Annotated in this window: 46 protein-coding genes and 1 pseudogene; 20 read left to right on the forward strand and 27 right to left on the reverse strand. The window is 68.6% G+C overall.

Annotated features, from left to right (window positions below):
• Positions 1-80 precede the first annotated feature (80 nt).
• From ABZ319_RS23620 to ABZ319_RS23630, 3 genes are all read left to right on the forward strand, one after another.
• Positions 81-272: a hypothetical protein gene (locus ABZ319_RS23620; protein WP_354988635.1), complete on the forward strand. Its 192-nt coding sequence runs from the start codon at positions 81-83 to the stop codon at positions 270-272.
• Positions 273-720: 448 nt separating this feature from the next.
• The gene (locus tag ABZ319_RS23625) at positions 721-939 is read left to right on the forward strand and encodes a hypothetical protein (protein WP_354988636.1); all 219 of its coding nucleotides are present in this window, start codon (positions 721-723) and stop codon (positions 937-939) included.
• 170 nt (positions 940-1109) lie between these two features.
• A complete protein-coding gene (locus ABZ319_RS23630; protein ID WP_354988637.1) occupies positions 1110-1799 on the forward strand; it encodes a hypothetical protein in 690 nt (229 codons plus the stop codon).
• 31 nt (positions 1800-1830) lie between these two features.
• Here ABZ319_RS23630 and ABZ319_RS23635 read toward each other — a convergent pair whose 3' ends face one another.
• From ABZ319_RS23635 to ABZ319_RS23660, 6 genes are all read right to left on the reverse strand, one after another.
• Positions 1831-2226, reverse strand: coding sequence for a hypothetical protein (locus ABZ319_RS23635; protein ID WP_354988638.1), 396 nt, complete (start codon positions 2224-2226; stop codon positions 1831-1833).
• Positions 2227-2516: 290 nt separating this feature from the next.
• On the reverse strand, positions 2517-2708 hold the full coding sequence (locus tag ABZ319_RS23640) for a hypothetical protein (protein ID WP_354988639.1): 192 nt from the start codon (positions 2706-2708) through the stop codon (positions 2517-2519).
• Complete coding sequence (locus ABZ319_RS23645) at positions 2705-3082, reverse strand: HIT domain-containing protein (RefSeq protein WP_354988640.1); 378 nt, start codon at positions 3080-3082, stop codon at positions 2705-2707. The genes ABZ319_RS23640 and ABZ319_RS23645 overlap by 4 nt, the downstream gene beginning before the upstream one ends.
• A 44-nt stretch (positions 3083-3126) precedes the next feature.
• Positions 3127-3408 (reverse strand): hypothetical protein, encoded by a 282-nt coding sequence (locus ABZ319_RS23650; protein ID WP_354988641.1) that lies wholly within the window; start codon positions 3406-3408, stop codon positions 3127-3129.
• A gap of 26 nt (positions 3409-3434) precedes the next feature.
• Positions 3435-3923 (reverse strand): DUF6083 domain-containing protein, encoded by a 489-nt coding sequence (locus tag ABZ319_RS23655; protein WP_354988642.1) that lies wholly within the window; start codon positions 3921-3923, stop codon positions 3435-3437.
• A 102-nt stretch (positions 3924-4025) separates the two neighbouring features.
• Positions 4026-4655 carry an AbiV family abortive infection protein gene (locus ABZ319_RS23660; RefSeq protein WP_354988643.1) on the reverse strand — a complete coding sequence of 210 codons (630 nt, stop codon included), beginning with the start codon at positions 4653-4655 and terminating at the stop codon, positions 4026-4028.
• 170 nt (positions 4656-4825) lie between these two features.
• On the opposite strand from ABZ319_RS23660, the gene ligD reads away from it, so the two are divergent.
• Entirely contained in the window at positions 4826-5776 is a 951-nt protein-coding gene (gene ligD / locus ABZ319_RS23665) for a non-homologous end-joining DNA ligase (RefSeq protein ID WP_354988644.1), read from the forward strand.
• 45 nt (positions 5777-5821) lie between these two features.
• Here the strand turns inward: ligD and ABZ319_RS23670 are convergent, their stop codons facing one another.
• Both ABZ319_RS23670 and ABZ319_RS23675 read right to left on the reverse strand, forming a co-directional pair.
• Positions 5822-6112: an XRE family transcriptional regulator gene (locus ABZ319_RS23670; protein WP_354988645.1), complete on the reverse strand. Its 291-nt coding sequence runs from the start codon at positions 6110-6112 to the stop codon at positions 5822-5824.
• A gap of 141 nt (positions 6113-6253) precedes the next feature.
• Positions 6254-6925: a hypothetical protein gene (locus ABZ319_RS23675; RefSeq protein WP_354988646.1), complete on the reverse strand. Its 672-nt coding sequence runs from the start codon at positions 6923-6925 to the stop codon at positions 6254-6256.
• Between the two features lie 470 nt (positions 6926-7395).
• Here ABZ319_RS23675 and ABZ319_RS23680 point away from each other — a divergent pair, with 470 nt between their 5' ends.
• Positions 7396-7797: a hypothetical protein gene (locus ABZ319_RS23680; protein ID WP_354988647.1), complete on the forward strand. Its 402-nt coding sequence runs from the start codon at positions 7396-7398 to the stop codon at positions 7795-7797.
• 68 nt (positions 7798-7865) lie between these two features.
• Here the strand turns inward: ABZ319_RS23680 and ABZ319_RS23685 are convergent, their stop codons facing one another.
• On the reverse strand, positions 7866-8642 hold the full coding sequence (locus ABZ319_RS23685) for a hypothetical protein (RefSeq protein WP_354988648.1): 777 nt from the start codon (positions 8640-8642) through the stop codon (positions 7866-7868).
• Positions 8643-8713: 71 nt separating this feature from the next.
• Positions 8714-9397 carry a hypothetical protein gene (locus tag ABZ319_RS23690; RefSeq protein ID WP_354988649.1) on the reverse strand — a complete coding sequence of 228 codons (684 nt, stop codon included), beginning with the start codon at positions 9395-9397 and terminating at the stop codon, positions 8714-8716.
• Positions 9398-9761: 364 nt separating this feature from the next.
• Between ABZ319_RS23690 and ABZ319_RS23695 the strand changes: the two genes are divergently transcribed.
• From ABZ319_RS23695 to ABZ319_RS23705, 3 genes are all read left to right on the forward strand, one after another.
• Positions 9762-10886 (forward strand): site-specific integrase, encoded by a 1125-nt coding sequence (locus ABZ319_RS23695; protein WP_354988650.1) that lies wholly within the window; start codon positions 9762-9764, stop codon positions 10884-10886.
• A gap of 226 nt (positions 10887-11112) precedes the next feature.
• The gene (locus tag ABZ319_RS23700; RefSeq protein ID WP_354988651.1) at positions 11113-11763 is read left to right on the forward strand and encodes a cyclodeaminase/cyclohydrolase family protein; all 651 of its coding nucleotides are present in this window, start codon (positions 11113-11115) and stop codon (positions 11761-11763) included.
• 563 nt (positions 11764-12326) lie between these two features.
• Positions 12327-13058 carry a L,D-transpeptidase gene (locus ABZ319_RS23705; protein WP_354988680.1) on the forward strand — a complete coding sequence of 244 codons (732 nt, stop codon included), beginning with the start codon at positions 12327-12329 and terminating at the stop codon, positions 13056-13058.
• Between the two features lie 357 nt (positions 13059-13415).
• On the opposite strand, the gene ABZ319_RS23710 is transcribed toward ABZ319_RS23705, so the two are convergent.
• Positions 13416-14267 (reverse strand): bifunctional 5,10-methylenetetrahydrofolate dehydrogenase/5,10-methenyltetrahydrofolate cyclohydrolase, encoded by an 852-nt coding sequence (locus tag ABZ319_RS23710; protein ID WP_354988652.1) that lies wholly within the window; start codon positions 14265-14267, stop codon positions 13416-13418.
• A 259-nt stretch (positions 14268-14526) separates the two neighbouring features.
• Here ABZ319_RS23710 and ABZ319_RS23715 point away from each other — a divergent pair, with 259 nt between their 5' ends.
• From ABZ319_RS23715 to ABZ319_RS23725, 3 genes are all read left to right on the forward strand, one after another.
• On the forward strand, positions 14527-15387 hold the full coding sequence (locus tag ABZ319_RS23715) for a YdcF family protein (protein ID WP_354988653.1): 861 nt from the start codon (positions 14527-14529) through the stop codon (positions 15385-15387).
• A gap of 60 nt (positions 15388-15447) precedes the next feature.
• On the forward strand, positions 15448-16401 hold the full coding sequence (locus ABZ319_RS23720; protein ID WP_354988654.1) for a methyltransferase: 954 nt from the start codon (positions 15448-15450) through the stop codon (positions 16399-16401).
• A 483-nt stretch (positions 16402-16884) separates the two neighbouring features.
• A complete protein-coding gene (locus ABZ319_RS23725) occupies positions 16885-17595 on the forward strand; it encodes an HAD family hydrolase (protein WP_354988655.1) in 711 nt (236 codons plus the stop codon).
• Positions 17596-17651: 56 nt separating this feature from the next.
• Here ABZ319_RS23725 and ABZ319_RS23730 read toward each other — a convergent pair whose 3' ends face one another.
• Positions 17652-18476, reverse strand: coding sequence for an SDR family NAD(P)-dependent oxidoreductase (locus ABZ319_RS23730; RefSeq protein ID WP_354988656.1), 825 nt, complete (start codon positions 18474-18476; stop codon positions 17652-17654).
• Between the two features lie 36 nt (positions 18477-18512).
• A complete protein-coding gene (locus ABZ319_RS23735; protein WP_354988657.1) occupies positions 18513-20084 on the reverse strand; it encodes a succinic semialdehyde dehydrogenase in 1572 nt (523 codons plus the stop codon).
• Positions 20085-20237: 153 nt separating this feature from the next.
• Between ABZ319_RS23735 and ABZ319_RS23740 the strand changes: the two genes are divergently transcribed.
• The gene (locus tag ABZ319_RS23740) at positions 20238-20900 is read left to right on the forward strand and encodes a TetR/AcrR family transcriptional regulator (RefSeq protein ID WP_354988658.1); all 663 of its coding nucleotides are present in this window, start codon (positions 20238-20240) and stop codon (positions 20898-20900) included.
• 53 nt (positions 20901-20953) lie between these two features.
• On the opposite strand, the gene ABZ319_RS23745 is transcribed toward ABZ319_RS23740, so the two are convergent.
• The 4 genes from ABZ319_RS23745 to ABZ319_RS23760 all read right to left on the reverse strand — a co-directional run bounded on the left by ABZ319_RS23745 (position 20954) and on the right by ABZ319_RS23760 (position 24559).
• On the reverse strand, positions 20954-21283 hold the full coding sequence (locus ABZ319_RS23745) for a hypothetical protein (protein ID WP_354988659.1): 330 nt from the start codon (positions 21281-21283) through the stop codon (positions 20954-20956).
• Positions 21283-21558, reverse strand: coding sequence for a hypothetical protein (locus ABZ319_RS23750; RefSeq protein WP_354988660.1), 276 nt, complete (start codon positions 21556-21558; stop codon positions 21283-21285). The genes ABZ319_RS23745 and ABZ319_RS23750 overlap by 1 nt, the downstream gene beginning before the upstream one ends.
• Positions 21559-21668: 110 nt before the next feature.
• Positions 21669-23459: a lipase family protein gene (locus tag ABZ319_RS23755; protein ID WP_354988661.1), complete on the reverse strand. Its 1791-nt coding sequence runs from the start codon at positions 23457-23459 to the stop codon at positions 21669-21671.
• Positions 23460-23659: 200 nt separating this feature from the next.
• On the reverse strand, positions 23660-24559 hold the full coding sequence (locus ABZ319_RS23760; protein WP_354988662.1) for a LysR family transcriptional regulator: 900 nt from the start codon (positions 24557-24559) through the stop codon (positions 23660-23662).
• A 113-nt stretch (positions 24560-24672) separates the two neighbouring features.
• Between ABZ319_RS23760 and ABZ319_RS23765 the strand changes: the two genes are divergently transcribed.
• The 4 genes from ABZ319_RS23765 (at position 24673) to ABZ319_RS23780 (ending at position 29300) form a co-directional block, all read left to right on the forward strand.
• Positions 24673-25413 carry an SDR family oxidoreductase gene (locus ABZ319_RS23765; protein ID WP_354988663.1) on the forward strand — a complete coding sequence of 247 codons (741 nt, stop codon included), beginning with the start codon at positions 24673-24675 and terminating at the stop codon, positions 25411-25413.
• Between the two features lie 27 nt (positions 25414-25440).
• A complete protein-coding gene (locus ABZ319_RS23770) occupies positions 25441-25647 on the forward strand; it encodes a 4-oxalocrotonate tautomerase family protein (RefSeq protein WP_354988664.1) in 207 nt (68 codons plus the stop codon).
• Positions 25648-25962: 315 nt separating this feature from the next.
• Positions 25963-28314 carry a TRAP transporter fused permease subunit gene (locus ABZ319_RS23775; protein WP_354988665.1) on the forward strand — a complete coding sequence of 784 codons (2352 nt, stop codon included), beginning with the start codon at positions 25963-25965 and terminating at the stop codon, positions 28312-28314.
• A complete protein-coding gene (locus tag ABZ319_RS23780; RefSeq protein ID WP_354988666.1) occupies positions 28311-29300 on the forward strand; it encodes a TAXI family TRAP transporter solute-binding subunit in 990 nt (329 codons plus the stop codon). The genes ABZ319_RS23775 and ABZ319_RS23780 overlap by 4 nt, the downstream gene beginning before the upstream one ends.
• A 123-nt stretch (positions 29301-29423) precedes the next feature.
• On the opposite strand, the gene ABZ319_RS23785 is transcribed toward ABZ319_RS23780, so the two are convergent.
• The 10 genes and pseudogenes from ABZ319_RS23785 to recC form a co-directional block, all read right to left on the reverse strand.
• Positions 29424-30140, reverse strand: a complete 717-nt coding sequence (locus tag ABZ319_RS23785; protein WP_354988667.1) for a hypothetical protein — start codon at positions 30138-30140, stop codon at positions 29424-29426.
• Between the two features lie 499 nt (positions 30141-30639).
• Positions 30640-31629, reverse strand: coding sequence for a formimidoylglutamase (gene hutG / locus ABZ319_RS23790; protein ID WP_354988668.1), 990 nt, complete (start codon positions 31627-31629; stop codon positions 30640-30642).
• Positions 31626-32810: an imidazolonepropionase gene (hutI, locus tag ABZ319_RS23795; protein ID WP_354988669.1), complete on the reverse strand. Its 1185-nt coding sequence runs from the start codon at positions 32808-32810 to the stop codon at positions 31626-31628. Before hutI ends, hutG begins: the two co-directional genes overlap by 4 nt.
• A 13-nt stretch (positions 32811-32823) precedes the next feature.
• A pseudogene (locus tag ABZ319_RS23800) lies at positions 32824-33467 on the reverse strand (cytosine permease).
• Positions 33468-33555: 88 nt separating this feature from the next.
• Positions 33556-35232, reverse strand: coding sequence for a urocanate hydratase (hutU, locus tag ABZ319_RS23805; RefSeq protein WP_354988670.1), 1677 nt, complete (start codon positions 35230-35232; stop codon positions 33556-33558).
• Positions 35233-35398: 166 nt separating this feature from the next.
• Positions 35399-36877, reverse strand: coding sequence for an NAD(P)/FAD-dependent oxidoreductase (locus tag ABZ319_RS23810; protein ID WP_354988671.1), 1479 nt, complete (start codon positions 36875-36877; stop codon positions 35399-35401).
• A gap of 248 nt (positions 36878-37125) precedes the next feature.
• Complete coding sequence (locus tag ABZ319_RS23815) at positions 37126-37974, reverse strand: alpha/beta hydrolase (protein ID WP_354988672.1); 849 nt, start codon at positions 37972-37974, stop codon at positions 37126-37128.
• Between the two features lie 137 nt (positions 37975-38111).
• Complete coding sequence (recD, locus tag ABZ319_RS23820; protein ID WP_354988673.1) at positions 38112-39998, reverse strand: exodeoxyribonuclease V subunit alpha; 1887 nt, start codon at positions 39996-39998, stop codon at positions 38112-38114.
• A complete protein-coding gene (locus tag ABZ319_RS23825) occupies positions 39995-43984 on the reverse strand; it encodes a UvrD-helicase domain-containing protein (protein WP_354988674.1) in 3990 nt (1329 codons plus the stop codon). The genes recD and ABZ319_RS23825 overlap by 4 nt, the downstream gene beginning before the upstream one ends.
• A 31-nt stretch (positions 43985-44015) precedes the next feature.
• Positions 44016-47354, reverse strand: a complete 3339-nt coding sequence (gene recC, locus ABZ319_RS23830) for an exodeoxyribonuclease V subunit gamma (protein ID WP_354988675.1) — start codon at positions 47352-47354, stop codon at positions 44016-44018.
• A 180-nt stretch (positions 47355-47534) separates the two neighbouring features.
• Here recC and ABZ319_RS23835 point away from each other — a divergent pair, with 180 nt between their 5' ends.
• The 4 genes from ABZ319_RS23835 to ABZ319_RS23850 all read left to right on the forward strand — a co-directional run.
• Positions 47535-47741 carry a hypothetical protein gene (locus ABZ319_RS23835; RefSeq protein ID WP_354988676.1) on the forward strand — a complete coding sequence of 69 codons (207 nt, stop codon included), beginning with the start codon at positions 47535-47537 and terminating at the stop codon, positions 47739-47741.
• 120 nt (positions 47742-47861) lie between these two features.
• Positions 47862-48746: a tat pathway signal sequence gene (locus ABZ319_RS23840; protein ID WP_354988677.1), complete on the forward strand. Its 885-nt coding sequence runs from the start codon at positions 47862-47864 to the stop codon at positions 48744-48746.
• A 247-nt stretch (positions 48747-48993) separates the two neighbouring features.
• Positions 48994-50436, forward strand: a complete 1443-nt coding sequence (locus ABZ319_RS23845; protein WP_354988678.1) for an NAD(P)/FAD-dependent oxidoreductase — start codon at positions 48994-48996, stop codon at positions 50434-50436.
• A 97-nt stretch (positions 50437-50533) separates the two neighbouring features.
• Positions 50534-51366, forward strand: an 833-nt coding sequence (locus tag ABZ319_RS23850) for a hypothetical protein (RefSeq protein WP_354988679.1), incomplete at its 3' end; no start/stop codon positions are given.

The following is a 51366-nucleotide window of genomic DNA, read 5'->3' on the forward strand; positions in this document are numbered from 1 at the left end:
CCCGCCGTGAAGTGCCGGCGGGATGGGGCAGGTGGTGGCGCAGAAGTGGATGCCATGGGTCTGCAAGAACGGAATTCGTCATGACCACCACCGCCCCGCACCCGTTGTTCGAGATCGAGCGGACTGTCGAGTTCGGCTATGGCCGTTCGATGGTGATCCGCCGGCACTTCATCCCCGAGGACGCTCCCGCGGGTGTGGTCGGGCGGCTGGTGTGCAGCGCCTGCAAGCACCCGTGGGACGGGCTCGTCCACGAGGCGTGCTGGATCAGCTAGATCGTGGGTCGGTTCGCAGTCACAGTGTGGTGATGCGGGCAATGGCGCCCTCCGCGACCGACCCACCCCCATGGGGGGCGACGATGACGCATCCACGTGAGCGACCGGACCTTGCGGCCTGGCGCCGCAGGCAGGCTCTCCGCGATTCGAATGCGGCACAACCGATCCCGTCGGGCAAGCGATACCAGCGGACCACGAAACACGAGAAGGAACGAGGCAAGAGAGATGGACCAGAGTGAACTCGCGCGACTGCTGGCCCCTGAGGCTTGGGTTGCTCGGACTGAGGACCAGCGGACATTCGGGGCACTGTGGGAAGTTCACCGGCGTCAGATGGAGTCGCTGAACTATGCAGGCAATCTTCTGGCTGCTGGCTATGCCGTCGTCAAGATGCCCGCCGAGGGCAGTGCGGTGAGCGATCCGCCGGCGCCGCTGAGCGAGGTACGAGGCGATGGATGCGTTCGTGGCCGCGCGCGATGAGCTAGCGCATGCGGCGCTCGCGTACGTGCGCGCTCAGATCGACCCGCGCGAGCACGCTCATTCGGCGGCGGATGTGGAGTACAGCGAGGAGCTGATGTGCCTTGCTGCGGGGAGGGTTGCGCGCGCGGTGGAAGCTTTAGCGGAGAGCCGGCAGCCGATCGGCTGGGATGAGGCTGTCGCTCCCGTCTAGCTCGCTGCCCGTACCGGCGCTCATCACGTCGGCGCCGCCCGAGTGCTTGCCGTTTTTCGAGATCGACCGGGCACGATAGTGTTTGGTCCCGAAGAAGCCGGACCTGCGTCGTTCCTTCTGTGCTGGTTCGTGTTTCAGTCAACATACTGGCGATCGGCAGAAAGCGATCCATGCCCGACTCCACCTACACAGACCCCGCGATCATCGTTGCCATCTCAAGTTCCGTCGTCGCTCTGGTTGCAGCTGGAGTGGCCGGTTGGCAAGGCAGTCTTGCCAGGAGGTCGCTCAAGGCTGCAGAGGCTTCGGCCGAGGCGGCCAAGCTGTCAGCTCAGACCAGCGCAGCTCTCGCCGCGATCGAGCAGGCCCGGTTCTATAGAGAGCGTCGACCGGTTTGGGACCCGTACGTTGAGAGGCCGACCAGCAGCGCGGACCTGCGACTTCGCCTTGTACTCAAGTCAGGAGATGTCGACCGTGTCGTAGTCGAGTTCGCTGGCACTCCTCCGTTGCAGTTCGTGACCGACCAACATCACGTGGAGGGTCGGGTCATCGAGTCAAGGCAGAAGGCGGAATTCGGGGTTGTCCATGAAAGTGGTTCTGCGTATTGGAGCGTCAGCCTTCCCAGCAGCGTGGGCTGGGTCAAGATGCCATTGCACGTGACGTCGTATCTGGATGGCTCCACGTGGTCTGATGTGCTTCGCATCGAGCAGTCGTCGATCCTAGAAGCGATTTCCCGGAAGACAGGTCACCCCGCCGAACACCGGAGACTCCTAGCGCATGAAACCAATCGAGCCCCGGACCGTGTGCGTCGGTTCCGGGGCTCGATAATGTCTATGCGGATCACATCAGCATGTGACGGTTGAACGCTACCAACAGGCACAGACAATCACGCGGCTACTGCTGTAGGAGCCACACGAGATTGCCGCGAAGCCGGCCGTTCGGGGTCTTCTTGCATACGATCGGGCGTCCTTCTTCGCTGACCCATGTTTCCCCTTCTCCCAGGCAGGTGCTGCCGATTTTCACGGGGACGTTCGGGTTGGCGGGCAGTTCCTCGTTCACGGGCCACCAGACGAAGGCGTCGGTTCGTTTGACCTGGACGCAGAAGACCGTTTGGCCGTCGCCAGTTTGGGTGGGTGGTGATCCTGACGAGCAGTATTGGCCGATACTCGACGTTTGCCGAGTCGGTTCGAGCGGTGACTGCTCGACGTCGGCCGGGAGCGCCGCAGCTGCGGGCGAGCCGATCAGCAGGGCGAGTGCCGCGGTCGCGGCGATTCGAATTGTGCGCGTCATGACAACCCATCCTTCGCACTGGACGGTGTCTTCGGTGTCGGGCCGGCCATCGGCTGTTCGGCGGGTATGAGGGCCGGCCACCTCTGACCAACCTGAGCGTACTCACAGCTATCTCGAATTCGGTGGAATGCAATCAACCTGACATCAACAACGCCCGAGCATGTCTGGATCGCCGCCAGCCTGGACTTCGCGCCACAGCAGAAGCCTGATCCACGCGAGGTCGAGTTGCACGGTGATGTCGTCGGGGTCGTAGCCCATCTGCTGGAGGTGCCAGCGGAAACGCGAGCTGGCTACACCTCTTCGCGCGCGTCCATCCACCCATACAGGTTGTTGCGGGCGGTGTCGTTGATGCGCAACATTGCCGCATTGCCCTCGATGAACATGTCGTCGGGGTCGCCGAGGACGATGGGCAAGCTGTGGGTGTGGGAGTTCTCAAGGGCCGCAACCAGGTCACGTGCGAACGCGAGGATGTCCGCGGTCACGACTTGACTTGCCCGGTCCAAGGCAGGTGCAGCCCGTCGCCCTCGTGTCGAGGAACCACATGCACGTGCGTGTGCCAGATCGATTGTGTCGCTGCGGGTCCGATGCTGGTGATCAGGTTCGCGTTGATGCCGCTGCCGTACAGGTCGCGAACGTAGATCGCGGCGGCTTCCATCGCTTCTGCGGCACCTTGCGGGTCGATGGCCGCATTGGTGGCGTGACGAGTGGGCACAAACAGCATGTGGCCGGCGGATACCGGGTTCAGTGGTTCGAACCAGACCACGTTGCCGTAGCGGCCCACATAGTCTTGGTGGATGACTCGCTGACAGAACGGGCAGTCGGGGTAGGTGCCGGCCTGCAGACCGAGGAAGGACATGCGCTCATTCTCGAGCGCCTGTCAATGTGGGACGCGCGTACCAGTCAGAGTGTCGGGTCACTGTCCTTTGCGATCATGTCGCGGACCTGCCGCGCCACGTTATCCATAAAGCTGCTGGCATCGAAGTCGAGAACCTTCGAGATATCGTCAAGCTCACCCACTTCGATCCCCCGAAGCCCGCAGAGGATCTGGTCGAGGACATCCTCGTCCATGCCAGCACGTTCGGCGATCAGGAAAAGCGGTATGGACGCATCGGCAACGATGTTGCACAGGTCAGTTGCGCCAACTGCGCGCGCGAGGAATGCGATCTGTTCCTGTGTACTCATCTCGGCATGCTACTGCGCTGGCAACGCTACTGTCCTTGCTCAGCAGCCCACTCGCGTCGATTCGCCCGCCATACGGAAAGCAGGAAGGTGCCGTCTTCCGGCGCGCGTCTCGTCGGGCACACGTCGAAGTGGGTGATGCGGCATTCGTCGGTCGGGTTGGCGCCACCCAGATTGACCGCGGTGCCGTCGCCGGCGACGCGCCAACGCTTGCCGGGCGGGACTTTCGATGTCGGGTAGCCACCGGGTTCCAGCATCAGCCAGCGCCCATTCAACGTCCGGTGCCAGGCGTATTCGCGATCGCAGTACTTGCACGGACTCGCCGAGCCTTCCCGCGGATCGACCGACGGCGCAACGCGAAGCTGATCGACGACCAACTCGACGTCGGGAGTCTCTGGTTCACGCTCGGGGAACTGGTTGGCTTTGTCCCAGCAGTCATCGCATGTGACCGTGCGCAAAGGGACAGGTCTTTCCTGCGCATCACTGGCCCCGCACAGCATGCAGGCAACTATCTCCACAGCAATCGAGCATACCGACGGTCGTCGCAACTGGCACCAAAATGCTGCTGCTGCAACACAATCAGGGCGCTCGATATGTCAGACACTTTCCGCGCATATCTGTCAGGCGTCCGCGCCGCCCTGGCCGAAGTGATCGTCGAACAGTTCAGGATGCGCGATCGGCAGAAGGCGGCTCTGCAGGATGCCGGTGGAGTCATAGCGCTCCGGCGCGAGCATCTTCATGCGCGAATGATCTGAAATCAGGGCCATCTCAACAACTCCAGCCATGCGCCGAAGCTCGTCGGCGACTGGCTCGACCTCGAAGTCCAGCGGCGATCCGAATTCGCCGCTAGGGCCAAGTTCATTCTTCACATAGAACCCGTCCTGCTTCATTCGATCGAGCGTGGCAGAGTCTCGCGGCTCGCGTCGAGTGTCGTAGTCGCCCCAGAAGCCTTCCAGGCGCCGTCCGTAGCGTTCGGTTCCACCGATCTTCGGTTTGTGCCACTTGGACAACGCGAGGTGATCCTTGGCGAGGACTATCTCACCTTCTCCTGCGGTCCAAACAGCATGAGCAGTCTCATAGAGTTCGTTAGCTCGGGCGAGCTCCTCGCCTGCGAGAACGATGAGCGAGTGCGCGCGGCCGGCGGACCCGTGTTCGAGGAGGACGCGGGCATCGTCGACAAGGAAGACGGCGTTTGCCATGAGCGCTCGCCAAAACTGCCGAGACTGTGCAAGTGAGAGCTTCAAGTTCACTATGGCATCCTCTCAGCAAACTCACGTCGCTGTCGCACGCATTTGCGGGCCGGCGAGAATCTTGAAACGTCTGGTATTCGAGGCAACCATTGAGCCAGTAGACACGCGAGCGCACCGAGCGTGATCCGATCGAGAGCCCCATACGCTGCACCTGCACATACGCTGACCGAATGGCCGTGCCGGCTCCGATTCTCGCCACCGCGGGACAGCCACCCGATCACGCCGGGTGGGCTGTCGAGATGAAGTGGGACGGCGCCAGAGCCATCGTCATCATCCGCGACGGTCACCCGCGCTTGTACAGCCGGAACCAGCGAGACTTCACCGACAGCTACCCCGAACTCGTCCACGCCCTAGCCGAACAGTGCCGCGGTCGAGACATGATCGTAGATGGGGAGATCGTCGCCCAGGACGAGACTGGTGCGCCGTCGTTCGGGCGGTTGCAGCGGCGCTTGCATGTCGCGAACCCGAGCAACGAACTCATGCGCACGGTGCCGGTGCAACTGTTCCTGTTCGATGTCCTCGCGGTCGACGGCGAACCGACCATGACGCTCTCTTACCTAGATCGCCGCGAGCTCCTCGACGGGCTCAAGCTCGACACTCTTCCACTCGTGACTCCCCCGTTCTGGCGTGACGTGCCGGCCGCGGACCTGCTGGAGGTGAGCGCGCAGCATGGCCTGGAGGGGATCGTGTCGAAGCGACTCGATTCCCGGTACACGCCGGGTCGGTCGCGCTCGTGGCTGAAAACGGTTCTGCGGCAACAACTCGACCTGGTCGTGGTCGGCTGGCTGCCTGGGAGTGGAAGCGTGGCTGGAACATTCGGTGCGCTGGTTGTCGCCGGCCGAGGCCAGGACGGCGCGCTCCGATACGCGGGCGCGGTCGGCACTGGGTTCACGGCCGCGGCTCGACGATCATTGCGGTTCCACTTGGACGAACTCGCGATCGCCGAGCCGCCGGTTCGTGCGGCGGTTCCGAGGGATGTTGCTTCGCAGGCACGTTGGGTGGTGCCGCGGATCGTCGGCACGGTCGAGTTCAGGGAGTTCACTGGCGTAAGTCTTCGCCATCCGAGTTGGCGGGGCTTGCGGAATGATAAGAGCCCGGGCGAAGTTGACCATGTCGACTAATCCATGCCATGCCATGCCTGAATAGTCCGGATGAGAGCCTGCCAATCACTGCGGGACAGATTGTCCTCGCGCCGGCCGCTCAGCCTTGGACAGGTCGACCTCGCGGTATGTTGCAGAGAGTTCAACGTCAACGCCGAGTCGATCGAGCCATTCGGCGAGCCGATCGGTTCCAATTCGATGGAACCGCATGTGCCTGGCGTTCGAGATCTCGACCTTCGTAGCCCCCACGATTCGACCCGCACCTGCGCCCGAGATGCCAAGTGCGCGAATGCGATCGTCGAGCAAACGCGCAAGCTGATTCTTGAGCGCGTCGCCAGGTTCGGCCTCGTCAACCACGCGTCCGACGTTAACAGGTCGCGAAGTCCAGGCGCGATGCGAAGACCGGCGGGGCATGGGCACTACTGAGAGACCCCTCCGCTCCGAACAGTGACATCCACAGAGATGGAGCCGCCTCCAACTGTAGCTCCAGTGTTGCGCCTACTCGGACGAATTGCCCTTCCCGCTGGAGCTTTGGCCGAAGAAGAAGCCAAGGATCAAGAGCAACATGTTGATCACAACCTCCGGTACGTCCGTGTGCGTCCACATAGCGACTACAACAACGCCACTGAAGACAACGAGGAGAAGTGCACCGACAAGCACTGCGACCGGCTCACGCTGCAGCAAACTCCAGCGCATCTTCCAGCGCCGCTCTTGGATTTCAACGTTCCGGATCTCACGGTCTTGAACAGCGCCAGCCTCTTTCAACAGAGCGTCTAGCTCGGATTGTCGACGTTGCGCTTCAGTGAGAAGCTCCGAGAGTTCCTCCCGGACATCTAAATCCGAAACGCGATGTTCGAGCCGCTCCTTAACCTTGGCGACTTGCTCCTCAGCAGCACGTGAAGCTAAGGCAAGTTCAAGCTGTTGCTTGCGAACTAACATTGCCGACGTGGCCTGCTTGAACGACACTGGAACGCCGTCGACGCGAACGCGCAGCAGTTCACTATGGGTGCCATAGCTCAACATGCTCGAACGCTCGATGAAATCGTTGACCTCGCCGAGCTCCGCTTCGAGCTGTTCGGCGGGAACATCGGTTGCCAACGGAGCGAACTGAAGTTTGTCACCTAGCAGTGACCACCAGTGCGGCCACGCCAGCTCGTGCGATGACTCCACTGGACAACTCTCCCCTTGCTCGATGCGCAACCCGCTCAGAGTCTCTGCGAAGGTTACGACGAGACAGTCACTCGCGCTATACGAATGCACAAAGCAACCGAAACCGTCGAGGACTAGGCCAGTCGAAGCGGCTACGTCCCGCCAATGCGACAAAGGTCGCTGGCCATGTCGGAGCGGCCTCCAACTGGAGCAGGTTCTCGAACGCAGTGTCGCCTGCCTCGCCACCGGTTCCCACGCTCTTCGGCTGGTCATTGCGCGTCAACCCGATCTCAGGCGCGGTCATCCCCCCTCGGGGTCGCCGCCACATCCACTCAGCACACGCGGCCGGCCGGACCGCTCCTCCAGCGAACTACGCGTCCCGACCGGTCCTAAAGACACGGCCGGCCCACCAGCGATCAACGAATCCGACGCCAACCCCGCAAAGTGTGTCGCGACGGTGGATCACGTCAGCATCGACCTAGCATGTGGACATGCGGGAATGGATACTTCCAGAGGACCTGGACGACGAGACGCGCCGCCTCGTATTGCGAACCGGCAAAGAGCTGATGGCAACCGTCAGCGACAAGCACATGGGAATTCCTGTGTGGCAGTTCCCCGCCCGAGCATTCGAGATCTCACTTCAGTCCCTTGAGGCCAAGATAGAGCCAATGTCGGCCGAAATGTGCTTGGAACTGTTGGCACACAGCCCAATTCGAATTCGCCTCGGCGACGGCACCGAGACGACGACCTCTGTCACAGAGTGGGCCACCGGCACTGAGCAGAGCATCCTCGAAACCATCGCCGATTTCGAAGTCGCTCATGAGACCTCACACCTTCACTGGGACGAAACCGACGGTACACACGTTTTCAAAACCTTCCATCTCACGAAGTGAGCCTGCTCGGTAGTGGGCTCCCGTTTACGCCCACTACCGACCAATTTCGCTCAGTCAGCGACATCCAATCACGCCGCCGACTCGTTCGCAGATACATCCGCAGCGTGAATCGCAGCGCGAAGTCGCGCCCCGATCCAAGCACCAACCGCGGGCGAGACCGCGTTCCCGAAACCGTCCACCTGGTCACGCGCGCTCCCCCACACGATGAACTCGCCCTCGTGCCCAGGGAACGTGGTGTCGAACCCGCAGCCGCGGCCGACCTCGTGCGGGCCGAGCATTCGGAAGTGGCAGTCCTCCAACGGCAGATCCGCCAGCGCTGCAGCCCATTCCGCGGTCAGCAAACCGGGAATCTGCTCGGAGGTGACCGTCGGCATCGGCTCAGAACTGATCGCCGAAAGCGTGTTCTTGCGGTACGGCACGACACCGGTCATCAACCCAAGGGTCTCGGACGCGGCCTGGGTCGGCAACGGCTCCCCCACACCGCGCGGCGCACCCTGGAAGTTGTTGACCGCAGCGAACAGCATCGCCAGCTCGTGCGTCGAGGTGACCGTGTCCATCGGCAAGCTGAAGTTCTTGCCGTCGCCGTTGTGCCGGTGCGCAGCGAACACCGCGCCCGTCGAAAGCAGCCCGGTCTCCTGCTGGCTCGTCTGGGTCGACATCGGCTGCCACGGATGCCGCTCCGAACCATGAGCACCCTTCGCTGGCATCAGAATCGCCGGGAACTCAGCGAACCGTTGACGGCACCGTTCAGCGCGCGCCATCGTCGCCGGCGCCAACGGCTTCTTCCGGTCACCGATCCGCGTACCCACAGTGGTCAAATCCAGCGCCCGAACGGACGGCGCCATCGGCGGAACAACCTCACGCCGACACCGCGGGCATCGATAGTTGTACTGCTTCCCATATCGCACCGACCCGGTCAGCGGAATGCCGGTCTTCCACGACCACACCGCCTCCACCGGCTGTTCACACTCGGCACACCACGACAGCGGGCAGTGATCCAGAACCGGCGTCGGCAATGCCTTGTCCCAGAACGCGATATACAGCCGGTCACGAGACTGCGGGACATCGAATTCAACCGCAGTTCCTTGTACCGGTAGTCGATGTTCTCGAACTGCTTCAACCACCACCGATACGTCGACCCGTCACCGATCTTCGGCTTCCCCGGAATCGCCGGCCCCCACGACACCAGCTCGGTCGTGCACTCGACCAGGATCAGCCGCGGCCGATGCACTTCCGCGTAGTGCAGCACACAGTTCGCAGTCGCCCGATCCCGCTCCGAACGCGTCACGCGCGCATCAAAATCCGGGTCATCCAAGTCGAACAACGACAACCCCTGCTCGTACGCCTTCTGCGTATTGGCCTGCGAGTGATTCACGCAGTTGTGCACGACTACGCCGTCGACGGTGTAGGTGTGATCGTCGGCGACAGTCATGTTGTAGACCGTCACCGCCCGACCGGCCTCGATTTTTCCGCTGGCCTTACCCCACCGATATCCGCCCGCGTCACGATGCTTCGGCCGACGGTCTCGGCACTTGTGCGCGGTCACCACCCACTGCGGACGCTGCCGGACAATACGACCCTTACGCTGTTTGAAGGTCATCATCTACTTCCAGGGGATGTCGAGTTCAAGTCGCCGCTCGAACAGGGTTCTCGGAGAAGACACTTCGCAACTGGGCCTCGACCACGCCGCGAATCGGGCCGCCGTTCAGCCGGTTCGGTGGCCGAGTTCGCTACTTGCTGGCGGAGGTCATCGCGTGGGAAGACGGTCAGTTGACAAGCTCGCAGCGGGTGGCGTGAACGATGAACGGACCAGGTGAGCTGCCCGACAAAGAAGACCTCATCCCCGTTCGAAACCCGAAGGGCGGCTGGATGCTCGATCGCGTCCGCCATCGCGCACTCACGGGTGAGGAGGTTCGCACGTCGTCCAAAGGCCGCACCAAGAGAGAGAGTGCGTCGAGGAGTGGATGCGCCGCTTCGAGATCAACATCCGCCGGAAAACCAAACGAAAGCGCACCAGTCGCCGTGTTCAGTTCTCCCCCACCGATTCGATGAGCTTGGTTTTCGCTGAACTCGACAAGCAGTGGAAGGCACGCGTCGACGTCGGAACCATGTCGCGCGACTCGTACGACAACAACCATCGGATGATCTGCGAGTCCACCAATCGCGTGCGCCACAACCCGAACCCGGACGCGTTCAAGCTCGAAACCGAACTGGGAAACCTGTCCATCACAGAGTCGGCCAATGTCGCAGACATCACCGACTACCTCGACGAGGTCGCCGAGTCGGCGCCGACTCGGGCCGAAAAGCACTACCAACTTCTCTGGCAGGGGTACCGGCTCGCGATCCAAGGGCGGGGCATCACCGCTGCGGACAATCCGATGCCACACGTTCCACGGCCCGCCCTCAGGGTCACGACTCCACGGCCGATGGACAAGGCGGCCCAGTGTGCGATGTTCGAACAGATCCTCACGACGCCGGCGAATTCTTCCTACCTGCCGATCCTGTACATGCTGCTTCTGGGCACCGGGGTTCGTCCCGGCGAGGCGCTGGCCGCCAGGTGGTCCGATCTCAGTGTTCACACCCTGGATGACGGATCGACCAGGACCGTGTTGCACGTGGCGGCCACAGTGCGTTGGCATCCGGGGGTGGAGCCGTACCGTCACGAGGATCGCAAGTCCGGCAATCCGTATCGGGTCGCGTTGCCGTCCTGGTTGGCTGGGGAGTTGGAGGCGGAGAGGTTGCGGGTCAAACCCGCGTCGATGGATCTTCCGATAGTTCAGGGGTCGAAGGCGTGGGTGAGCGTGCCGACGGCGCGGCAACTGGCTTTCCGGGTACGGCGGGGTGGTCCGGTGCAGGGGTTCCGGTTGTCGGATCTGAGGGATACGGTCGCGACGCATCTGGCGGTGGTCACTGAGGACGATGAGCGGGTGAGTGCGCAGTTGGGGCATACCGAGGGCAAACTGTCGATGGCGCAGAGGCACTACATCGATCGTGGTCGCAAGCGGATGGCGGTGGTGGACAACGCCGATGAGTTGGAGGCGTTGAACCCGAGAATTCCGGGAGAGATCTGGGAATCGGGCGGGAATTAGCTTGCACCGAGGGGCCTTTTCTACCCCTGACCTGCATAAACAACTGCGGGTTAGTGTATCGACAGTCCGATACGCATAGTCGGGACATTACTCACCATGCGATTTCCGGTTCACATCGGCCGGGGCTGCCGGAGTCGGGGCGGTGGTCGGCAACCGGTACCGTGAGCGGGGACAACGTGCGCCCACGCGTGCGAAAAACCCGCAATCCCAAGGGAGGCCATTCCTCATGACTCAGGACGCCGCGCAGGACGGCACCAGCTTCGGTGATTCGACACTGCAGGCCTACCTGGAGGACTTGGCCGCGAAGGTGCCCGCGCCGGGCGGCGGCGCGGTCGCCGCGCTGCATGCCGCACAGGGGGCCGCCCTGGTCGCCATGGTCGCGCGCTACACCACCCGCGCCAAGGACGCCGACAACCGCCCGGTCGTCGATCGCATCATCGCCGCCGCCGACACCGCCCGCGAACGCGCGCTCGCATTGGCCGACGCGGACGCCGCCGCCTTCACCGCGGTCGGGGCCGCGTACAAGCTGGCGAAGGAGTCCGAGGCGGACAAGGCCAGCCGGGCCGAGGCCATCACCGCCGCGCTGCTGGAGGCCGCTCGCGTCCCGGCGGCCGTGGTCGCCGCCGCCGACGAGGTCGTCTCCCTGGCGGCCGAGCTGCTGCCCATCGGCAACCCCAACGTGGTCACCGACATCGGCGCGGCCGCCGACGCCGCCCGGGCCGCGGTGGCCAGCTCGCAGCTGAACATCGCCATCAACGTCGCGTCGCTGGACGGGGTGGCGGGCGCGGAGTTCGCGCCGGTGCTGAAGCAGATCGAAGAGGTCATCGCCCGCGCCGACGCGCTGCACAACGACGTGGTCGAGGCCATCACCGGCTGAGGATCGACCCGCGTCGCACGAGAGCCCCGTCCGGTGCCGGACGGGGCTCTCGTGTATCCGACCGGCACGGCATCACGTATCCGCCGGGAGTACCTGGACGTCGACATACCGGCGGACAGCGCGCAGTGCCTCACCACCATCTGGTCGTCGGATTGGTCCGGTCCGGCCGGGAATCTGCGGCGGTGAATCCGCGGCCCTCCGGATACCGGACCATCGGGTCGGTCAGCCGCCGCGCGACTGTGCTCCGGGGGCGCTTACGGGCAGCGGGCGACCGCCGTGTTCGGGCGGCAGTGGCATTGACACACCGCCAAATCCGCGCGGCGGGGGTATCTCGCCACGCCCGGGCGGGTGCCGCCGGAAAATCGGCACATTCGTCCCAATAGCCCTTGTCAGCGGGGGAATCACTACTAGAGCAGCGGCTTTCCGTCCATCTTCCACGCCGATGCGTAGGTCACGAAGCGGGCACGTTTCCGTACGCCGAGGGCGAATCGGTCATAGGCTGAGCGTCCAGGACCACACCCCTGTGTGAAGGGATGGAACCAATGCGGAACGCGATTCGTCTCATGTTCGTCGCAACCGTAGTGGCGGCGGCAGCCGCGTTCGGGTCCGGAGCCGCAGGGGCGGTGCTGATATCGGCACCCAATCTCCCGGCGGTGCAGGCGATTACGCCGGGGCCCGGTCAGACAGTGGGAATTGCCGCACCCGTGAACGTGCGGTTCGCCGAACCCGTGAAGGATCGCGCCCGCGCCGAGCGGGCAGTGAACATTCGCGCCGGCACCACTTTGGCGGGCAACTTCTCCTGGGTGGACGATCGACAACTGACATGGACGTCGGCCGGCTACCTGCCCACCTCGTCGCCGATCACGGTGTCGGTGGGGCGCCTGCACACCCAATTCGAAACGAACGGCGGCGTGAGCGCCGATGCCGACATGTCCGCGCACACCTTCACCGTCTTCATGGGCGGCGTCCCGGTGCGCACCATGCCGGCGTCCATGGGCAAACCCGGCTGGGAAACCCCGGTCGGCACGTTCCCGGTGCTAGAGCGGTTCCGCTCGGTGACCTTCGATTCCCGCACCATCGGCATTCCGCTCAACTCGTCCGAGGGCTACCTGATCGAGGGTGAGTTCGCCGAGAGGCTCACCTGGGGCGGTGTTTTCGTCCACTCCGCGCCATGGTCGGTGGATTCACAGGGTTACGCGAATGTCAGCCACGGCTGCATCAACCTGGCGCCCGGTGATGCCGAATGGTTCTACGACAACGTCGGAATCGGCGATCCGGTGAGCGTGCACTGGTAGGCGGTCACCCCGAATAGACGGCGGCGGTGCGGGATTCGCATGAATCCCGCACCGTTCCGCTGCGTACGGGTTGATTCTCCGCTGCGCTGGGCCGCCTCCGCTGGCCGGGCCGACTCGGTTGTGCGCGAGCCGACTCGGGCTGTACGCGCGGCGATTCCGACGTGCGCGACCCGACTCGGGATGTGCGCAGGCCGACTCGGCTGTACGCGCGTCGATTCCGATGTCCGGGGGCCGACTCGGGCTGTGCGCAGACCGATTCCACCGAGAGAGGCGGATTCGACCACGCGCGGCCGATCCGGGGTACGCGGCGAGCGGGGTCGACACCCGCCCGGTCAGCGGGGAATCAGCGTGCCGCGCTCAGTGATTCGCGTTCTCCGCGGCCTGCACCACGTGCCGCATCAGCAGCGCGGTGGTGACCGGGCCGACGCCGCCGGGGACCGGGCTCAGTGCGCCGGCGACGCCGGTGACCGACTCCGCGTTCACGTCGCCGGTGATGTTGCCGTTGTCGTCCTCGTTGGTGCCCACGTCGATGACCACCGCGCCCTCGCGCACATGGTCGGCGGTGATCAGGCCCGCGCGGCCGACCGCGGCGACCACGATGTCGGCGGCCGAGGTGATCGCCGGCAGGTCACGCGTCCGCGAATGCGCGACGGTCACCGTGGCGTTCTCGGCCAGCAGCAGCTGGGTCAGCGGCTTGCCGACCACGTTGGAACGGCCGACGACCGCGACATGCCGTCCCTCCAAAGCGATTCCGTGGAACTTGGCCAGTTCCACCACGGCTTCGGAGGTGGCGGGCGGGAAGCCGGGCAGGCCGGAGGCGAGCAGGCCGAGCGAGAGCGGGCTGACCCCGTCCACGTCCTTGGCCGCGGCGATGGACAGGCTCACATCGTCCAGGCCGACGCCCTTGGGCAGCGGGGTCTGCAGCATGATGGCGTCCACCGTGGCGTCGGCGGAGAGTTCGGCGAGCTTGGCGCGAATCTCCTCGGCGGTCGCCTCGACTCCGAGATCGACGTTCTCGCAGACGATTCCGTTGCGCTCGGCGGCGCGATTGAGCGACTTCACGTACCAGGCGCTGGCCGGGTCGTCGTTGGCGATCACCAGGGCCAGGCGCGGGGCGCTGCCGGCTTCGGTGCGCGCGGCCGCGCGCTGCTTGGTGTCGGCATTGATGGCGGCGGCGAGTTCCTTGCCGATGAGCGAAGTCGTGTCCACGGATTCACACCCTAACCCGCGGGCCGGGGCGAGCCGCACGCGCCTTTGGGTAGGCGGGACGTTCTCCGCTGATTTCCGCGCGCCCACGCGCGTTGCCGGTAACAGGTCCGTTCAAACCTGCAATTTCTCTACGGCAAATCCCCGACAACGGCCCGCGCCAGCCGTATCGTGCTCTCAGTCGGAACCGAGCCACTATTCAGCAAAGAAGGCAGACCCGCTCGGAAGCATGCGTGACCATCTCTCGGAAAGGTCGACAGCAGTGCAGATCGCCAGGCGTATTCCCACCCTGCTCGTAGCGGCGGCCGCCGCCCTGACCCTGTTCGCACCCGGCACCGCGTACGCGGACCCGGGCACGCTCTACAACTCGGCCCAGGACAACTTCCTCGACGGCGACGACGCCGCGGGACTGGCCGACCTGCGGCAGTTGCTCGCCGAATCTCCCGATGACGCGCACGCGCTGTCACTGCAGGCCATCTGGTCGGACTACGCCGGTGACCTGATCACCCGCGAGGTCGCGCTGAACCGCCTGAACGTGATCGATCCCGAGTTGGCCGGGCGCACCCGGCACGTCTTCCACGCGATCGGCTCGGCGGTGGGCACGCTGCCCAACCCGATTCCGGCCATCGCCGGACCGGGCACCGGCATCGCGGTGTGCGGGTACGGGCTGCTGCCCGACGGCAGCATGCGCCCCGAGCTGGTGAATCGCATGCAGGCGGCGTGGTTGCAGGCCATCGCCTCCCCGATGTCGCCGATCCTGGTGTCCGGCGGCAACCCGCAGAACGGGATCACCGAGGCGGCGGCCATGGCGGGCTGGCTGATCGGGCGCGGCATTCCGGCCAGCCGGATCCTGACCGACCACCGCGCCGGATCGACCGTGCAGAACGCGCTGTACGGCGCGGCCATGCTGCGCGAGGCGGGCGCGACCAGCGCCATCGTGGTGACCTCCCCCAACCACATTCGCCGCGCGGTGGCCGACTTCATCGTCGCGGGCATCCCGGTGGTCGGCGCGACCACCTCGCTCGAGCAGCTCGTCTCCCAGCTGCCCCCGCCCGCGCGCAGCAGCCAGCGCGGCATCTACCTCGATGTCACCCGGACGATGCGCCTGCCCTCCGAGCGCTGACCTCCCCTTTCCCGCGGACCCGCGTCGATTCGGCGCGGGTCCGCGGCGCACAATGACCCGGTGAGCGCGCACGACCTCGACACCCTGGTGCACCGCCTGCGCACGGCCGGCTGCGTCTTCGCCGAAGACGAGGCCGTCCTGCTCCTGGCGGCGGCATCGGACCCCGCCCACCTGGAAACCCTTGTCGCCCAACGCGTAGCGGGCTCTCCCCTGGAGCACCTCCTCGGCTGGGCCGAGTTCCGAGGCCTGCGCGTGGTGGTCGGCCCGCACGTCTTCGTTCCCCGACAGCGCACGGCCTTCCTGGTGGAACAGGCGGTTGCCCTGACCCTCGACCTGGTCGAGAGGCGGACTCGGGAGACTGCCGCCGAACCGTCGCAACTCACCGAGCGGGACTGGGCGGCGATGCAGCGGAAAATGAGCCGCGGCGCCGCTCCGATCCACTCGGACGACGACACCCTCCCGACGCTGTGCCGGTTCGAGGAAGCCACGTATGCCAATCCCGTGGTCGTCGATATGTGCTGCGGTAGTGGAGCATTGGGCCTGTCGTTAGCTGTGGACCTCGCAGCCCACGGCGTTCGGGCGGAACTGACCGCCACCGATATCGAGCCCCACGCCGTCGAGTACGCCCGTCGGAACCTGGCCACACACGACTTCCCGGTCTACCGGGGTGACCTGTTCGAGCCCCTCCCCGCCGACCTCGCCGGCCGCGTCGACATCCTGCTCGCCAACACCCCCTACGTCCCCTCCGCCGAGATCGCGACCATGCCCCCCGAGGCCCGCGACCACGAGCCCCGCGTGACCCTCGACGGCGGCCCCGACGGCCTCGATCTCCTCCGCCGCATAGCAGCCGCGGCCCCCCACTGGCTGGCCCCCGGCGGCCACCTGCTGGTCGAGGAGTCCGATGCCCAGGCCGACCCGGCCGCCGCGATCATGCGCGCCGCCGGCCTGTCGGCCCGCGTCGCCGAGGACGAGGAACGCGGGGCCACCGTGGTCATAGGCACCCGCCCCGACTGATCGGCGCACCAGCCTCGAGGCGACCGGTTTCGCCGGAGGTCGCGATGGTTCGGTGCCCCGCCGGCTCGGCGCCCCGCGATCAGGTGGAGCCGCATTCGATGCAGCCGGACGGGCCGGCGGCATCGAGCGGCAAAGACACTCGCCCGCAAGGGGATAGAGCCCGGAGTTGCTGCGTCGGCTCAGCTCGGCGGTCTCGTCCGGACCCCGCGCGCGTTTGCTCGAGGATGCGGGTGCCCAGGACATGCAACTGCTGCGAGTGCACGCCGGCGGCCGGACAAGCAGGATGCATTCGAGCGGGACGGCGCTTACCGATCCGGCAGGTACAGGGTCTCGCGGACTCGGCGGCTCCCTGCTCGACCACGGTGACTAAATTTGCCAGTCAATTGCTATTGAGGACCGGGCAGCTCAGCAAACTCGGCTCACGCCGGGTGGGCGGGTGTGGCGGGGCGGGTGGGGGTCGGGGCGGGGAGGTAGCTTGGGGTGGTGGGTATTCGCGGGATTTTGTTCGATGTCGATGACACGCTGATCGACTACTCGGCCACGGCGCGGGTGGGGATTCTGCGGCATCTGCGGGCCGAGGGGCTGGTCGAGCGGTTCGACTCCGAGGACGCGGCGGTGGCGCTGTGGCGTGAGCTCGAAGAGCAGGAGTATCCGCGATTCCTGGCGGGCGAGTTGACCTTTCACGGACAGCAGCTGCTGCGCACGACCCGATTTCTGGAGCGGATCGGGGTGCGGGCCGAGGATCCGGCCGCGTGGTTCGCGGGGTACGCGGCGCGGCGGGACACCAACTGGGTGGCGTTCGCCGAAGTCGCCGAGGCCCTCACCGGACTGCGGGCACGGACCGCGCTCGGGGTCGTCTCCAATTCCGCGCGCGACCATCAGATGGGCAAACTGCGGGCCGTGGGGCTGCACGAGCATTTCGGCGACGCGATCCTGTGTTCGGCCGAATTCGGTTCGGCCAAGCCGGAATCCGCGATCTTCCTGGCGGGCTGCGCCATGCTCGGGCTGCCGCCCGGCGAGGTGGCCTACGTGGGTGACCGCTACGACACCGACGGGATCGGCGCCCGGGACGCGGGCCTGCGGGCCTACTGGCTCGACCGCACGGGCACCGGCAACTCGGGTGACGGCATCACCGTCATCCGATCGCTGACCGAGCTGGTCGCGGCCGAGGATTTCGGCAGGCTCACCGCCTGAACGACGCGATGGCCCGCCCCGGCCGACACCGGGAGCGGGCCATCGCGCGAACCGCTCTACTTGCGGCCGGTGAACTCTTCCATCGAGGTGTAGACGCCCACGGTGTTGAGGTAGAAGTCGCGGACCTTCAGCGGCAGCAGCCCGGAGATCGCGCGGTTCAGGCGCGAGGTCCACGGCATGACCACCAGGGCCGAACCCTTCTTCATCTCCGCCCACGAGGTGTCCACCACGTGGTCCTGCTCGAGGATCGGCGTGAACAGGAAACCCTTGGCGCCGTCGAACATTCCGGTGTTGATGTACGTCGGGCAGACCGTGGTGACCTTGACGTGGTCCTTGCCCGCCTGCTCGAGCTCCAGCCGCACCGAATCCGACCAGCCCAGCGCCGCCCACTTGGACGCGGCGTACACGCTCATGCGCGGGTTCGCGACCAGGGCCGCGGAGGAGGCGATGTTCAGCACCCGAGCCTCGCCCGAGCCGGCCACCATCGCGGGCAGGAACTCGAGCGTGATGTACATGGGGGCAAGGGAATTGATCGCCATGGTCTTGTCGATGTCGGTACGGTTCTCGGTCTCCCAGAAGTACCCGTTACCGCGCACGATGCCGGCGTTGTTGACCAGCACGTCGATATCGCCGACCTCCGCGCGCACCGCCGCACCCGCCTCGGCGATGGCGTCGCGGTCGGACACGTCGACCACGTAGCTGTGAATCCGGCTGCCGCCCAGCGCCGTCAGCTCGGCCACGGTCTGCTTCAGGGTGATCTCGTTGATGTCCCACAGCACCACGTCGGCGGCCTGCTCGCGCACCGCGTGCTCGGCGAAGGACTTTCCGAGCCCCATCGCCGCACCGGTGACCAGGACCTTCTTACCCGCTACGTTCTTCATTCCCTGCCGCTCCCCTTGTCCAAAGTTCTCGCCGGATCATTTCTGCCGCAAGCTCTTCATGACACCCAAATACAGTGTCATGGTCTTGGCCCACAGCTGCTCGGACATACCGGGCAGCGGCGCGATCGGCAGCACGCGCTGCACCGCGATGGTCTGGGTGTCGATGTACTTGAGCAGCCCCTCGGGACCGTGCCGGCGGCCGGTGCCGGAGATGCCCAGACCGCCCGACGGCGCGGCGATCGAGCCCCACGCGGCGATGAAACCCTCGTTGACGTTCACCGACCCGGCGTTGATCCGCGCGGCGACAGCGCGCCCGTGCTCGGTATCGCGGCTCCACACACTGGCGTTGAGACCGTACGGGGTGTCGTTGGCCTGGGTGACGGCATCGTCGTCGCTCGCGACCTTGTACACCGACACGACCGGCCCGAAGGTCTCCTCGCGGTACACGGTCATGCCCTCGCGCACGTCGGTGAGGATCGTGGGCTCGTAGAAGTACGGGCCCAGGTCCGGGCGGGCCTTGCCACCCGCGAGGACGGTCGCGCCCTTGGCGACGGCGTCGTCGACGTGCGAGCTGACGGTATCGATCTGGCGCGGGAAGGTGAGCGAGCCGATCTCGTAGCCGTAGTCCAGGGCCTTACCGAGCTCGAGCTTCTTCGTGTTGGCCACGAATTCGGTGACGAACTGGTCATAGACGTTGGCGTGCACGTAGATTCGCTCGATCGACTCACAGAGCTGACCGGCCGAGGCGAAGCAGGCACGGACCGCGATCTTGGCGGCGGCCGAGACATCGGCGTCGCCCAGTACCAGCAGCGGGTTCTTGCCGCCCAGTTCCAGCGAGTAGCCGATGAGCCGCTCGCCCGCCTGCTGGGCGATGGTGCGGCCGGTGGCGCTGGACCCGGTGTAGTCGACGTAGTCGGCGCGGGCGATGACCTCGGGGCCGAGGGTCGCGCCGCGGCCCAGCACGGCCTGCCACAGACCCTTGGGCAGGCCCGCGCGCTCGGCGATGTCGATGGCCCACAGCAGGGTCAGCGCGGTCTGGTTGTCCGGGCGGCCCACGACGGCGTTGCCGGCCAGCAGCGCGGGCAGCGCGTCGGAGGCGCCCAGCGCGAGCGGGTAGTTCCACGGCGAGATGACCGCGACCACGCCCTTGGGCCGGTTGCGCACCTCGACCTGGGTCAGCACCGGCATGACGCCGCGCGGCTTGCGGTGCGCCAGAATGCGTTTGCCCTCGGCGGCGTAGTAGCGGGTGTTGACCGCGACGTCGGAGACCTCGTCGAAGGCGTGCACCCGGGACTTGCCGGTCTCGGTCTGCACGATGTCCAGGATGGTGTCCTGCTCGGCGAGCACCAGATCGTGGATGCGGCGCAGCACGGCCACGCGTTCCTCGATCGGGGTCCCGGCCCATTCGGCCTGGACCCGGCGCGCGGTCGCGAACGCGGTCTCCACATCGGCGACCGAGGACTGCGGCAGGTCGGCGATCTTGCGGCCGGTGGCCGGTGCGAACACCTCGACCGCGGGCGCGCCGCCGGCCACGGCATGGCCCAGCAGGCGCTGCACGAGGTCGAAGGGCAGTGCATCGGCGGTGGCGAGCTGCGGGGCAGTCGTCATTGGTCGCCCTCTCGATAGGCATATCGCGGGCAGTAGCCCACTATTTTCTGAACACCAATTTTAGGTGAACACTAGTGTTAGATTAATGGTCGTGACACACCTCATGTCAAGCCTCGCGCCGACCACGCGCACTCGCGTCGGGGCCACACGCCCGTGACCGCCGCCTCGCCCACCCGGCGCGGCCGTCCGCCGCAAACCGAGGAGCAGGCCGATCAGGTCCGCGCCCGGATCATCCTGGCCACCGCCGAGGTCTTCGCCCAGCACGGTTCCCGCGGGCTGAGCGTGGCCCGCATCATCGAGGCGGCGGGCCTGGCCCGCCCGACGTTCTACCGCTACTTCGCCAACGCGGTGGAACCGTTGCACGCGGTGCTCAGGGTCTCCAACGACGATCTGGTGGGCGGCATCCGCTCGGCGCTGGAACGCACCGAGGTCCCGGTCGAGCTGGGTATCAACATGATCGAGGCGTACCTGTACTGGGCCGGCGGCCACGGGCCCATGCTGTCCCCGCTCTTCGCCGAGCTCTACGACCCCGGCTCCCCCGTCTCGTCCTACCGCGAATCCGCCCTGGAGGACATCCGGGCCCTGATCCGCGCCAAGTTCACCGACCTCGGCCGCCCGATCCCCTCACCCCTGGATCTCGACACGGCCCTGCACACCTGCGAATACGTGGTCTACCGCATTTCAGCGGCCGGCGAACCGACCCCCGAGACCGTCGCCGCCGCCCGTCTCACCATGATCCGCAGCGTGCTGGTGACGCTCGGCCGCCGCGAAGACGTCGAATACGCCCTGACGATCCCCACCCTCTTCACCGACTGAAACGGTCGGGGATAGCGGACGACCGACCCTGAACCATAGGCGGCGTTCGGAATTCAGCTCGCGCGGTGGATGGGATGAACCCGGGACAGGGCCCGTTTCGCCTCGGCCAGGGAGATCATCTGGTTCTCGTCGTCGAGGTCGGCCACCGCGGCCTCGGCCCATTCGCGCAGAAGGGTGGAGACGCCTATGTGGCGTTCCTCGGCGAGTTGTTTCAGGCGGCCGTGCAGGGAGAGCGGGAGGCGGATCGACGTCGTGACCATGATGTCGTCGTCGGGCTGCAGGCGCGGGGGAACCCGGTCCGCGGGGACCGGATCATCGCTGAAGACGAGACGATCCAGGAACGCGGCCGTCTCGTGCGGGGTCGACGGGAAGTTCTCGCTCATCACCGGCTCTCCTTCTCCCAGTGTTCGAAGGCTTTCAGCTCATCGTCGTGCATTTCGCGGGCGCCGACAATCATCCACGTCCACTGGTCGGTCTGCCTGGTCACGATGATCAGCGGTCGCCCGCTCGCCGTGCGCCCCCAAATACTGAGCACTTCGACATTTCCATCGTGCGCCGTGCGCGGCCAGCGCCGCGCGGTGGCCAAAACCTGGCGTACCTCCTGGGGATCGATGCCGATCAGGTGTGCCAGCGCCCAATCAGCCCAATCAAACCCCATGCGGCAATACTACGCATGTATTACGCCAGGTGAAACCGCGTACCGGCGTTACGGCCGTCGGAAACGCGGCGAATAGACACCGATAATGGCGGACATCGCGCTACGGCGATTCACCCGAGCGGCGGGCAGGCGGGTTGCTGGGGCAGCGCGGAGAGCCGCTGCTGGGTCCAGCCGAGCAGATCCGGAATCAGCGGGGAATCGGCGGCGACCACGCCGATATGGTCGCGGCCCGGATAGACGCGGTAGTCCAGATTCCAGCCGTCGGCGCATCGCGCTGCGGCGTAACGGGATTGGACAGCCGGGTCGACCAGGGTGTCGGCCGCGCCCTGTGCGAGCAGGACCGGCACGGTGAGCGCGCCCGCCGGAATGTTCTCGCGCAGGCGGACTCCCAGCGCACCGGAGAGCGGATCGGTGGCGAAGATCGGGCGGTCCTTCTCCAGCGACAGCGCCGACAGCACCGAGACCAGCACGCCGGGTTCGGCGAGGCAGCGTTCGCTCATCTGCCGGACCAGGGTGCGAGCGGCGGGATCGATGTAGGCGTTGAAATCCACGTCGGGATAGTGCGCGGTGTAGGCGGCGACGACGTACGAGGCGAAGACGCTGCCGCCGGTGATCTCGGGCAGCCGCGAGACGAGGCCGACCGCGTCACTGGCGGGAGCCATTGCGGCGACGCCGATCACGCCGGCCTCCGGGGCGTAGCCGGGTGCGAGCAGCCCGGCCCAGAGCGCGGCGTGGCCGCCCTGCGAATGCCCCCACACCACGGTGCGATCGGCCAGCCGGATATCGGTGAGCTGCCGGGCGGCCCGGACGGCATCCAGCACCGAGCGGCCTTCCCCCTGCCCGATCAGGTACGGGTGCGAGCCTTCGGTCCCGAGCCCGATGTAATCCGTTGCGACCAGCGCCCAGCCGGATTCCACGATCTGATCCAGGGCGGGCAGCGCGCCCGATTCGAAGGGGTGCGTGGCGAGGCTGGGTGCGCAGGGTCGCGCGTAGCCGGTGGTGCCGTGCGCCCAGGCGATCACCGGAAGCGGTTCCGCGGCTTCGCGTTCCGGCACCAGGACGATTCCGCTGGCGAGCGCGGGGCGGTCGGCGTCCAGCGTCGTCGTGTAGAGAATCCGCCAGGCGCGGGCGTTGCCGGGGACGTCACGGGTGAAGGGTTCGGCGCGCAGCAGAGTGCCGGCGGCGGCCGGGATCTCGTCCGGAGCCGTGTAGAAGGCGTCGACCCGCGGGGTGCCCGAACGCAGATGCGCACTCGTGAGGGCGGCGGCGACCGCGATCAGCAGCGCCGTCGCGGCGGCCAGGACCCGGCCGGAGCCGGCCCAGCGCGAGCGTGCCGGTTCGGCGGCTCCGGAGGTCGTTGCGCGGCGGCCGGTTACCGCATCCCACACGGTGGAGACGCCGAACGCGACGGTGCGGATGCCGAACAGGACGGCGACGATCAGCAGCGTCACATCGGGCCAGCGCAGCGCCACGACGCCCAGGATGATCTCGGCGATCCCCAGCAGGAGTGCGGCGAGACGAACCGAGGTGGTTCCGCGGCGAGCACGCAGCAGCCGCAGCACACCACCGACGACCAGGGCAATCGCCACCACCGGTGCGATCAGGTCGATAGCCGGCCCGGAGGCGATGAGGATCAGCACACCCAGGGCTATCCAACCCAGCGCCAGCACGGCGTCCCGCGCCGAATGCTCCCGCGCGCCCAGCACTTCGCCGGCGCCGGAGACCAGGGCCGCGCAGGCGATCAGCAGGGCCAGCAGCGTCAACGAGGTCAGCGGGCGGACGACCAGGATCGCGCCGACGAGCACGGCAAGCACCCCGGCGGTCAGGGACACCCAATTCGGGAGACCGGACAGGACTTCGGTGAACCGCCGAGCCCGCCGCGCCGATCCATCCCGCGTCATCCGAGCCTCCAGCACATCGCCAGCATCCAAGAATACTGGCACAGGCCGGGCCGGACCGGGGCTCTCGCGCGCCAACGCCCGATCGCGTCGTATTCCGCGACCACCCGCCCACCACGCCGACACTCCAGGAGCAGCCGGACGCCGTCACCGCTCGTTAGCCGTGGAGCCGGGCACGCGAGGGCCCGGGTCCCGCGCCGGGTTCAGAGGGCGGCGAAATGCGCGGTCAGGAGGGTGATGAAGTCCAGGATGTGCGGGCGATCCTCGTCCGGGCGGACCCCGGCGAACCACGGCCGGATGTCGCCGCGAGCGCCCATGCGCACGGTGAGCACCTCGCCGCGCTGCACGAAAGGCGCTGCGACCCAGGAGGGTATGACGCCCACACCCTCGCCGTTGGCGACGAGTTCGATCAGCAGTTCGGTGACCATGGGGACGATGGTCACCTCCGCCGGGCGCGCGCCCACCGGTAGCGGCAGCGGGGCGGGATTGGGCCGGGACTGGTCGTAACTGTCGTGCAGGATCAGGGTCTCACCGGTGAAATCCCGCGCTGTCAGATACTTTCTGGCCGTCCAGCGATGCCCGGGCGGCACGACCACGACCATCTCGTCGTCCATCAGGTGTGTCAGGCGCACGTGTGCGGCGCCGGTGCCGAGCTTGGTGACGATCGCGACATCGATGCGCTGGGCCAGCAGCGCGTCGAGCGGATCGTCATCGGCGATATCGCGAATGCGGACCGAGGCGTCCGGGCGCGCGACGCGCAGTTCGCGCATGAGCGGGGTGAGCCAGGAGAAAGTGGTCGCGCACTGGGTGGCCAGGCGCACGTGCCGGTCACCGTATCGGGCGACCTGGCGTACCTCCCGCTCCGCGGCCGAGAGATCGGCCAGTATGCGAGAGGCTTTGGGCAGCAGTCCTTTTCCCGCGAGATTCGGCACCAGTCGCCGGCCCACCCGATCGAACAGCGCCGTTCCGAGCCGCTCCTCCATCTTGAGCAGGCGCTGACTCAGCGCGGGCTGGCTCACGAAGAGCCGATCGGCGGCCTGCTGCAGCGTGCCACCGGTGGCCAGCGCGTCCAGCAGTTCCAGGTCGCGGACATCCAGATCCATAAGCACAGCTTAGCGTTAATCGCAGAAGTACGTCTTGGACTTATATGACCGTGACGGGCGATCCTCGATAGCGAAGCCGGTCCAGCGGGACCGGCGGGACGAAAGAGGTTGAGATGACTACGGGTTCACGTACCGCGATCGTCACCGGCGGATCGAGCGGCATCGGCTACGCGGTGGCGGCGGCCCTGGTCGCCCGCGGTGACAACGTGGTAATCGGCGGTCGCGACAAGGACAAACTACGCGCGGCCGTCGAGCGCCTGGACGGGAGCGAGCGCACGCGGTTCGTGGTCGGCGACATCGGCGATCCCGGGACCGGCCCGGCATTGGCCGCCGCCGCGGTCGAGGCGTTCGGATCGGTCGACATACTGGTCAACAACGCCGGAACCTTCGGCGCCACACCGCTTCTGGACGTGCGGGTCGAGGAGCTCGACGGCTTCCTGAACGGCAATCTGCGCGGCACCTACCTGGTCACGCAGGCCGTCGCCCGGCAACTGGTCGAGCAGGGTCGCGGCGGCGCCATCGTCAACATCACCACCGTGCTGCTCTCCCATGCCATCGGCGGGCTGCCCGCCAGTGCCGCGCTCGCGTCCAAGGGCGGGGTGCGGGCGCTGACCGTCGCGCTGTCGGCGGAGTTGGCGCAGTACGGCATTCGGGTCAACGAGGTCGCGCCCGGCATCGTGCGGACGCCGTTGCACGCGGCCAACGGGTCGGAGGATCTTGCCGGGCTCGCGGTGCTGAACCGCATCGCCGAGGCCGAGGAGATCGCGTCCTCGGTCCTGCATCTCACCGATGCCGAATTCGCGACCGGCGTGCGCATCAATTCCGACGGCGGCTACGTCACCGCCCGCCGCTGAATCCCATAACCGAGAAAGGACACCGACATGCCCTACGTCAACGTCAAAGTCACCCGCGAAGGCGTCACCGTTCAGCAGAAGGCCGAGATCATCCGGCGCATGACCGATGTGCTGGTGGATGTGCTCGACAAGGATCCGAGGACCACGTTCGTGGTGATCGACGAAGTGGCGCTCGAGGATTGGGGAGTGGGTGGGTTGCCGGTCGAGGAGTACCGCGCGGCGACCCGGGGCTGATCGGCGCCGAGCACGACACCCGGCGCCGGGCGGCAGCGCGGGCTCGGGGTCGAAGCCGGACCGACCGCGCATCGCCGGCATCGACCTGCGCGACCGAGCAGGGCCGGTGGCTCCCCCCGGCCGCAATCGCGCCGGGCGGACCGGACGGGCTCGTACGGCCGCCGCCGATCCGGTCGCCGGCGGACGCGGGTCCACGCGCGCCGAACCCGCAGCGGGACGCGGGTATTCGATGCGGACCGCGTCGATTGCGAAGATCGCACGACACCGAGCCGCAAGCCGCTGCGAAACAGACCGCCCGTTGATATGGTCGCGCCCATGTCGGCCACGCGCGATGCCAGTCCGGAGCTCGCGACGCCGGCCGACCTGGGCGTGGACGATGACGAGCGGCCCGCGCGGGTGCTGTCCGGGCGGTCGGCGGCGTTCGTGTCCGCGTGCGCCCTGGCGATCGCGGTGTTCACGCTGTGGCAGGTGTTCCGGCCGCTGCCGCAGGGCAGTCAGTACTACCTGGTCATCTTTCTGGCGTGCACGCTGCCGCTGGTCTTCCTGAGCTACCGGTCGGGGTGGCGGCTGCGGCCGCTCGATCGCGAAGACGGTCCGGTGCCGCTGGATTGGGCGCTGGCGGCGATCGCGCTGCTGGTGTGCCTGTATCCGGTGCTGCCGGTGCGCATCGGGTCGGGCGGCGGTGGGTACGACGCGTTCCTGGATCGGCAGGGGCTGCTGGATCCGGTCGACGTGGGCATGGGCGCGGTCGTGCTGCTGCTGGTGCTGGAGGCGTGCCGGCGCACCACGGGGTGGGTGCTGCCGGTGGTGTGCGTGCTGTTCCTGGCGTACGGGTATTACGGCGGACTGCTCCCCCAGCACTGGTCCGTGGCACACGCCGGACTGGATTTCGCGCAGATCGTGGACGCGCTCTACAACTCCGCGAGCGGGTTCTACGGCACACCGCTCGACGTGGCGGCGAGCTACATCGTGCTGTTCACCATCTACGGCGCGGTGCTCGAATTCTCGGGTGCGGCGCGGTTTTTCGTCGACCTGTCGGTGGCGGCGTTCCGGCGTTCGAACAGTGCGGCCGGGCGCACGGCGGTGACCTCGGGGTTCCTGCTCGGCACGGTGTCGGGGTCGGGAACCGCGACCGCGGTCAGCACCGCCGCGGTGACGTGGCCGATTCTCAAGCGCGCGGGATACGCGCCGGAGCAGGCGGGCGGCATGCTCGCGGCGGCGGGTGTGGGAGCGATCCTGTCGCCGCCGACGCTGGGGGTGGCGGCGTTCATCGTGGCGGAGTACCTGGAGGTTTCGTACCTGACGGTGCTGGTGTGGGCGACGATTCCGACGATCCTGTACTACCTGGGCATTCTGCTCGCGGTGGAGATCGACGCGCGACGGTTCCACGCCCGCTCGGGGGCCACGCCGCCGCTCGCGGACGCACCGGGGTCGACGTGGAAGCTTCTGGGGCGCTTCGGGTATCACTTCCTGTCGCTGGCTGCGATCATGGGTTTGCTGCTGATCGGAGTCAGCGCTACGCGCGCGGTCGCGTATGCCACCGCGCTCGCGTTCGTGCTTGCGGTCGCGGATCGTGCTGTGCGGCGGCGTGATCCGCGGTCGGATCCGGCCGTTCCGGCGGTGGCGTCAGACCCGGCCGTGACGGGGACGGCCCATCCGGCAGTTTCGGCGGGCCGAGCGGACACGGCGGGACCGAGTACGGCAGCGACGGGCGAGGCGGGCGAATTCCCGGCTTCGGCGGCGGATCCGGGCACCGGTGTCGTGGTCGATGCGGCGGCGCGGTCGGATCCGGCTGAGGTGCCCGATTCGGCGGCCGTACACCACGGGACCCCGGTGGCAGCGCGATATTCGACCGTCCGCGACTTCGTGATCGGTGGGCTGACCGCGCTGTCCCGCGGTATTCGCGCCGCGCTGCCGGTGGTGGCGGTGTGCGCGGCGGCGGGGGTCATCACCTCCATGACGACCAAGACCGGGTTGGGCGCGCAGTTGGCGGCGGTGCTGGTGCGGGCGGCGTCGGCGGTGTCGGACAACGCGACCGTGGTGCTGACCTGCACGGTGCTGCTGGCCGCGGTGGCGCTGGCGCTGCTGGGTCTCGCCATTCCGGTGACCGCGTCGTTCGTGATCGGCTGGGTGATCATCGGCCCGGCGCTGCTCACGCTCGGGGTGTCGCCGCCCGCGACCGCCATGTTCGTCTTCTACTACTCGGTGCTCTCGGAGGTCACCCCGCCGACGGCGCTGGCGGCGGTGGGCGCGGCAGCGGTGACCGGCGGGCGGACCATGCCGACCATGTGGCAGACGCTGCGTTATGCGCTGCCCGCGTTCCTGGTGCCGTTGGTGTTCGTGCTCACCGGATCCGGGGAGCGGCTGCTCGGGCGCGGGCCGATCCTGGAGATCGTCGCGACCGGGCTGATGGTCGCGGTCGGGGTGGCGGCGCTGGCCATGGCGACGGGCGGCTGGATCTTCGGCGCGGGCGCGGCGGGCACACCCGCCCGGGTGCTGGCGGCCGCGGCCGGCATCGTGCTGCTGTATCCGACCCTGATCAGTCTCGGTATCGGGCTCGCGCTGCTCGCGGCGGCCTGGCTGCTCACCCGTTTGACCCGGCCGGACCGGGAATCCACTCCGGCGGAGGCAGTTCCGCCGCAGGCAGAAGTCGAGGGAAATCCATGACCAGGTTCGGAACGATCGCCGTGGCGGCGGTGCTGGCGGCGGCCGCGCTCACCGGATGCGGTGGGCGCCAGGACGCCCCGCAGGCCGACACCGGCGGGGCGGTGACCTGCGAGGTGGGTCGGGAGGCCCGCGTCGGCATTGCCACCGGCAACGCGACCGGGGTGTACTTCGCGCTCGGAAACGCTTACGCGCAACAGATTTCCGAGGCGACCGGCGGCAAGGTCAAGGCCACCGCCGCCGAGACCGGTGCCTCGGTGCAGAACATCCAGCAGCTGGTGTCGGGCAACTACCAGGTCGCGTTCTCCCTCGCCGACAGCGCCGCGGACGCGGTGCTGGGGACCGGTGGTTTCACCGACAAGCAACCGGTGCGGGCTCTTTCGCGCATCTACACCAACTACACCCAGGTGATAGTGCGGGCCGACGCGGGCATCAACTCGGTGGCAGACATGCGCGGCAAACGCGTCTCGACCGGTTCCCCGAAGTCCGGCACCGAGGTGATCGCCCAGCGCCTGCTGACCGCCGCCGGCCTGAACCCCGACTCCGACGTCTCGGCCCAGCGCCTGGACCTGGCCAAAACCGTGGACGGCCTGAAAGACGGCTCGGTGGACGCGATGTTCTGGTCCGGCGGCCTCCCCACCCCCGGCATCACCGACCTGTTCACCACCGCGAAGGACAAGGTCCGCTTCCTCGACATAGCCGACCTCCTCGACAAGATGCGCACCGTGAACCCGGTCTACGAGGCAGGCACGATCCCCGCGGCGACCTACGCCCTCCCCACCGACGTGAAAACGATAGTGGTCCCCAACCTCCTGCTGGTCCGCGCCGACCTCGACGCGAACCTGGCCTGCGCCCTGACGAACATCCTGTTCGACCGCAAACCCCAACTGGAACAGGCCAACCCGGCCGCCAAGGGCATAGACCGGGCCACGGCCCGCAACACCGCGCCGGTGGAACTTCATCGCGGCGCGGACCACGCACTGAGGTAACCCAGCCTTCGGTGCCGCGCCTTGGCACGACCGCCCGGGATCGAAACGATCAGTGACACAGGGCGTGCGGTGACGTCCGCGTGGATCCAGTGGGTGAATGGCTCGGTTCGGCCGGGACGGGTCTCACCAGTCGTCCTGGTAGCTCATCTGCACGACGACCATGCCGCTCTCCTTGATGGACACCCAGGCGCAGGCGACGTAGCGATCCAGCATGCGGCCCTGCGAGCGGCACGCGCCCTGCCAGAGGACGCGGGTGCCGCGGGCTAACGACGTGGCGGGGGCGAAGGTCCAGCCGGCCGTGGTTTCGAGGTGGCGGCGAATGTCTTCGGCGGTCCGGTCGGGGTTGCTGTTCGCACCGTCGATGACGAAGTTACGGTCGCAGCTGCTCGCGGAGCTGCGGGCGGTGCAGCCCAGGTCGACGGTCTCGCGGACGGACAGGCCCGCCGGCAACGGCCCGAGCGCGTCCTCGCCCGGCACCCAGGACATGCGCCCGAACATGCCGACGACCGTCGCCGAGGTCAGCAGGATCAGTCCGCACAGCACGCAGTATCCGGCGTTGAGCAGCCACCCGAGCGCCATCCGCCCGTGCGCGGACCGTGGCGGCGGCGAAGCCCGGAAGATATCCACGACGGGCCCGATCACCGCCACGAACATGATGACCCCGGTCAGCACCGCCAGCGAGGTGAGCTGGTACTCCCGCCCCACCCACCCCTGCCACATGACGAGCTGCCCACCCGCCAGCAGCCCCAGCACCCCCAGCCCGGTGATCCGCCCGCGCCAGGTCCGCGCGATCAACGCCCAGCTCACCAGCGGGGCCAGCCACAGAATCACGTACAGCACCTTGCCGACGGTAGTCGACGGTTCGCAATCGCGTGAAAGTCGCTGTACCACAGTAATTTATCGACCCGGCGCGTTCCGTTCCCCATGCCACCGGCGGGCTGAAACGACCGATCGACAGGGGTGTTCGAATGTCGGGGCTCGCGGGTCCACCGTCCCGGCGACGACGCGAGCCCACTGATCCATCCCCCGTCGCGATGGCTACGCTCGCACCGGCGGGAGCCAAATTTCGTGTGGGCGGCCGGAATCCACACTCACCCGGTGCCGGTTGATCCGCCCGGGCGGTACGCCTTCCGCCGTTGCGGGAACCGACGACGCATAACGACTGGCCCATCCCCTCGGCACCATGGCTGCGCTCGCCCGGCAGAGAGTGGAATCCTGTGCGGGGGCTGGAAGCCGCACTCGGCCGGTACCGGTTGACCCCTCTGGGCGGTACGGGTCTCGTCGTTGCGGGCCCGCCGAGGCGAAACGGTCCTTATCGGCGACCGGCGAGTGGGCCAGCTCAGGTCGTGGGCGCTACGTGCCGGGTCACCACGGTGTGGATCAGGCGGGCGGCGGTGCGGGCGGTGCGGTTGTCGATGTCCAGGGTCGGGTTCAGTTCGGCCACGTCGAGGGCTATCAGTTTCCCGGTTGTGGTTATGCGGGCGCAGACGTGGTGGATCGTTTCCAGGGGGACGCCGTAGGCGGCGGGGGCGCTGACGCCGGGGGTCACGGACGCGGGGAGGACGTCGAGGTCGATCGTCAGGTGGATCAGGTCTACCGCCGATACGAAGGCGTCGAGGAAAGTGTCTATCTTCGTCAGATTTGCTGGGGTGCAGTTCTCGTCGAGGAGGTGGTGGACGTCGTGGGTGGCGGCGGCGGCGAACAGGGCGGGCGTGTTGCTGGGCTCGCTGATGCCGAGGACGGCGTAGCGGAGCGGGGTGCCTGCCGCCCGTTCGGCCTCCAGGGCCTGGCGGAACGGGGTGCCCGAGCTGGGGACCGGATCGGCGCGCAGGTCGAAGTGGGCGTCCAGGTTCAGGATTCCCAGGCGGGGGCGGGTGCGGCGGGGGCGGGAGGCTGCCACGCCGAGGTAGGTGCCGTAGGCCACCTCGTGACCGCCGCCGAGGACCACCGGCAACCGGGCGGAGTCGATGGCGGCGGTGACCGCGCGGGCCAGGCGCCGCTGGCCCGCCTCCAGGTCGCCGTCGGTGACGGCCACGGTTCCGGCGTCCTCGATCGGCAGGGGCGCGGCCAGGGCCATCGAGGCCAGGGCCGCCCGCAGGGCGTCGGGGCCCGCGGCTGCGCCGACGCGTCCCAGGTTGCGGCGGACGCCTTCGTCGCTCGCGAAACCGATGAGCACACAGCCGGTTTCGGACGCCGACGCATCGTACGGGCGGACCGCGCCGTGCCAGCGCAGGTGCTCGGGACCGTCCCCGTCGATCCGCCCGGTCCAGGGTGCGGGCGGAACGTCCACGACGATCTCCGCGCCGCCGCTGCCATCCGTGGCCGTCATCGCTGTCCTCCCGAGATGATGAGTGTGCCGTCCTTGAAGACCTCGCGGACCAGTGCGACGCCGGGCCGGTAGGCCAGGTGCAGATACGAGGGCGCGTCCAGAGCGATGGCATCGGCGCGGCTGCCGATCGACAGCGTCCCGATATCGCCGCGCCGCAACGCTTTCGCGCCACCCGCGGTGGCCGCCCACACCGCTTCCTCCGGGGTCATGTGCATCTCCCGCACCGCCAGGGCGATGCAGAACGGCAGGCTGGTGGTGTAGCAGGTGCCGGGGTTGCAGTCCGCGCCGAGCGCGACGGTCACACCCGCGTCCAGCAGCGCCCGCGCGCCGGGATAGTCGTTGCGGGTGCAGAAATCCGCGCCGGGCAGCAGCGTCGCCACCGTCGAACCGCTCGCCAGCGCATCGATATCCGCGGCCGAGACGTAGGTGACGTGATCGACCGACGCCGCGCCCGACTCCACGGCCAGCCGCACACCCGGACCCTGCCCGAGCTGATTGCCGTGCACCCGGGGCACGAGCCCGTGCGCCACACCGGCGTTCAGCACCACCCGCGACTGATCCTCGTCGAACGCCCCGCGCTCGCAGAACACATCGATCCATTTCGCGTAGGGCGCACAGGCTTCCACCATCTCCGCGCACACCATGGCCACGTAGTCATCGGCTCGCCCCGCGTATTCCGGCGGCGGCACGTGCGCCGCGAGCAGCGTCACCTCGTCGGTGACCCGGCTCGCGATCCGCACCCCGCGCAGCTCGTCGCGGGTGGTCTGCCCGTACCCGGTCTTGATCTCCACGGTCGTGCTGCCCGAGCGCAGCGCCTCGTTGAGCAGCCGGCGCGCATTGGCTTCCAGCGCATCGTCACTCGCCGCCCGCGTCGCCTCGATCGTGGTGCGGATCCCGCCCGCGGTGTACGGCGTCCCGGTCATACGGGCCGAGAACTCCCGCGCGCGATCGCCCGCGAACACCAGGTGCGAATGGCTTTCCACGAAGCCCGGCAGCAGCGCCCGCCCGCCCAGGTCCGCGCCGTGATCCCCGGCGGGCGCGCGGGCGCTGTCCCCCACCCAGCTCACCCGCCCGTCCTCGAAGGCGACGGCGGCGTCGTGCCGCACCCCCAGTGGCCCGGCCCCCAGGCTCGGATCGTTGGTGACCAGGGTGCCGATGTTGCTGATGACGAACGCGCTCACGATCGAATTCCCTTCAGACCTCGGCCATGTCGGTGCCCGGCGGATAGATCATCCGCTCCGGCGGGTTGGCGATGCGCTGGGCGAGCAGGTAGTACAGACCGGCCGTGACGACCCGGCCCACGATCCACGAGATGTCCGCGCCGCCGAGTCACCCGGTGACCGGACCGGTATAGAGCTTGGTCGCCGGAAACGGAATCTGCACCGCGACACCGAGGGCGTAGCAGCTCAGTGCGGTCACATTCCAGGCCCCGCACCGTCCTGCGGCGTCGTAGAGCGCCGGAATGTCGATGCGCTCCTTGGAGATCAGGTAGTAGTCGATCAGGTTGGTCGCGCTCCACGACGTGGGCCCCATGAGCCGCGCCAGCACGAAGTTGACCGTCAGCTTGCCGATCACGATCACCGGGTACATCGCGGTGGCAACCAGCGCCGGTCCGGCGAGATCGCCGATGAACCCGACCTGGTCCTTCATGAACGATCCCCCGGCCACCGCCGCGATGAGCGCGCCGAACGTCATGGACCACTCCGAGCCGAGCACCCTACCGGCGAAGGTGGACCTGAAGGTGGCGCGACCGCGGTGATCCGCATGTTCGCCCCGAACCACAGCGTGAACTGGCTGCGCGGGCTGCCGTGCCGTTCGGAGTCGGGGACGACGTCGATGGTGTGGCGTTCGGGGGTGAGTACTACGTCGGCGGGACCGTCGTCGCGCGTCGTGGCCTCGGCCTTCCTGCTCTGCGACCGGGGTGGATCAGTTGTTCTCGGACATGGGGATTCGGACACCGCGGGTGCGGGCGGTGTCGATGGCGTGTTCGTAGCCGGCGTCGGCGTGCCGGATGACGCCCATGCCCGGATCGTTGGTGAGCACCGCCTCGATCTTGCGGGCGGCCAGGTCGGTGCCGTCCGCGACGACGACCTGCCCGGCGTGCAGGGACCGGCCCATGCCGACGCCGCCGCCGTGGTGCAGCGACACCCACGACGCGCCGGACGCGGTGTTGAGCAGGGCGTTCAGCAGCGGCCAGTCGGCGATCGCATCGGATCCGTCACGCATGGACTCGGTTTCGCGGTAGGGCGAGGCCACCGACCCCGAATCCAGGTGGTCGCGGCCGATGGCCACGGGCGCGGACAGCTCTCCACCGGCGACCATCTCGTTGAATTTCAGTCCGGCCCGGTGCCGTTCGCCGTAACCGAGCCAGCAGATGCGCGCGGGCAGACCCTCGAACGAAACCTTCTCCCCCGCCAGGGTGATCCAGCGGCGCAGATGTTCGTTGTCCGGGAACAGTTCGAGGATGGCGCGATCGGTGGCGGCGATGTCGGCCGGGTCGCCCGAGAGCGCGGCCCAGCGGAACGGGCCCAGGCCCTCCTCGAAGAGCGGGCGGATGTAGGCGGGCACGAAACCGGGGAAGTCGAAGGCGCGGTCGTAGCCGCCCTTGCGGGCCTCGTCGCGAATGGAATTGCCGTAGTCGAACACCTCGACGCCGCGATCGAGGAATCCGACCATGGCGCGCACGTGGGCGGCCATCGACAACTGCGCCTGTTCGGTGAACCAGGCGGGATCCTTCTCCGCGACGGTCTTCATGTCGGCGAAGTCGACGCCGATCGGCAGGTACGACAGCGGGTCGTGGGCGGAGGTCTGGTCGGTGACGATGTCCACGGGCGCTTCCCGCTCCAGCAGCGCCGGAAAGACCTCGGCCGCATTGCCTTCCACGCCGATGGACAGCGGCCGGCGGGCATCGCGCGCCGCGATCGCCAATTCCAGTGCGTGGTCCAGGTCGTCGGCTTTGACGTCCAGGTAGCGGTGCGCGATGCGGCGGTCGATGCGGGTGACGTCACAGTCCACGCAGATGGCCACGCCCTCGTTCATGGTGACCGCGAGCGGCTGCGCGCCGCCCATGCCGCCCAGACCCGCGGTGAGGGTGATGGTTCCGGCCAGGGTGCCGCCGAATCGCTTGCGCGCGACGGCCCCGAAGGTCTCGTAGGTGCCCTGCAGGATGCCCTGGGTACCGATGTAGATCCAGGATCCGGCCGTCATCTGCCCGTACATGGTGAGCCCGAGTTCTTCCAGCCGGCGGAACTCCTCCCAGTTCGCCCAGTCGCCGACCAGATTCGAATTGGCGATCAGCACGCGCGGGGCCCATTCGCTGGTGCGGAACACCCCGACCGGCTTGCCGGACTGCACCAGCATGGTCTCGTCGCTCTTCAGGGTCTTCAGCGTGGCGACCATGGCGTCGAACGCCGCCCAGCTGCGCGCCGCGCGGCCGGTGCCGCCGTAGACGACCAGGCTATCCGGATGTTCGGCGACCTCGGGATCGAGGTTGTTCATGAGCATGCGCAGCGCGCCCTCCTGCTGCCAGCCCAGGGTTGTCAGCTCGGGGCCGCGGGGAGCGCGCACGGGACGGGGCTCGTGTCCGGGGGAAGAGATGTCCATGGTGTTCCTCGGTCTCGTCGGGCGCACATCCGGCCGTGTGACTCCGTTCAGCCGGACCTGCGGGAGTCCATCCGGGTTCGCGCAACCGGCGCGAGCGTGTTCGGGCGCTGAGGCCGTGCGCCCGGATCGGGCACGGCCCGCCTGACAGGCCGGCGCGGCGCCGAAGTCAGTGGGCCGAAGGCACTTTCGCGGGCGCACGGTCGAAGCGCAGGGCCGGGTCCGCGACGCGGCCGTACCGGAGTTTGGGAATGTCGCGCAGGTAGTTCATGGTGAGCTTCCAGGGCGCGCGGTCACCCTGCTTGGGCAGGGTATCCAGGACGCGGCGAACGTAGCCGGGTTCGAAATCCATGAAGGGCGCGGTGCCGACCGCCGGATCCCGAACCGGGGTGGCCGCGGCGTAGCCGTTGGCGTCCATATGGCGCAGCAGGCGAACCACGTGCTCGCACACCAGGTCCGCCTTGAGCGTCCAGGAGGCGTTGGTGTAGCCGATGATGAACGCGAAATTGGGGACATCGGAGAGCATCATGGCCTTGTAGGCCATCGCGTCGGGCAGGTGCACCGGCCGGCCGTCCACGACCATCTCGACGCCGCCGAAGACGACGAGGTTCAGGCCCGTCGCGGTGATGATGACGTCGGCGTCGAGATGACGGCCCGAGCGCAGGTCGATACCGGACTCGGTGAAGGTGTCGATGTGGTCGGTGACCATCTCCAGTTCGCCGCGCCGGATCGCGCGGAACAGGTCGCCGTTGGGCACCAGGCACAGGCGCTGATCCCACGGGTTGTAGGCGGGATTGAAGTGGGTGTCGATGTCGTATCCGGCCGGGAGCCAGCGGGTTTGCAGGCCGTGGATCCAGGCGCGCACGCGCGCGGGATAGCGCTGGGACGCCTGGTACATGACCGTGCTGAAGACCACGTTCTTGGCACGGGCCAGCGCGTAGGCGGCCCTAGCCGGCAGTACGCGGCGCACCCGGTCGGCGAACGCGTCGCGCGCGGGCATGGACAGGATGTACGAGGGCGAGCGCTGCAGCATGGTGACCCGCGCGCCCTGTGCGGTGAGCGCCGGGCCGAGGGTGACCGCGGTGGCCCCGGAGCCGATGACGACCACCCGCTTACCCGCCACATCGAGCTGCTCGGGCCAGTGCTGCGGGTGCACGATGGGGCCCGCGAACCTGTCCCGGCCCGCGAATTCCGGCGTGTACCCCCGGTCGTAGCGGTAGTAGCCCGAGCAGCTGAACAGGAAGCCGGCGGTGATGACCACGGATTCGCCGTCGTGGTCGGCGGTCACGGTCCAGCGATTGCCGGCGCTGGACCATTCGGCGCGCACCACCCGGTGCCGGTAGCGAATATGCCTGTCGATGCCGCCCTCGGCGGCGGTGTCGCGCACGTAGTTCAGGATCGAGTCACCGTCGGCGATGGCCTTGTCCCCCAGCCACGGCCTGAACCGGTAGCCGAGGGTGAACATGTCCGAATCCGAGCGAATCCCGGGGTACCGGAACAGATCCCAGGTTCCGCCGATCGCCTCGCGCATCTCCAGAATGGCATAGGTCCGGCCCGGGAAGGCCGTCTGCAGGTGGTGCGCCGCACCCACCCCGGACAATCCTGCCCCGACAATCAGCACATCGACGTGCTCGGGCGTGGTGCTCATCGATCTACCCTTCGATTCGCATGTATCCGGCGCTCGTCGTCAACCGAACCCGGCCGGCGGACACCGGCGTATCCGACCCCAGGGTATCCACCCGCGCCGAGGGGATGGCTCGAAGCGCCGATCAGGTACGCAGTCGCAATGCGCCGATGATGGATGAAATTTTCGGGCGGCCGATGCGGCGGGTGGCGGACAGGACAGCGTGGCGCATGCCCACGGTTCCGTTCCGGCCCGCCGCGCGGTTCACCGATTCACTTGCGCGAGAAGAATTCCCCGACGACACCGGCCACGCGTTCGGGATCGCCCTTGTCCATGCCGAAGTGGTCGACTCCCGCGATGGTATGGCGTTCGCAGTGCGGCAGGGTGGACGCGAGTAGCTCGTGGTTGGGGTCGATGAATACGTGACGGTCCTTGTCACCGTCGAGCAGCAGGGTGGCGGCGGTGATCTCGGCGTAGTTCGAATAGGTGTCGTCGAGCCGCACGATCTCCCGGTGTTCGCGCAGATTCTGCTCGAGCTGGCTGAACACCATCTCCTTCTCGGGAGCCTTCATGAACACCGTCATCATGCTGCGGAACATCCAGCGCGGCATCTTGCGCACGAGATCCGGGCCCAGGGCGCGGACGAATTCGACGAACGCGTCGAAGGGTTTGTCCTCGGCGAGGTATTTCTCGTAGGCCGGCATCCACTCCGTGGGCAGGGAACCGGCGATGGAGACGCCGGGTTCGTAGAGCGCCAGTTTCGTGAATCCGGAATTGCCGCGCGCGGATTCCAGGGCGACCAGACCGCCGTAACTGTGGCCGACCAACAGGGCCGCGCCCGTCTTGGCCTGTAGCGCTTCGACATCCGCGCGATCTTCGGCGATCGTGTAGTGCTCGCTCTGCGAGCCGCTGCCGCCACGTCCACGTCGTTGGATGGTGTGCACGGTGAAGCCGGTGCTCAAAGCGCCGGCGAAACGGGCGAATCCGGCAGCTACCGATAGCGCGCCGGGAACCACGATCACCGCGGGACCGTCACCGACGGTCAGGTATTCGATCTGTGTGCCGTCCGCGGAAATGACGGTATCGGAACTCTGCTCGATTTCCGATTCGGTATCACCCATCTGAAACCTTCCGACCAGTGGCGCGGTGTCGAATTACGCGCGCGACAACGGTATTTCGGAGCACACGCTACGCCTGCGGCGCAGGCCCGCAAAGCATTCGCGAACCTCGCACCCGCGCGTCCGGTGTGTCGGCGAATTCAGGCCCGCAGACCGCTGGCGCGCAGCACACGCCGGCCGATTGCCGCGCGGATCGACTCCTCGGTGCCCAGCACCCGCACGTGCCGCCGCGCACGGGTGATGGCCGTGTACAGCAACTCCCGGGTCAGCAGCGTCGACTCCGGGCCCGGCAGCACCACCGAGACGTTGTCGTACTGGCTGCCCTGGCTGCGGTGGATCGTCATGGCGTACACCGTGGTGACGCCCGGGAACTGGGTGGGATGCACCAGGTACGGTTCGGTGCCGCGCTGCAGCGCGGCGCGCAGGGTGCCGTCGGGCGCGCGCACGATGACGCCGGTGTCGCCGTTGTAGATCCGCGCCTCGTGATCGTTGGCGGTCACCAGCAGCGGCTGACCCGGATACCAGTGGCCGGGACCGGGATCGGAGCTGATGCCCGCCGCCGCCACCCAGCTCGCGGCCAGGCGGTCCCAGCGCTCCACGCCGAAGGGCCCCTGCCGGTGCGCGCAGAGCAGGCGATGCGATTCCAGCGCGGTCAGGGCCGCGGTGGCGTCGCCGGTGAGCGCGGCGTCGGTGGCGGACTGCGCCGCGCGCAGCACATCGGCGCGCACCTGTGCGATGTCGTCGGGGGTGTGGAGCGAGAGTTCGGCGCCGCCGGACGCCAGCAGTTCCATGGCGGTGTCGGCGTCGCCCGCGCGCACGGCGACCGCGAGCTCGGCGATCCGCCCGCCGAAGCGGCGGCCCCGGGTCAGGCGCACGATGCCGCCGCGCAGGCGTTCGCGTTCGCGCCCGGACAGGGCGTCCGGATGTGCCGCGGTGGCGCGCAGATCCGCGCCCAGGATCTGTTCCAGGGCCGGATTCGCCTGTCCGGCAATCGGTCCGGCCACCAGGTCGGCGAGCACGGCGCCCGCGTCGACCGAGGCGAGCTGATCCGGGTCGCCGACCAGGACCAGGCGGGCGTCCGGGCGCACCGCCGGGAGCAGGCGGCTCATCATGGTCAGCGACACCATGGAGGTCTCGTCGACCACGATCACGTCGTACGGCAGCCGATTGAACTCGTTGTGCTTGAAGCGCCCCGCCCCGCCGCGCTGCCAGCCCAGCAGCCGGTGCAGGGTGGCGGCGGTGAGCTCGGGCAGCCCGATGTCACCGGCCTGCTCGCGCACCGATTCCTGCAGGCGCGCAGCGGCTTTGCCGGTGGGAGCGGCCAGGGCGATGCGCAGCGCGGGCGCGCCCGGGATCGCCTCCTGGTGGGCGACCAGCAGGGCCAGCACCCGGGCGATGGTGTGGGTCTTGCCGGTGCCCGGCCCGCCCGCGACGACGGTGGTCCACTGCGTGGTCGCCAGCGCGGCGGCCAGGCGCTGGCGGTCCGGGGGCTCGCCGGGTCCGCCCTGTTCCGGGAACAGCCGATCCAGTTCGCGCCGAATCAATCCCGCGTCCACCATGGGCTGGGTGGTGGAGCGTTCGGTCAGCACCTGCCGGATCGTCTCCTCCTGCCGGTAGTACCGGTCCAGGTACAGCAGCGGACCCGCGTCCGAGCCGCCCGCCGGGTCGATGAGCCGCAGCGGGCGCAACGGCCCGGCCGCGCTCCCGCACACCAGCGGGCTCACCCGCAGCGCCGCGATGACCTGCTCGACGTCCGGCCACGGCAGCGTGGCCGGGTCGATCGCGGATTCCTCGGTACCCTCGGCGTCCACGCCGATCTCGTGCATGCGCCGCACCTCGAGGCACACCGATCCCGACCGCACGGCGCGCACCGCGAGTGCGGTCGCGAACAGCACGGCCTCCGAGCTCTCCCGCGCGAGTCGCGTGAGCCGCAGCGCCACGTGCACGTCCGCGGCGTTGAGCACACCGGCGGCGTTGAACACCTGCAGCAGCCCTGTCCCCCGCTGCGCCAGCTGAATCGCGGTCACCGCGCCACCTCCGTTGCGTTCACGTCGCCCGCGAGGAGGGCGGACAGATCCACCACCAGGGCAGCCGGGGGTTTCCAGTCGAAAACGCCTGCGCCGCCGGGGGTGTGGGGGCCGATCATGCCGCGAACGAACAGATAGCGGATGCCGCCGAGGTGGGTGGCGGGGTCGTAGGCGGGCAGCCGCCAGCGCAGGTAGCGGTGCAGGGCAACCGAGTACAGGATCGCCTGCAGGGGGTAGTGCGAGCGCATCATCTCCGCAGCCATGCGCTCGTGGGTGTAGTGCGCGACGGTCAGGTCGCCGGCGCCCAGGCGGTTGGTCTTGTAGTCGACCACCACGAAAGCCGGTCCGGGGACGCGCAATACGGCATCGATGCTGCCGGTGAGGTAGCCGCGCAGCGGGGCGTCGTCCAGGTGGGCGAGCTGATCGGCGTAGGGGGCGAACACGTCGCCCGCGGGCAGGTGGCGGCGCAGCAGATCGGCGATGGCCGGGACCGTGACACGGCCCGCGACGGGCTGGTCGCCGCCTGCCAGGGGCAACTCGAAATCCAGTTCGCTGAGCCGATCCCGGGCCGAGATGCTCGCCAGGGTGCCGACGCCGATGGGGGTGTGCATGACCGCGAGCAGGGCCCGCGCGAGCACCTCGGGATCGGCGTCGAACATCTGCTCGGCCACCGCCTGCGCACAGCGCGTGTGCATTTCGGCGGCCAGGTCGGCGGCGTCGGTGTCGACGTACTCCAGGATCTCGTGCACCAGCGTGCCGAACTCCGCGCCGTAGGGCAGCGTGTTCATGAGCGAGGGCGCGGCCGCGGCGAAGAGCTCGGCGTCGTCGAGAAGCACGCTCGGGGTAACGGGTTCGTCCGCGACGCCACCGCCGTCGGGGGTGTCCCCGGCCGGCATCGCGTCGTGCGCCCCGGCGGTGAGCGCGGAGTAGGACGTGCGCCGCCAGTCCTGGTCCAGGGTGCGATCGAAGCGCGCGACGTCCAGGTGCTCGGGGGCGACGCCGGCGTCGGTGCGGCGCAGGCGTTCACGCTGGAAGACCGACACCGGTTCGATCGCGATCACGCCCGGCTCGGCGCCGGCCGCCCATTCCCGGATGCGGTCGAGCACCACCGAATCCGCGGGAACGCCGACCTTGTCGGCCACGGCGGGGCTGCCCGGTTCGCGGCCCAGGATCATGCGGTGCAGCGGCGCGGTCTGGGTGTCGAACGCGGGCGCCCACCAGGCCACCACCTGTGCCCCCGCGCGGGTGAGCGCCACGTACAGCAGGCGCAGCTCCTCCGCGGCTTCCTCACTCTCGGCGCGCAGGCGGCGCGTGCCGTAGCCGGGGGCGTCCGGGCCGCCGACGTCCAGGACGCGACGGCCCCGCTCGTCGTGGAAGAGCATGGTCGGGGGGTTGCGGAGTTTGGCCGCGTCCCAGGCGAAAGGCAGGTACACGACCGGGAATTCGAGGCCCTTGCTGGCGTGCACGGTGGCGATCTGCACGGCCGCGGCGTCGCGGTCCAGGCGGCGGCTGCGGTCGGCCACGCTGCCCGAATGCGGGTCCCGGACGCGGTCGGCGAGCCAGCGGGTGAGCGCGCTCAGGCCCAAACCCTCACGCAGGGCGGCCTCGTCGAGCAGCTGGGCGATCTGGCGCAGATCGGTCAGCTGCCGTTCGCCGCCTTCGAGAGCCAGCAGGCGCGGCGCGAGGCGGGTGTGCGCGCTCATCTTCTCGAAGACGGCGGCGAAGCCGGTGCGGCCGAACAGGCGGGCAGCGTCGCGCAGTTCCGCGCCGAGGCGGCCGACGAGATCCGCACCGCCGGAATCGATCTCCTGCGCGCTCACCCCGAGCAGCGCGGTGCCCGCGGCCAGGCGCACCCGATCGGCGCGGTGCGGCTGTTCCAGCGCGTGCAGCAGCCACAGCCATTCGGTGGCGGCGGGTGTGCCGAAAACGCTCGCGCCACCGGCGAGTACGGCGGCGACACCGGCGAGTTCGAGTTCCTTGCGGATCAGGTCCAGTTGATTGCGGTTGCGCACCAGGACCGCGATATCGCCGGGTCCGAGTGGCCTTTCGCAGGGGGTGCCCGCGTTGATCAGGGCGCCCGACTCCAGCAGGCGCACGATATCGGCGGCGACGTCGATGGCCACCCGCTCGCGCTGGCGGCCGACGGTCGGGTAACCCGAGCGGTTCAGCGGGCCCGCGCCGGTGCGGGGCAGACAGCGCAGCCGGAAGGGGGTGACCGCTTCGGGAGCGCCGGACAGGCGGGTGAAGGCGCGGGTGGCCGCGACCTTGTGGACGGTGATCTCCTTGTGCCCCAGGGCCGCTCCGCCGTGCAGGTGTTCCAGGGCGGCCAGCAGCCCGGCGTCGCTGCGCCAGTTGGTGGTCAGCTCGCGCTTGGCGTCGGCGTGCACGACCGCGTCCAGGTAGCTGAGCACCTCCGCGCCGCGGAAGGCGTAGATGGCCTGTTTCGGGTCGCCGACCAGCACCAGGGTGGTGTGCCCGTGGAAGGCGCGGCGCAGGATGTCCCACTGCAGCGGGTCGGTGTCCTGGAACTCGTCGACCAGGGCCACCTCGAAGCGGTCGCGAATGCGGCGGCAGGCGCGCTCCCCGTGCTCGGGATCGGCGAGCACGTCGTGCAGCAGGGTGAGCAGGTCGTCGAAGTCGCGCAGGCCCGAAAGCCGTTTGCGCCGCGCGGTTTCGGCGCGAGCCGCGGCCGCGAACGCGACCCGCTCCCCCGCCGGGTCATCCTCGCCCTCGGCCTCGGGCACCAGCGTCGCGGCCCGGTCCCCGACGGCCGCGGCGGCCAGGCGCTGGGCGTCGGCCGGGCCGAACGGGGCGTCCCCGCGCGCGTACCTGCCCAGGTACAGATCGTCCGCGACGGTGGACACCACGTCCTCGATGCTCTCCACCAGCCGCACGCCCGGATCGAGTTCGCCGGCGAAGCCGAGCTCGTCCAGCATGCGCTGGCAGAAGCTGTGCGTGGTGGCGATGGTCCCGGCGTCGAAATCCGACAGCGCCGCCAGCAGCCGTTCCCGGCGCGCGTTCACCTCACCCGGATTCGCCTGTGCCAGATGCCGGATCAGCTCGTCGTCCTGGGCCTGGGCCCGCTCCGGCTCGGCCAGCGCCGCGGCGACCGCCACGAACCGGTCGCGGGTGCGCTCGCGCAGTTCCTGGGTGGCCGCCCGGCTGAAGGTCACCAGCAGCAGTCGCGAGATGTCCACGCCCGCCTCGGCCACGAACCGCACCGCCAGTCCGACGATGGCGTAGGTCTTGCCCGTCCCCGCACTGGCCTCGAGCACCGTCGTCCCGACCGGCAGCGGCCCCGTCAACGCGAATCCGTCCCCCGAATCCCCGCCACCCGCAACACCGTCCGCACCCCCGAGACCACTCGCACCCACCGGGCCCACCCTCTCCTCGTCCCCCCACAACCCTTCGCCCTGCACCACACCCGATCCGCTATCACCCGAATCCGCCTCACCCGCAGCGTATTCCGCCCCCGAATCCCCACCCCCACCGGCTGCCGCATCACCGAAGAGGCCAGGAGCGGTCCCGCCGGACCCGGGTCCCGGCTCCGGCTCGCTCCCCGCGCCGCGCCCGCCTCCCACATCGCCGAAGAGCGAGTCCGAGGTCGGCACGAAGCCGGCCCCACCGGAAGGCTGTACGTCATCGAAGAGCCCCGGCTCCCCAGCACCCGCGACATCCCGGGCAGCAGGCGAGTCCAAAGTCGGCAGGGGCCCGGTCGGGTCGGCGAGCCGTGCGTCGGCGGAGCGCCCGGGATCCGGGTCGTCCGCGGGATGCCGCCCGGTAATGGCGGAGCGGTCGCCGGACTGTTCCGCGGCGGGGGCGGGGTCCGGCGCAGCGCCGGTCGCAGCGTCACCCGGGACGCTGAAGAGGTCCGGGGCGTCGGGATTTTCCGAGGTCCGCCGGGGCGGGGGTGCGGGGTCGCGGCGGGCGCGCGGGGCCGGGGGGATGGCGGGGGCGTCGGCGAGCGAGAACAGGTCGTCGGTCATCCGCGCCTTTCCGGGGTCGTCGGGTGGGTCGTCACGGCTGGCCCTGGTGCTCGTTGGTGAGCAGGGGGTTCCACAGGCGGCGGGCGAGTTCGCCGAAGCGGGTCGGTTCGGATTGCGCGGACGGCGGGTCCTGGGTCAGGGTTTCGGCGAGCTGGTGGAAGCGGGGGGCCGGGCCCAGGATGTAGCGCAGGTAGCGGTCGGTGTGTTCGCCGTAGCGGCCGGGACCGTCCTTGCCGCCGTCGAATTCGTGTTCGGCGGCCAGCAGGGCGTCCTCGGGGGTGGAGCCCGCCAGGCGGCGTTCGGCGTAGACGGACGAGGCCGCGGGGGCTATGGGCAGCGGCTCGGCAAGGCCGCGGTCGCGCAGGTCGGCCAGGTCGCGCAGCAGCGCGCGGGCGGTCGGCGCGTTCGGCGAGACCAGGGTGGATTGCCAGGTGGGGCGCTGCATCTTGCCGCGCCCGATGGTGATGGCCCGCCAGCTCTGATGGTCGCCGGTCGCGGCCAGCGCCAGCAGCCGAACCCACGCGGCCATCCGGTGTTTGGGCGCGACCCGGGAGAACGTGGTGCGCAGTACCGCGTCGTCGTGCACCTCCGGCACGGTACCGCTGAGGCGGCGGCCGTCGCCCAGATCCACCGCGATGTCGATCGTCCGGCCCGGGATCTCGTGCAGCGGCTGGGCGACGCGCACCAGCCGGTCCACCGTGCCCTCCACCTCGTCCAGCACGGCCGCGCCGAGCGCGAACGGCGGCAGGGTGCCGCGCCGCCACTCCGCGGCCCGCAGCGCGTTGGGATCGACCCCGGTGAGCCGGGAGGTCAGCATGCGCTCGCCGATGCTCCACTTGGTGAGCCCGTCGAGTTCGATGGGCAGCCGGTCGGCGATCTCCTCGGCGTCCTCGGGCACCCGAATCCCCAAGCGCTGCCATAGGAAAGCGCGCATCGGGTGTTCGACGAAAGCCACCAGATCGGCGAGCTCCACATCCGCGCGCTCACCCCCGGGCAGCGGCGCGGGCAGGAACAGCGGGCGCGGCCCGGGCGGCCGCTGGGCCGCCTGCGCACCCGCCAGCGCGACGGTGTCGAAGCTGAAGGGCTTCCCCGCCTCGAAATTGCGACGGTCGAAGGGCTGCAGCGGATGCCGGGTGACGACCCGCCCCAACGCCTGCGCTCCGACGTGCGCGCGCACCGTGTCGAGCAGTTCGGCCAGTGGAATCGCGGGCGGTCGATGCGCGCCGGACACCGGATCGGATCCGGTGTGCAGCAACACCAGTCGCTCACCCGCGGCCATGATGGCGTCCAGCAGCAGCTGCCGATCCTCGCTGCGCGGATCACGGTCGCCCGGGCGGCGATGGCGGGCCAGCACGTCGTCGCCGTCCACCCCGCCCGCGCGCGGGAACACCTCGTCGTCGAGCCCGAGCAGCACCACGACCCGGTGCGGCACCGACCGCATGGGCACCATGGTGCACACCGTCAGCTCACCGGTCCGGAAGTTCGCGCGCGAGGGCCGCCCGGCCAGCCGCGCGTCCAGCAGCGCCGCGATGTCGGTGAGCCGCAGCGGAATCCGCCCCGCGTGCTCGGTGGCCGCGGCCAGTTCGCGGCGCGCCTGCACGCCCATCCAGCCCTGCGCCGGCGGCACCTCGGTCAGCAGGTCCAGTGCGCGGCCCAGCACTTGCGCCCAATCGGCCGCGGGCCGCGCCGTTCCGGCGGGCTCGGCGAGCGTCGGCCCGCGCAGATCGCGCAGGCAGACCGCGAGCCGGTCCACGAACTCGGCGAAGCGCCCGGCCAGGTCGATGTCGTTGCTGTCCACGTCGTCCAGCGGCAGCACCAATTCCAGCCAGTCCTCGCTGGATTCGCCCGCGGCCACACCCAGCAGGATCCGATCCACCGCGGCGTTGAGCGTGTTCTGCGCGAAGTCACCGAGCCCGAACGCCTGCCGCTGGCGCTGCCCGATCCCCCAGCGCGCGCCGGTCTCGGCGGCCCAGTCCCGCAGCCGCTCGATATCGTCGTCGTCGAAGCCGCAGCGCAACCGAACCGGTTCGGAGGCAGCCAGATCCAGCGCCTCGGTGACGGTGACGCGACCGTCCGCCAGCTCGAGCAGAATCCCGATCACGTCCAGCAGCGGATTCACCGCGCGCTGCGCCCGATCGGCCAGGCGCACCCGCAACCCGTGCGCCGGATGCCCGTTCTCACCGCCCTCGAGGGACCACTGCCCGAACGCCGCGCGCACCAGCGGCGCGTAGCTCTCCACATCCGGGCACATGACGATGACATCGCGCGGTTCGAGGGTGGCATCGGCCGCGAACAACCCCAGCAGGCTGTCCCGCAGGACCTCCACCTGGCGGGCCGGACCGTGGCACGAGTGCACGGTGATGCTGCCGTCGGCCAAGCTCGGATCGGGCAGCAGCGACCAGCGGTCCTGCCGGATGGCGGCCTGCAACTCGATGAGCAGGCTGCGCGCGCCCGCCGGCTCCGGGCGCGGATGGTAGGTGTCGATGTGGTCGTAGCCCGCCAGCCGCTCCTGCAGCTCCCGCACGTCGCGGCCGAGCGCGGCCAGCAGCGGATGTCGCACCCGCACACTGGAATTGGGGATCACCTCGGCGTCGGCGAGCTTGGTCCACAGCGCCGGGCTCGGGTGCACCAGCCACAGGTGCACCTGCCGCCCGATCGAGAGCGCGGACAGCACCTCCCACTGGTCGGTGCTCAGGCGCGTCACCCCGAACAGCGAGATCCGCTCCGGCAGCGACACCGCCGACGGGTCCGATCGCAGTCGCGCGCACGCCGCCTCGAGCCGCTCGGCCGGACTCGGCGCGCCGACCGCCGCGCGCAGCCGCCACCACAGCTCGGGCTGCCAGCGCAGATCCTCCGGCAGCCGCCCGCCCGCGCCGTCGGTGTCGGCCCCGCTCGCCCATTCGGCGATCATGGCGGGCCGCTGCTGGGCATAGCCCGCGAACAGCGCCGCGATCCGGGCCGCGGTGGCGTAGCGCCGCCCGACCCGGTAACCGGCCGGGTCGTTGTGCCCGAGATGCCGGGCGAGCACCGCGCCCCACGGCTGTTCCAGCACGTCGTCGAGCACCGGCAGCAGGGTCCACACCACCCGCTCGGCCGCCCACGGGTCCTCATCCGGCGCGTACCCGGTGGCCTCGGCCAGCACCGCCGCGACCAGCCCCGCCGGGTCGGCGAAATCGATATTGGCCGATACTCCATCGGCGAGCGCCCCGCTGCCGAGCACCGCGGACAGGCGCTGATTGAGCCAGCGCTCGATGCCTTTGGCAGGCACCGCCACCACCTCGGGGGTGAAGGGGTCGCCCAGCGGTTCGGCGAGCAGCTCGGCCAGCGCGTCGGCGAGCGTGTCCGCACGCTCGGCCCGATGAATGTGCACGAGCTGTGTTTATACAGTCAGCGATCCGCATGCAATCACCGGGCACCCCGGCTCGGCGGGTGACACCCGCCACATGCCGAAGATTAGCTAGGGCGCGTCACCCGGGATATCGAGTGTGGTATGCGACAGTGCATTTCGGGGGAGGAAAGAAAATCGGTGAAGGAAAGGCTGGTTCGAGGCATGTCAGCGTCGGTGATTCCCATGGTGCCCAGGCGCGGGTTCACGGTCCGCCGGGTCGGAGACCGCTGGGAACTCGTGCACTCGCGGTATTACGGCCGCGGCGTAGTACTGGCGGCTTGGCCGCGGGATCGGCACACCGAGGCGTTCGAACACTGCTACCGGCTCAACGGGCGCAGCATCGAGGAACTGACCGCGGCCTTCCGCTGACGGCATCGACGCGCCGGAGGGGGATGCGAATCCCGGTGTGACAGTGGAATTTCGCTATCACACACATTGCTTTCGCTCAAGACGTGCGCCAACCGCATTGTGATGTCTATTGTTCCCCACGTGCGTTCCCCCATGGCCCGGCGCTCCCGCGTGGCCGCCTCCGCTTGCGTCCTCGCCGCTGCCGCTTTCATTCCCGCAGCACCGGTATTCGTCTCTTCCGCCGGTGCGCTGCCGGTACTGGCGCAGGGTTGCCTGCCCGGTTTCGACTGCGATCTCAGCACCAGAATCACCGCGGTCGACAACTATCTGCGCACTCGCCCCGGCACCACCGGATATGTGGTGCGCGACAGAGTCACCGGCGGCATCTACCGTAATGACAACGCGGACAGGATGTTCTGGACCGCGTCCACCATCAAGCTGGCCATCGCGGAAGATCTGATCAATCGCGCGCGGGTCGGGGCCATCAACCTCGATCCCGGTGATCGCGCACTGCTCGAATCGATGCTCGCCACGTCCAATGACAATGCCGCGGACATTCTCTGGAACAAGTACGCGGGCCTGGACCGGATGGCGTTCCAGAACGCCTTCCGCGCCAATGGCATGAGCAATCTCGTGCCGCTGCCGCCGGTCACCACCGTCGAGCAGACGAAGCTGTTCCCGGACTGGGGTTTCCAGCAGTGCAGCCCGTCCGATCTGGACGCGCTCATGGACAATGTGCTGACCCGTATGCACCCGGACGACCGCGCCTATCTGGTCGATCGCATGCGCCGGGTGGACACCAATCAGCACTGGGGCGTGTGGGGCGCGGGCGCGGCGATGCAGCCGGGCCTGAAGAACGGCTGGTCACAGGAGAACGGCGGGTGGGTCGTGAACTCGGTCGGCTTCGCCGGACCGGGTGAGCGCTACACCCTGGCCATCATGAGCGAGCAGGGCCCGGCCGGCAGCTACACCGACGGCTCGGAGACCACCACGCGCGTCGCGAAGATGCTGTTCGCCGGTCGCTGACCGGTATCGGAGGACCTCGCGATCCCGGCTCCGGCCGGGGTCGCGGCCACCGGTCCCGCACACCGGGAAACCCGACCGGCCACGATGACCACGAGATTGCCCCTGAACGACCGCCCATATTGTATTTTCGACAGAGCTGTCGTGGCGCGGATTCCGATTGGTCCTGATTGGTCGTCGCACCTCACGCCGTACTACCGTTGGGCGTGAAGTGTCGTAGTTTCACCGTCTGGCGAGGAGCAGGGACTAGATGAGCACCGATAATTCCGTCGAACAGCGCCATCGCGTGGTGGTGATCGGGTCCGGGTTCGGTGGCCTTTTCGCCTGCCAGCATCTACGCAAGGCCGACGTGGACGTCACCCTGATCTCCAAGACCTCCACGCACCTGTTCCAGCCGCTGCTCTACCAGGTCGCCACCGGCATCCTGTCCGTCGGTGAGATCGCCCCCGCCACCCGCATCGTGCTGCGCAAACAGCGCAACGTGCGGGTCATCATGGGCGAGGTCAACGACATCGATCTCGACAGCGGCAACGTCACCTCGCGACTGCTCAACCAGGACACCGTCACCCCGTTCGACAGCCTGATCGTGGCCACCGGCGCGCAGCAGTCCTACTTCGGCAACGATCAGTTCGCCACCTACGCCCCGGGCATGAAGACGATCGACGACGCCCTCGAACTGCGCGCGCGAATCCTGGGCTCCTTCGAAGAGGCCGAACTGGCCAAGGACGAGGAGACCCGCGAGCGCTTCATGAACTTCGTGGTGGTCGGCGGCGGCCCCACCGGCGTCGAATTGGCCGGGCAGATCGCCGAACTCGCCGATCGCACCCTGGACGGCACCTTCCGCAACATCGACACCCGCGACGCGCGCGTCATCCTGGTCGAGGGCGCGGACGCCGTGCTCAAGCCCATGGGCCCCAAGCTCGGCGGCAAGGCGCACCAGCGGCTCGAGAAGATGGGCGTGGAGATCCAGCTCAACGCCATGGTCACCAACGTCGACGCGCGCGGTGTGACCGTGAAGGACAAGGACGGCACCCGCCGCATCGAATCCGCGTGCAAGGTGTGGTCGGCCGGCGTGCAGGCCAGCGAGCTCGGCAAGATGCTCGCCGAGCGCTCCAAGGGCACCGAGACCGACCGGGCCGGGCGCGTGATCGTCGAGCAGGACCTGACCATCAAGGGCTACCCGAACGTCTTCGTCATCGGCGACCTCATGTCGGTGCCGAACGTGCCGGGCCAGGCGCAGGGCGCGATCCAGGGCGGCACCTACGCGGCCAAGGCCATCAAGTCCGGCATCAAGGGTGAGACGCCCGAACAGCGCAAGCCGTTCAAGTACTTCGACAAGGGCTCGATGGCCACGGTGTCGCGGTTCTACGCCGTGTGCCAGGTGGGCAAGCTCGAGTTCAGCGGGTTCATCGCCTGGCTGGCGTGGCTCGCACTGCACCTGTGGTACCTGGTCGGGTTCCGCAGCCGGTTCGTCACGGTCTTCGAATGGTTCGTCTCGTTCCTGGGCCGGCACCGCGGGCAGATGGCCGCGACCGAGCAGTGGGTGTTCGCCCGGCTCGCACTCGAGGCGCTGGACGACCCCGAAGAGGCGCTCGAGCTGCACAAGCAAATCGGCGGCGAATCACCGACGGAGAATGGCAAATCCGTAGCGAACACCAAGACCGGTCCGTCCGGAGAACAGCGCGCGGGGTAATCCCCTAACCTCGACCGGGGGGATCCCCTGACCAATCCGGCCCATATGCCGGATCCGAATGTCGGTCATCAATTGACATTCGGCAGAAAGGTCATCCATGGGCAAACGCCAACCGGTTGATCAGATTTCGTCGCGCCGGCGGCGTATCGGTTCCCTCGCCATCGCGGGCGCGCTCCCGCTGGTCGCCGCACTCGGTTCCGCCGGAACCGCAGCGGCCGAGCCGATTCCAACCGAAGAAACCCAGCCCGCCGCCACCGAGCCGCAAACCGACCTGCTCGACACCCCGTTCGGGCAGTTCGCGGTACCGGCGGAACTGCGCGGTCTGCTCGCGGCGCCGCCGGCCGCCGAGACCGCGCCCGTCGCGCTCGAGGTCGAGCCCGCCGCCGAGCCCGAACCGGTCGTCGGCGCGGCCGAGCCCGCCGTCGCCGCGATCGCCCCGGTCGTCTACGTCGGCCGCGACTCCGCCACCGGGGTCCGCCAGATCCCGAACGCCCCGCTCGCCGCGGTGAACCCGGACGCGCTGCGCATGCCCGATCCGGCCGCCGTCCGGGCCGTCGCGCCGATCGCCGCACCGGAGGGCAAGCTGCGCTTCGGCGACACCCAGGTCGACATCCCGGCGTGGCTCACCCCGGAGCAGGCCGCGCAGATCAACGGCATCTCCGCGCGGGCCGAGGCCGACCTGGCCGCGAACCTCGACTCGGCGGGCTTCGAGGCCAGCCGCTCGGATCGCATCGCGGCCCAGACCATCGGCAACGCCGCCGTCGGCGCGGTCGTGGGCGTCGGTGTGGCCGCACCGGTCGAGATCGCCGCGGCGGCCATGGGCGGCCTCGTCGGCGCGCTGGCCGGCACCCCGTTCGCACCCTTCGGCTGGTTCTTCGGCCCGACCATCGGGGCCAGTGCGGCCGTCGCGCTGGTCGCGGTGCCCGCGGC

The sequence above is a fragment of the Nocardia sp. NPDC005978 genome (assembly GCF_040614455.1).
GTDB lineage: Bacteria > Actinomycetota > Actinomycetes > Mycobacteriales > Mycobacteriaceae > Nocardia.

Coding starts and splice junctions, on each gene's coding strand:
- ABZ319_RS23845 (WP_354988678.1), top strand. CDS start 48,994: ATGAGCACCGATAATTCCGTCGAACAGCGCCATCGCGTGGTGGTGATC.
- ABZ319_RS23780 (WP_354988666.1), top strand. CDS start 28,311: ATGACCAGGTTCGGAACGATCGCCGTGGCGGCGGTGCTGGCGGCGGCC.
- ABZ319_RS23735 (WP_354988657.1), bottom strand. CDS start 20,084: ATGACGACTGCCCCGCAGCTCGCCACCGCCGATGCACTGCCCTTCGAC.
- ABZ319_RS23825 (WP_354988674.1), bottom strand. CDS start 43,984: ATGACCGACGACCTGTTCTCGCTCGCCGACGCCCCCGCCATCCCCCCG.
- ABZ319_RS23625 (WP_354988636.1), top strand. CDS start 721: ATGGATGCGTTCGTGGCCGCGCGCGATGAGCTAGCGCATGCGGCGCTC.
- ABZ319_RS23730 (WP_354988656.1), bottom strand. CDS start 18,476: ATGAAGAACGTAGCGGGTAAGAAGGTCCTGGTCACCGGTGCGGCGATG.
- ABZ319_RS23755 (WP_354988661.1), bottom strand. CDS start 23,459: ATGACGCGGGATGGATCGGCGCGGCGGGCTCGGCGGTTCACCGAAGTC.
- ABZ319_RS23680 (WP_354988647.1), top strand. CDS start 7,396: ATGCGGGAATGGATACTTCCAGAGGACCTGGACGACGAGACGCGCCGC.
- hutG (WP_354988668.1), bottom strand. CDS start 31,629: ATGACGGCCACGGATGGCAGCGGCGGCGCGGAGATCGTCGTGGACGTT.
- ABZ319_RS23695 (WP_354988650.1), top strand. CDS start 9,762: ATGCGCCGCTTCGAGATCAACATCCGCCGGAAAACCAAACGAAAGCGC.
- ABZ319_RS23685 (WP_354988648.1), bottom strand. CDS start 8,642: ATGGCGCCGTCCGTTCGGGCGCTGGATTTGACCACTGTGGGTACGCGG.
- ABZ319_RS23700 (WP_354988651.1), top strand. CDS start 11,113: ATGACTCAGGACGCCGCGCAGGACGGCACCAGCTTCGGTGATTCGACA.
- ABZ319_RS23635 (WP_354988638.1), bottom strand. CDS start 2,226: ATGACGCGCACAATTCGAATCGCCGCGACCGCGGCACTCGCCCTGCTG.
- ABZ319_RS23835 (WP_354988676.1), top strand. CDS start 47,535: ATGTCAGCGTCGGTGATTCCCATGGTGCCCAGGCGCGGGTTCACGGTC.
- ABZ319_RS23650 (WP_354988641.1), bottom strand. CDS start 3,408: ATGAGTACACAGGAACAGATCGCATTCCTCGCGCGCGCAGTTGGCGCA.
- ABZ319_RS23745 (WP_354988659.1), bottom strand. CDS start 21,283: ATGAGCGAGAACTTCCCGTCGACCCCGCACGAGACGGCCGCGTTCCTG.
- ABZ319_RS23770 (WP_354988664.1), top strand. CDS start 25,441: ATGCCCTACGTCAACGTCAAAGTCACCCGCGAAGGCGTCACCGTTCAG.
- hutU (WP_354988670.1), bottom strand. CDS start 35,232: ATGGACATCTCTTCCCCCGGACACGAGCCCCGTCCCGTGCGCGCTCCC.
- ABZ319_RS23765 (WP_354988663.1), top strand. CDS start 24,673: ATGACTACGGGTTCACGTACCGCGATCGTCACCGGCGGATCGAGCGGC.
- ABZ319_RS23690 (WP_354988649.1), bottom strand. CDS start 9,397: ATGACCTTCAAACAGCGTAAGGGTCGTATTGTCCGGCAGCGTCCGCAG.
- ABZ319_RS23810 (WP_354988671.1), bottom strand. CDS start 36,877: ATGAGCACCACGCCCGAGCACGTCGATGTGCTGATTGTCGGGGCAGGA.
- ligD (WP_354988644.1), top strand. CDS start 4,826: ATGGCCGTGCCGGCTCCGATTCTCGCCACCGCGGGACAGCCACCCGAT.
- ABZ319_RS23775 (WP_354988665.1), top strand. CDS start 25,963: ATGTCGGCCACGCGCGATGCCAGTCCGGAGCTCGCGACGCCGGCCGAC.
- ABZ319_RS23630 (WP_354988637.1), top strand. CDS start 1,110: ATGCCCGACTCCACCTACACAGACCCCGCGATCATCGTTGCCATCTCA.
- ABZ319_RS23620 (WP_354988635.1), top strand. CDS start 81: ATGACCACCACCGCCCCGCACCCGTTGTTCGAGATCGAGCGGACTGTC.
- ABZ319_RS23815 (WP_354988672.1), bottom strand. CDS start 37,974: ATGGGTGATACCGAATCGGAAATCGAGCAGAGTTCCGATACCGTCATT.
- ABZ319_RS23760 (WP_354988662.1), bottom strand. CDS start 24,559: ATGGATCTGGATGTCCGCGACCTGGAACTGCTGGACGCGCTGGCCACC.
- ABZ319_RS23750 (WP_354988660.1), bottom strand. CDS start 21,558: ATGGGGTTTGATTGGGCTGATTGGGCGCTGGCACACCTGATCGGCATC.
- ABZ319_RS23645 (WP_354988640.1), bottom strand. CDS start 3,082: ATGTCCTTCCTCGGTCTGCAGGCCGGCACCTACCCCGACTGCCCGTTC.
- ABZ319_RS23705 (WP_354988680.1), top strand. CDS start 12,327: ATGTTCGTCGCAACCGTAGTGGCGGCGGCAGCCGCGTTCGGGTCCGGA.